Annotated in this window: 51 protein-coding genes and 1 pseudogene (1 of these 52 only partly in view); 38 read left to right on the forward strand and 14 right to left on the reverse strand. The window is 43.0% G+C overall.

What is annotated here, in order from left to right; all coding sequences use genetic code 11:
- Positions 1 to 434 precede the first annotated feature (434 nt).
- The gene (locus V7L01_RS25515; RefSeq protein WP_335039701.1) at positions 435 to 1,490 is read left to right on the forward strand and encodes an NAD(P)-dependent alcohol dehydrogenase; all 1,056 of its coding nucleotides are present in this window, start codon (positions 435 to 437) and stop codon (positions 1,488 to 1,490) included.
- A gap of 375 nt (positions 1,491 to 1,865) precedes the next feature.
- On the opposite strand, the gene V7L01_RS25520 is transcribed toward V7L01_RS25515, so the two are convergent.
- The gene (locus V7L01_RS25520) at positions 1,866 to 3,269 is read right to left on the reverse strand and encodes a serine/threonine protein kinase (RefSeq protein WP_335039703.1); all 1,404 of its coding nucleotides are present in this window, start codon (positions 3,267 to 3,269) and stop codon (positions 1,866 to 1,868) included.
- Positions 3,270 to 3,363: 94 nt separating this feature from the next.
- Here V7L01_RS25520 and cbiT point away from each other — a divergent pair, with 94 nt between their 5' ends.
- Both cbiT and V7L01_RS25530 read left to right on the forward strand, forming a co-directional pair.
- Entirely contained in the window at positions 3,364 to 3,966 is a 603-nt protein-coding gene (gene cbiT, locus V7L01_RS25525; RefSeq protein ID WP_335039705.1) for a precorrin-6Y C5,15-methyltransferase subunit CbiT, read from the forward strand.
- A 142-nt stretch (positions 3,967 to 4,108) separates the two neighbouring features.
- Positions 4,109 to 4,990, forward strand: a complete 882-nt coding sequence (locus V7L01_RS25530) for a phosphatidate cytidylyltransferase (protein WP_335039707.1) — start codon at positions 4,109 to 4,111, stop codon at positions 4,988 to 4,990.
- Positions 4,991 to 5,210: 220 nt separating this feature from the next.
- Here V7L01_RS25530 and V7L01_RS25535 read toward each other — a convergent pair whose 3' ends face one another.
- Positions 5,211 to 5,927, reverse strand: coding sequence for an LmeA family phospholipid-binding protein (locus V7L01_RS25535; protein ID WP_335039709.1), 717 nt, complete (start codon positions 5,925 to 5,927; stop codon positions 5,211 to 5,213).
- A 134-nt stretch (positions 5,928 to 6,061) separates the two neighbouring features.
- Between V7L01_RS25535 and V7L01_RS25540 the strand changes: the two genes are divergently transcribed.
- Together V7L01_RS25540 and V7L01_RS25545 are read left to right on the forward strand one after the other, a co-directional pair.
- Positions 6,062 to 6,820, forward strand: a complete 759-nt coding sequence (locus tag V7L01_RS25540; RefSeq protein WP_335039711.1) for a pseudouridine synthase — start codon at positions 6,062 to 6,064, stop codon at positions 6,818 to 6,820.
- Positions 6,821 to 6,849: 29 nt separating this feature from the next.
- A complete protein-coding gene (locus tag V7L01_RS25545) occupies positions 6,850 to 7,662 on the forward strand; it encodes a helix-turn-helix domain-containing protein (protein ID WP_335039713.1) in 813 nt (270 codons plus the stop codon).
- A gap of 219 nt (positions 7,663 to 7,881) precedes the next feature.
- Here the strand turns inward: V7L01_RS25545 and malQ are convergent, their stop codons facing one another.
- The gene (gene malQ / locus V7L01_RS25550; RefSeq protein ID WP_335039715.1) at positions 7,882 to 9,390 is read right to left on the reverse strand and encodes a 4-alpha-glucanotransferase; all 1,509 of its coding nucleotides are present in this window, start codon (positions 9,388 to 9,390) and stop codon (positions 7,882 to 7,884) included.
- A gap of 186 nt (positions 9,391 to 9,576) precedes the next feature.
- Between malQ and V7L01_RS25555 the strand changes: the two genes are divergently transcribed.
- From V7L01_RS25555 to V7L01_RS25585, 7 genes and pseudogenes are all read left to right on the forward strand, one after another.
- Positions 9,577 to 10,008, forward strand: coding sequence for an NUDIX hydrolase (locus V7L01_RS25555; RefSeq protein ID WP_335039717.1), 432 nt, complete (start codon positions 9,577 to 9,579; stop codon positions 10,006 to 10,008).
- A gap of 63 nt (positions 10,009 to 10,071) precedes the next feature.
- Positions 10,072 to 10,569: pseudogene (locus tag V7L01_RS25560) on the forward strand (RidA family protein); the annotation flags it as partial.
- Between the two features lie 152 nt (positions 10,570 to 10,721).
- Complete coding sequence (locus V7L01_RS25565; protein ID WP_335039720.1) at positions 10,722 to 11,696, forward strand: phosphate/phosphite/phosphonate ABC transporter substrate-binding protein; 975 nt, start codon at positions 10,722 to 10,724, stop codon at positions 11,694 to 11,696.
- 160 nt (positions 11,697 to 11,856) lie between these two features.
- On the forward strand, positions 11,857 to 12,591 hold the full coding sequence (locus V7L01_RS25570; RefSeq protein WP_335039722.1) for a phosphonate ABC transporter ATP-binding protein: 735 nt from the start codon (positions 11,857 to 11,859) through the stop codon (positions 12,589 to 12,591).
- Between the two features lie 22 nt (positions 12,592 to 12,613).
- The gene (gene phnE / locus V7L01_RS25575; RefSeq protein ID WP_335039723.1) at positions 12,614 to 13,408 is read left to right on the forward strand and encodes a phosphonate ABC transporter, permease protein PhnE; all 795 of its coding nucleotides are present in this window, start codon (positions 12,614 to 12,616) and stop codon (positions 13,406 to 13,408) included.
- A gap of 123 nt (positions 13,409 to 13,531) precedes the next feature.
- On the forward strand, positions 13,532 to 14,005 hold the full coding sequence (locus V7L01_RS25580; protein ID WP_335039725.1) for a hypothetical protein: 474 nt from the start codon (positions 13,532 to 13,534) through the stop codon (positions 14,003 to 14,005).
- A gap of 644 nt (positions 14,006 to 14,649) precedes the next feature.
- Positions 14,650 to 18,750: a tetratricopeptide repeat protein gene (locus tag V7L01_RS25585; RefSeq protein WP_335039728.1), complete on the forward strand. Its 4,101-nt coding sequence runs from the start codon at positions 14,650 to 14,652 to the stop codon at positions 18,748 to 18,750.
- Between the two features lie 690 nt (positions 18,751 to 19,440).
- Here the strand turns inward: V7L01_RS25585 and V7L01_RS25590 are convergent.
- Both V7L01_RS25590 and V7L01_RS25595 read right to left on the reverse strand, forming a co-directional pair.
- On the reverse strand, positions 19,441 to 20,103 hold the full coding sequence (locus V7L01_RS25590; protein WP_335039730.1) for a (2Fe-2S) ferredoxin domain-containing protein: 663 nt from the start codon (positions 20,101 to 20,103) through the stop codon (positions 19,441 to 19,443).
- Between the two features lie 73 nt (positions 20,104 to 20,176).
- The gene (locus V7L01_RS25595) at positions 20,177 to 20,425 is read right to left on the reverse strand and encodes an Asr1405/Asl0597 family protein (protein WP_335039732.1); all 249 of its coding nucleotides are present in this window, start codon (positions 20,423 to 20,425) and stop codon (positions 20,177 to 20,179) included.
- Positions 20,426 to 20,866: 441 nt separating this feature from the next.
- On the opposite strand from V7L01_RS25595, the gene V7L01_RS25600 reads away from it, so the two are divergent.
- From V7L01_RS25600 to nblB, 7 genes are all read left to right on the forward strand, one after another.
- Positions 20,867 to 21,421 carry a Dps family protein gene (locus V7L01_RS25600; RefSeq protein WP_335039734.1) on the forward strand — a complete coding sequence of 185 codons (555 nt, stop codon included), beginning with the start codon at positions 20,867 to 20,869 and terminating at the stop codon, positions 21,419 to 21,421.
- A gap of 521 nt (positions 21,422 to 21,942) precedes the next feature.
- Complete coding sequence (gene carB / locus V7L01_RS25605) at positions 21,943 to 25,206, forward strand: carbamoyl-phosphate synthase large subunit (RefSeq protein WP_335039736.1); 3,264 nt, start codon at positions 21,943 to 21,945, stop codon at positions 25,204 to 25,206.
- 584 nt (positions 25,207 to 25,790) lie between these two features.
- Entirely contained in the window at positions 25,791 to 26,747 is a 957-nt protein-coding gene (locus V7L01_RS25610; RefSeq protein WP_335039738.1) for an RNA polymerase sigma factor, RpoD/SigA family, read from the forward strand.
- A 236-nt stretch (positions 26,748 to 26,983) separates the two neighbouring features.
- Positions 26,984 to 27,328, forward strand: coding sequence for a DUF760 domain-containing protein (locus V7L01_RS25615; protein WP_335039740.1), 345 nt, complete (start codon positions 26,984 to 26,986; stop codon positions 27,326 to 27,328).
- 429 nt (positions 27,329 to 27,757) lie between these two features.
- The gene (gene mutT, locus V7L01_RS25620) at positions 27,758 to 28,174 is read left to right on the forward strand and encodes an 8-oxo-dGTP diphosphatase MutT (RefSeq protein ID WP_335039741.1); all 417 of its coding nucleotides are present in this window, start codon (positions 27,758 to 27,760) and stop codon (positions 28,172 to 28,174) included.
- Between the two features lie 279 nt (positions 28,175 to 28,453).
- Positions 28,454 to 28,918, forward strand: a complete 465-nt coding sequence (locus tag V7L01_RS25625) for a CBS domain-containing protein (RefSeq protein ID WP_335039742.1) — start codon at positions 28,454 to 28,456, stop codon at positions 28,916 to 28,918.
- Between the two features lie 106 nt (positions 28,919 to 29,024).
- Complete coding sequence (nblB, locus tag V7L01_RS25630) at positions 29,025 to 29,690, forward strand: phycobilisome degradation protein NblB (RefSeq protein ID WP_335039744.1); 666 nt, start codon at positions 29,025 to 29,027, stop codon at positions 29,688 to 29,690.
- A gap of 161 nt (positions 29,691 to 29,851) precedes the next feature.
- Here nblB and V7L01_RS25635 read toward each other — a convergent pair whose 3' ends face one another.
- Both V7L01_RS25635 and V7L01_RS25640 read right to left on the reverse strand, forming a co-directional pair.
- Entirely contained in the window at positions 29,852 to 30,484 is a 633-nt protein-coding gene (locus V7L01_RS25635; RefSeq protein ID WP_335039747.1) for a PEP-CTERM sorting domain-containing protein, read from the reverse strand.
- 536 nt (positions 30,485 to 31,020) lie between these two features.
- Positions 31,021 to 31,539 carry a DUF456 domain-containing protein gene (locus tag V7L01_RS25640; RefSeq protein ID WP_335039749.1) on the reverse strand — a complete coding sequence of 173 codons (519 nt, stop codon included), beginning with the start codon at positions 31,537 to 31,539 and terminating at the stop codon, positions 31,021 to 31,023.
- A gap of 371 nt (positions 31,540 to 31,910) precedes the next feature.
- On the opposite strand from V7L01_RS25640, the gene V7L01_RS25645 reads away from it, so the two are divergent.
- On the forward strand, positions 31,911 to 32,825 hold the full coding sequence (locus V7L01_RS25645; RefSeq protein ID WP_335039751.1) for a M48 family metallopeptidase: 915 nt from the start codon (positions 31,911 to 31,913) through the stop codon (positions 32,823 to 32,825).
- Between the two features lie 20 nt (positions 32,826 to 32,845).
- Here the strand turns inward: V7L01_RS25645 and V7L01_RS25650 are convergent, their stop codons facing one another.
- Positions 32,846 to 33,484: a cofactor assembly of complex C subunit B gene (locus V7L01_RS25650; protein ID WP_335039752.1), complete on the reverse strand. Its 639-nt coding sequence runs from the start codon at positions 33,482 to 33,484 to the stop codon at positions 32,846 to 32,848.
- Positions 33,485 to 33,632: 148 nt separating this feature from the next.
- Positions 33,633 to 34,361, reverse strand: coding sequence for a response regulator transcription factor RpaB (rpaB, locus tag V7L01_RS25655; RefSeq protein WP_292717362.1), 729 nt, complete (start codon positions 34,359 to 34,361; stop codon positions 33,633 to 33,635).
- Positions 34,362 to 34,531: 170 nt separating this feature from the next.
- Between rpaB and radA the strand changes: the two genes are divergently transcribed.
- The 9 genes from radA (at position 34,532) to V7L01_RS25700 (ending at position 41,773) form a co-directional block, all read left to right on the forward strand.
- The gene (gene radA, locus V7L01_RS25660; protein ID WP_335039755.1) at positions 34,532 to 36,058 is read left to right on the forward strand and encodes a DNA repair protein RadA; all 1,527 of its coding nucleotides are present in this window, start codon (positions 34,532 to 34,534) and stop codon (positions 36,056 to 36,058) included.
- 138 nt (positions 36,059 to 36,196) lie between these two features.
- Positions 36,197 to 36,925, forward strand: a complete 729-nt coding sequence (locus V7L01_RS25665) for a Uma2 family endonuclease (protein WP_335039757.1) — start codon at positions 36,197 to 36,199, stop codon at positions 36,923 to 36,925.
- 325 nt (positions 36,926 to 37,250) lie between these two features.
- A complete protein-coding gene (locus V7L01_RS25670; RefSeq protein ID WP_335039759.1) occupies positions 37,251 to 37,529 on the forward strand; it encodes a hypothetical protein in 279 nt (92 codons plus the stop codon).
- 91 nt (positions 37,530 to 37,620) lie between these two features.
- Complete coding sequence (locus tag V7L01_RS25675; RefSeq protein ID WP_335039761.1) at positions 37,621 to 37,782, forward strand: hypothetical protein; 162 nt, start codon at positions 37,621 to 37,623, stop codon at positions 37,780 to 37,782.
- A 235-nt stretch (positions 37,783 to 38,017) separates the two neighbouring features.
- Entirely contained in the window at positions 38,018 to 38,242 is a 225-nt protein-coding gene (locus tag V7L01_RS25680; RefSeq protein WP_335039763.1) for a type II toxin-antitoxin system HicB family antitoxin, read from the forward strand.
- Positions 38,242 to 38,481 (forward strand): type II toxin-antitoxin system HicA family toxin, encoded by a 240-nt coding sequence (locus V7L01_RS25685; RefSeq protein ID WP_335039765.1) that lies wholly within the window; start codon positions 38,242 to 38,244, stop codon positions 38,479 to 38,481. Before V7L01_RS25680 ends, V7L01_RS25685 begins: the two co-directional genes overlap by 1 nt.
- Positions 38,482 to 38,595: 114 nt before the next feature.
- A complete protein-coding gene (locus V7L01_RS25690) occupies positions 38,596 to 41,235 on the forward strand; it encodes a protein kinase domain-containing protein (protein WP_335039766.1) in 2,640 nt (879 codons plus the stop codon).
- Positions 41,236 to 41,278: 43 nt separating this feature from the next.
- Positions 41,279 to 41,500 carry a hypothetical protein gene (locus tag V7L01_RS25695; protein WP_335039768.1) on the forward strand — a complete coding sequence of 74 codons (222 nt, stop codon included), beginning with the start codon at positions 41,279 to 41,281 and terminating at the stop codon, positions 41,498 to 41,500.
- 3 nt (positions 41,501 to 41,503) lie between these two features.
- Complete coding sequence (locus V7L01_RS25700) at positions 41,504 to 41,773, forward strand: type II toxin-antitoxin system PemK/MazF family toxin (RefSeq protein ID WP_335039769.1); 270 nt, start codon at positions 41,504 to 41,506, stop codon at positions 41,771 to 41,773.
- A gap of 537 nt (positions 41,774 to 42,310) precedes the next feature.
- Here the strand turns inward: V7L01_RS25700 and V7L01_RS25705 are convergent.
- Both V7L01_RS25705 and V7L01_RS25710 read right to left on the reverse strand, forming a co-directional pair.
- Positions 42,311 to 42,778 carry a hypothetical protein gene (locus V7L01_RS25705; RefSeq protein ID WP_099102204.1) on the reverse strand — a complete coding sequence of 156 codons (468 nt, stop codon included), beginning with the start codon at positions 42,776 to 42,778 and terminating at the stop codon, positions 42,311 to 42,313.
- Between the two features lie 378 nt (positions 42,779 to 43,156).
- Positions 43,157 to 44,518: an IS701 family transposase gene (locus V7L01_RS25710; RefSeq protein ID WP_335039774.1), complete on the reverse strand. Its 1,362-nt coding sequence runs from the start codon at positions 44,516 to 44,518 to the stop codon at positions 43,157 to 43,159.
- Between the two features lie 182 nt (positions 44,519 to 44,700).
- Here V7L01_RS25710 and V7L01_RS25715 point away from each other — a divergent pair, with 182 nt between their 5' ends.
- Positions 44,701 to 45,513: a Uma2 family endonuclease gene (locus V7L01_RS25715; protein WP_335039776.1), complete on the forward strand. Its 813-nt coding sequence runs from the start codon at positions 44,701 to 44,703 to the stop codon at positions 45,511 to 45,513.
- A 586-nt stretch (positions 45,514 to 46,099) separates the two neighbouring features.
- Positions 46,100 to 47,350, forward strand: a complete 1,251-nt coding sequence (locus tag V7L01_RS25720; protein ID WP_335039778.1) for a serine/threonine-protein kinase — start codon at positions 46,100 to 46,102, stop codon at positions 47,348 to 47,350.
- 52 nt (positions 47,351 to 47,402) lie between these two features.
- Here the strand turns inward: V7L01_RS25720 and V7L01_RS25725 are convergent, their stop codons facing one another.
- The gene (locus V7L01_RS25725; protein ID WP_335039780.1) at positions 47,403 to 48,311 is read right to left on the reverse strand and encodes a c-type heme family protein; all 909 of its coding nucleotides are present in this window, start codon (positions 48,309 to 48,311) and stop codon (positions 47,403 to 47,405) included.
- Between the two features lie 277 nt (positions 48,312 to 48,588).
- Between V7L01_RS25725 and V7L01_RS25730 the strand changes: the two genes are divergently transcribed.
- On the forward strand, positions 48,589 to 50,475 hold the full coding sequence (locus tag V7L01_RS25730) for a serine/threonine-protein kinase (protein WP_335039782.1): 1,887 nt from the start codon (positions 48,589 to 48,591) through the stop codon (positions 50,473 to 50,475).
- Between the two features lie 130 nt (positions 50,476 to 50,605).
- Complete coding sequence (locus V7L01_RS25735) at positions 50,606 to 51,499, forward strand: SDH family Clp fold serine proteinase (protein ID WP_335039784.1); 894 nt, start codon at positions 50,606 to 50,608, stop codon at positions 51,497 to 51,499.
- Positions 51,500 to 51,530: 31 nt separating this feature from the next.
- Here the strand turns inward: V7L01_RS25735 and V7L01_RS25740 are convergent, their stop codons facing one another.
- The gene (locus tag V7L01_RS25740) at positions 51,531 to 52,232 is read right to left on the reverse strand and encodes a peptidoglycan-binding domain-containing protein (RefSeq protein ID WP_335039786.1); all 702 of its coding nucleotides are present in this window, start codon (positions 52,230 to 52,232) and stop codon (positions 51,531 to 51,533) included.
- Positions 52,233 to 52,391: 159 nt separating this feature from the next.
- Positions 52,392 to 52,712, reverse strand: coding sequence for a hypothetical protein (locus V7L01_RS25745; RefSeq protein WP_335039788.1), 321 nt, complete (start codon positions 52,710 to 52,712; stop codon positions 52,392 to 52,394).
- A gap of 125 nt (positions 52,713 to 52,837) precedes the next feature.
- Between V7L01_RS25745 and V7L01_RS25750 the strand changes: the two genes are divergently transcribed.
- From V7L01_RS25750 to infB, 5 genes are all read left to right on the forward strand, one after another.
- Entirely contained in the window at positions 52,838 to 54,286 is a 1,449-nt protein-coding gene (locus V7L01_RS25750) for a hypothetical protein (RefSeq protein WP_335039790.1), read from the forward strand.
- A gap of 209 nt (positions 54,287 to 54,495) precedes the next feature.
- Positions 54,496 to 54,957 (forward strand): ribosome maturation factor RimP, encoded by a 462-nt coding sequence (rimP, locus tag V7L01_RS25755; protein ID WP_335039793.1) that lies wholly within the window; start codon positions 54,496 to 54,498, stop codon positions 54,955 to 54,957.
- Between the two features lie 216 nt (positions 54,958 to 55,173).
- Entirely contained in the window at positions 55,174 to 56,460 is a 1,287-nt protein-coding gene (gene nusA / locus V7L01_RS25760; protein ID WP_335039795.1) for a transcription termination factor NusA, read from the forward strand.
- A gap of 148 nt (positions 56,461 to 56,608) precedes the next feature.
- On the forward strand, positions 56,609 to 56,872 hold the full coding sequence (locus V7L01_RS25765; protein WP_335039797.1) for a YlxR family protein: 264 nt from the start codon (positions 56,609 to 56,611) through the stop codon (positions 56,870 to 56,872).
- 485 nt (positions 56,873 to 57,357) lie between these two features.
- On the forward strand, positions 57,358 to 57,671 hold the 5' end (the start) of the coding sequence (infB, locus tag V7L01_RS25770) for a translation initiation factor IF-2 (RefSeq protein WP_335039799.1). Its footprint extends 2,842 nt past the window's final position; the window shows 314 of its 3,156 coding nt (coding positions 1-314); the start codon lies at positions 57,358 to 57,360; its stop codon lies off the right edge, out of view.

Below are 57,671 nucleotides of genomic sequence, written 5' to 3' on the forward strand. Positions count from 1 at the left end.
CAAGTAGGATAAGTAGGCTATTTATCTTGAAAAAGTTTTTGCAAAGCAACATAACATAAGCGGTTTAGGGAACTCCAAAAATTAAATTACTCAATTCCTCTATCCAGGAGGACTAATAGATATTTTTTCCCCTGCTTCCCCTGCTCCCCCTCATCCCTCATACTTATGATGGTTGACTCAGAGCAGCCTGACATATCTATACTCATTTTCATGCAGCTATCAAAGGCGGAATCATCGGGGACATTGTTCGGGAAATATTGAGACGAATCTGGGCAGAGGAGGGTCGCTCCCCTTTCTTAGCATTTAATGCTAAGTAGGAACAACCTTGGTCTGTTAATTGCGAAGTATATGAGCAGTTTCGAGGAACTGAGTCAGAAAACTTTGAATAAAGTTCATAAAACCTATGAAAGAACTTAGTAAAAAGGAGATCGTCTGTGATTAAGAGTCTTGGATACGCAGCTCAAAGTGCAACTACACCACTGAGCTTGTTCACTTTCGAGCGGCGAGAGTTAGGCCCGCACGACGTACAGATCGAGATCCTTTACTGTGGCGTGTGTCACTCGGATCTGCATACAGTCGCTAATGAATGGAAAGGCACGGTTTACCCTGTTGTACCTGGACATGAGATAGTTGGTCGTGTAGTGAAGATTGGTAAGCAGGTTTCCAAGTTCAAGGTAGGCGAGGCTGCGGGCGTTGGTTGTATGGTCGATTCTTGTCGCACCTGTCCAAACTGCCGTGAGAGTTTTGAGCAGTACTGTGATAACGAAATTATCTTCACCTACAACAGCCCAGAGAAGCAGACAGGGAAAACGACTTATGGGGGTTATTCAAACCAGATAGTCGTAGATGAAAATTACGTGCTACGCGTTTCGGAAAAGCTGGATCTCGCTGGTGTCGCACCCCTATTGTGCGCGGGGATCACGACTTACTCGCCTTTGCGGTACTGGAAAGTTGGCAAAGGCGATAAGGTGGGTATCGTCGGGCTTGGTGGGTTGGGACACATGGGGCTAAAATTAGCTCACGCTTTTGGTGCTTACACTGTGTTGTTCACAACATCGTCAGGAAAAACCGAAGATGCCAAGCGCCTCGGAGCCGATGAGGTTGTCATTTCAAAAAACAGCGATGAGATGGACAAGCATATCAACAGCTTCGACTTCATTCTCAACACGGTTTCGGTATCGCACAATCTGGACGCGTACACGCAGTTGCTTAAGCGTGGTGGTACGCTGTGCTTGCTTGGTGTACCGGAAAATCCGCACCCATCACCCAACATCAGTAACTTGATTTTTAAGCGCCGAGTAATTGGCGGTTCGATGATCGGCGGGATTCAGGAGACACAAGAAATGCTCGATTTCTGCGCTGAACACAATATCGTCAGTGACATCGAACTGATCCCGATTCAGAAGATCAATCAAGCATACGAGCGGATGCTAAAAAGCGATGTAAAGTACCGCTTTGTGATTGACATGGCATCGTTGAAGGAAGAATGAGAGACTTCCAAATAAAAAAATGTCCTATCGCTTTTAGGGCAGGGGAGCAGGGAGCAGGGAGCAGGGAGCAGGGGGAGGAAAAATCGTTTTGATTCCAAAAATTGGATAATTTATTTTTTGGAATTCCCTGATAGTAAAAAAATGTCATTGTCACTTTTGATGAAAAGTCCTGAATCCTTTGCCTTTGTTTAAGGTGTAAGAAAAACGAATAAAAAAAGTCTGAGTGCCGAAAACCAACGCTCAGACTTTTTAATTAAGAACAGGACTTACGCAAGAACTCTCTGAAACTCTTATTCCTTTGTGTCCTTTGCGTCCTTTGTGGTTCGTTTTATCATGGTTTTGCGTAAGTCCTAAAGAATTAAATGATTAGCTCAACTAACTTCTGATTGGATTGGTAATTGGCAAACCTAACCACTCACTTAATTCATGAGCTAACCATTCAAGTTCTACTTCGGATTTAATACCAACATCATTTCCACTAATCTGATATTTTTGTAATCCTGAGGAAATATATAATTGTGCTGGAACGGCAACTCTAGTGCCTTGAGAGCCTTTAGTAAAGTGTTTTGGAATATAAACTAACTTATTAATACTTTGTCTTGGCGATGGCCGGGGACGCTCAAATTTCCAACTAAACAACTCCCAGCTTAGGGCAATTTGTTCTGCATTCAGACGTAAGCAGATGCGTCCAAACAAACTAAAGATAAATTTATACATCATTAGAAAGCCAGCACTCCAAAAAGGAAGTGAGAACAAAGCAAAGGGGATGTTGGCAGGAAAAGGGGCCGAGAGAGCGCCAAGTGTCCAAACTAGGATAAATGAATTCCAGGCGATCGCAAATAAACCTGTGAATACTATTGATGGATGGAAACCAGATGGCGGAATGATAATTTCTAGAGAATCCCAATTTTTGGTTAGTTGAATCCTACTCCCGTCTGGTTTGCTGCGAACTAAAGCAGGTAAGTTGGTCGCTTGTGGTTTGTCTAAGGCTGCGATCGCTTGTGTCGCAGAACTAAAACGCCCTTCTAAACTGGGTTCAATCATCCACTTCAGCCAATTGCTAAAGCTGCGACTCACATTAGCTACTTGTTCAAACTGAATGCGAAAATCCTTTTGCGGTAAATCGGCTGGGTGATTACCCGTCATTAAATAAATTAAGGTTGCGCCTAAACTATAAAGGTCAGATGCTGCAACAGTCCGTCCGCCAAATTGCTCTGGTGGCATATAGCCATAAGTTCCTACCACAGTTCTTGTCCCGGTTTCTGTGGCGAGGACAGTCTGCACTGAGCCAAAATCTACCAAATAAACTTGACCAACACTATTACCAGAACGCTCCCCTAATAAAATATTGCTAGGCTTAATATCACGGTGAATTACAGGCGGATACAGCCCATGTAGGTAAATAAGAATCTCTAAAAGCGCTTTGGCTATCTGTTTGACTTCAGCTTCTGTAAAAGTTCGCCCACTTTCTAAATATTGCTCTAAAGTTTTTGCTGGGATATAAGTTTGTACTAGGGCAAATCCTTTGATAGTTGGTAAATTTACCTCAAAATAGTTTAAATACTGAGGAATTAAGGGATGTGACAAAGATTTTAAAGTTTCAGCTTCCCGCTCAAACAACTTGAGTGAATCCCATTCAAAATCATCACCGAAAGAGAGTAACTTGATAACAACTAAGTCCTGAGTTTGCAAATCACGAGCTAACAAAGTCCGCCGCCCTGCTTTTTTTCCTAGTAGCTGCTGAACTTCGTAGCGTTCGCCTAATATTTCGCCGATCATTATGGTTTCTTCTAATGCTACGGTTGAAAAGTTTTTAGAGCTTATAGCTTTTCAATTTGGCAAATCTATATCTTTAGTATAATTGCGTAGTTTTATGCCCTCCCAACTTTGGCCTTATATTACCCCTGGTATTCCCGATGAATTATTTGAACATTTGCCAGGAATTCCCCTGAGCCAGCGAGAAGTCCGACTGCTATTGATTGCCCAACTGCGGCTAAAATCAGATTCTGTGTTGTGGGATATTGGCGCAGGGACAGGTACAATTCCGGTAGAAGTGGGCTTATTATGTCCAGACGGACAGATTATCGCTGTAGAACGGGATGAAGAAGTAGCTAATCTAATCAAGCGTAATTGCGATCGCTTTGAAGTGAAGAATGTGGAAGTAATTGAAGGTAGTGCCCCAGAGTGTTTACATGACCTCAAGGTTACCCCTCACCGCGTTTGTATCGAGGGAGGACGCCCCATTCAGGAAATTTTGCAAGCAGCGTGGCATTATTTACCGCCATCCGGTCGGGTTGTAGCCACAGCGGCTAATCTAGAAAGTCTGTATGCTATTTCCCAGAGCTTTTCCCTATTAAGGGCTAGAAATATCGAAGTCGTCCAGTCTGCGGTTAACCGCTTAGAAACACGCGGCTTTTCTCAAACCTTTACCGCCGTCGATCCCATTTTTATCCTCAGTGGTGAGAAACTGGACTAGGGACTGGGTATTTGGGACTAGCGACTAGGGACTGGGAACTGGGGACTAGGGACTGGGAAAAAGTTTTCCTAATACCCAATACCCAGCACCCAATACCCAGCACCCAATACCCAGTACCCAGTACCCAGTACCCAATACTTCTATGCCTTGGTCTCGGATTATTAGTGGAATTGTTGCGATCGCTCTTGCTCTTTCTGCAACCCTTTTGGGGGGTTGGTACTTTACCATCATCTTTGCGGTCATCATCTTTTTGGGTCAACAGGAATATTTTAATTTGGTGCGAGCCAGAGGCATCGCTCCTGCCGCTAAAACCACTATGGCTGTCAGCCAAGTCTTGCTGGTGATTTGTACCCTTGATGGCAGTTTAGCTGACGCTGTGATGCCCTTAGCTGGCACACTTATTTGTTTCTACCTGCTGTTTCAGCCCAAATTTGCCACGATCGCTGATGTTTCCGCTTCAATTATGGGTCTATTTTACGTAGGTTATTTACCGAGTTACTGGGTGCGATTACGAGCGATTGATAGTGCTGCTTTTAGCAATCTCTTTTTCGGAGGTTATTGGCCCACAACTTGGACAGATTTCTGGGAAAAGGCAAATTCCACTTCCTTACCACAAGGTTTTACAGCAACACTGCTGACTTTTTTGTGTATTTGGGCAGCCGATATCGGCGCTTACACCATTGGCAAATTCTTTGGGAAAACCCGTCTGTCTGAGATTAGCCCGAAAAAAACTGTAGAAGGTGCTGTCTTTGGGATTACTTCAAGTGTTGCGGTAGCCATAGCAGGAGCCTATTATCTCCACTTGCCCCGATCCCCTTTCACTGGTTTAGCATTGGGTTTGCTGATTGGCATTGCTAGTCTTTTAGGGGATCTTACCGAGTCTATGCTTAAGCGGGATGCTGGAGTCAAAGATTCTGGACAGTTAATCCCCGGTCATGGTGGCATTTTAGACCGTACCGATAGTTATATTTTCACAGCTCCTTTGGTTTACTATTTTGTGACATTGGTATTACCACTACTATGAGGAGAGCAGGGGGAGCAAAGGGAGACTAGATGCCTCCTTGTTCCCCTTATCCCCTAAGAGGCGCTAAGTAAGTTGGTACAATAAAACCAAACTGTGTCAAAAAAAGTAAACAAGGCTCAAACCCTTTTTACCCCTACCTGTTGCCTTATCCCAACCATAAGCCGACCTACTTATATCATTTTAAATAAATAGGGTATTAATATTTTTTAATCAGCGATCGTCAAGGGTTAACGTTAATCCGCCCACGACACACCAGCTTGTTTGGAATCAGCGTTAATTCTTGGATATCGACATCTGAGCCAAGATCCAGATTGTACTGATGATTTTCCTCTAATACATCTCCTTGGTCAGACTTGATTTGGATATGTGCCAGTTGTAATTCATGGCCACTGAGTAACTGTAATCCTAGACAAATTTGCAAAGGTGTTGGTTCATCACTATTGGTTACTCTCATACCTCGCAGTATAATTTGGTTGTTATCAAGAATAATTTCTTGCCAATTAATTGGTTGTGACTTTGGGCAATGTGTTGGTAAAACCTTAACCAGCAAATCGCTCAAAGCAGTTGATAATAAGTCAGATGAGAGAGAAGCATTAAGATCCTTCTCATCTACGAGCAAATCCCCAACCACTGGTACTGTTTCTAGCAGTTTTAGGGGCTTTCCCTTGAGTACGGAGCCGATATTTAGCCGAATATTTTCGGCAATTAATTGAATTTGTGTAATCAGGAGACCTTGATAAACTGCATGAGTAGCAAAAATAGATATCGACGGGATACGTCCAGAGAGAATTTGGCGATCGCTCGCTTTAATCTCCACTTCTAATTCAGATATTTGGCTCACTTGCGCTCTCAACCAGAGCTTTAGTGCTGTTGTGAGTACCTGCGTAATTATGCGTATTTTATTTGCATTTGTTGTTTGGGAATTTTGCTCTGGCATCTAACCAATCTGTGTTATGAGTATCTGCTCAAGAACCGAACAGAAATTAAACGAGCTTTAAATGTAACATTTATGCCTACTCGCTACAAAATGCAAATATCATTTAATTGTTAACAGTAAATAAGCAATTACACATGGAGGCACGGTTACAAAAAATTCTCGCTCAATGGGGTATCGCATCGCGTCGTGAAGCCGAAGAAATGATTAGGCACTCACGGGTGCGGATCAACGGGGTATTGGCACATTTAGGTCAAAAAGTCGATCCCCAAAAAGATGCGATCGCAGTCGATGGTAAACTCGTATCCGAAAAGCAGCGTCCGGCTTTAATATATCTATTGCTGCACAAACCAGCGGGAGTGGTTTCGACTTGTTACGACCCTCACCGCAGACCAACAGTCCTGGATCTACTACCGAAAGAATTACGAGAGGGTTCAGGTATTCACCCAGTTGGGCGTCTAGATGCAGAGTCTACAGGAGCGTTAATCCTGACAAATGACGGAGAACTGACATTTGGACTAACCCATCCCCGCCACAGTATTTCCAAGACATATCATGTTTTGGTCAAAGGACACCCTCCAGAAGCAGTACTGCAAATGTGGCGTCAGGGTCTGATGTTGGAGGGTAGAAAAACCAGGGCCGCGAAGGTACGTTTACTAGAACGTGGTACCGAGGAAAGCTTGTTAGAAATAGTGTTGCAGGAGGGAAGAAATCGCCAAATCCGCCGTATAGCCCAACAGTTAGGATACCCAGTAATCAAGCTGCATCGGACTGCTATCGGCCCAATTCAATTACAAACTTCAAAAGAACCCTTTTTGTCAGAGGGTAAATATCGTTCCCTCAAAGATTGTGAGATTCACTTTTTGCAAGAGCAGATAACCCAACCTAATTATTGATTTAGCGGAGTTAAGGAGTGTCAGTAGGCATGAAATGGCTAAGAAAGAAGAATAATCACCAGCCATCACTTTCATTAGAGCAAGAACGAGCCGAAAAGTTAGGAGAATTAGGCGCTCAACTTTGGGCATTGCGTCAAGAACAGGGTCTATCTCTAGAGCAAGTGGTTGTATTAACCAGGATTCCCCGACGATTATTGCAGGCGATCGAAGAAGGTAATTTAGACGATCTGCCAGAACCAGTCTATATTCAAGGTTTGATCAGGCAATTTGCCGATGCTCTAGGCTTGAATGGAGTAGAATTTTCTGGCACTTTTCCAATTACTTCTACACGAGTTAACCCCCAAGGTATGGGGAATAGTTCATCGCTTAGTCAACTACGTCCGGTTCATCTTTACTTTCTTTACATATTCCTGATTGTATGCTCTGTGAATGGCTTATCTCAGTTATTAAATAACGCTATATTACAAGCAAGTAATAGCCAAAACCAGCCATATCCAAAACAAAAGTCAGTTCTTAAACCAGAAATAGCTCAACGAAAAGAGTCAGTGAAGGTTAAACCGGTCAGCGATACCGCCACCGGCGTCCAACAGGGACAGATTGTACAGATTGGTGTGACTTTAAAATCATCATCTTGGATTCGCGTCGTAGCCGATGGCAAAACCGAGTTTGAGGGTATTCTCCCAGAGGGAACTCACCGAATTTGGAAAGCCCAAGAGCAACTGACAGTGAAAACTGATAATGCTGGTGGGGTGTTGATGAGTGTTAATCAAGAGAAAGCTAAAGAAATGGGAGAGCCTGGGAAAGAGGAAGAAATTAGGATTGCTGCTAAACCTAAGCTTTGAGATGAGGGAGAAATCAATTCAAAATCCAAAATTCCAAATTGTACCCTTACAGGGAAGCAAGCTACGCCAACGTAGAGAAGAAAAAGACTGGAGAAGATGAGAAGGATGAGGGAGACAAGGAGAGAAGGAGGAAAAGGAGGCATTTACTGCTCCCTCTCCCTTGTCTGCCTTGTCTGCCTTGTTTTTCCCATCTCCCCTGCTCCCTCATCTCCCCAGTTCTCACTGCTCTTGCGGGGCGCGTCCATTAAGTCTGGTAAGAGCTTTCAAGCGATCGCGTAATTCGTCTGTCAAAGCAGCTGCTTGATAGCGCCACGCCCAGTTACCCTCAGCAATACTAGGAAAATTCATCCGCGCTTCATTTCCTAATCCCAAGATATCTTGCAAGGGAATAATCGCTTGGTTGGCTATGGAACTCAAAGCTAGGCGAATTAAATCCCACTGAATGCCTTCAGGACTAATACAACCTAAATAAAGCAACAGGTTTTGCTTTTCGTTATCGTTGGCTGAATTGAACCAGCCTACAGTTGTGTCATTATCGTGAGTGCCAGTATAAACTACAGCATTTCGCGGGTAATTGAATGGTAAGAATGGATTAGCGGGATCGGAACCAAAGGCAAACTGTAAAACCTTCATTCCAGGAAATTCATACTTATCTCGCAGTGCTTCTACCTCTGGTGTAATTACTCCCAAATCTTCCGCCAAGACAGGTAGCTTGCCCAATTTCTGCCTAATCACTTCAAAAAAAGCATCACCAGGCGCTTCCACCCATTTGCCATTCATGGCAGTTTCTTCGCCTTGGGCTACTGACCAATAAGCCTCGAAGCCGCGGAAGTGGTCAATGCGAATTATATCTACATAATCCAGCATTGCCTCAAAGCGCTGTACCCACCATTTAAAGTCTTGTTTTTGCAATTCCTCCCAGTTATAAACCGGGTTGCCCCACAATTGACCTGTGGCACTAAAGTAATCTGGTGGAACACCTGCCATTTGGGCAGCAGCTCCTGTCTCTTTATCTAAGCAAAAGATGTCGGGATGCGCCCATACGTCGGCACTATCGTGAGCTACGTAAATGGGGATATCGCCGATAATATCTATACCGCGCATGTTGGCGTAGCTTTTCAGGTCTGACCACTGCCGGAAAAACTCAAATTGGACGAACTTGTAATAAAAAATCTCTGCATTCAGCCGACGCTCTACCTGAGCTAATGCTTCGGGTTCTCGCTTGACAAATTCTGGCTCCCATGAATGCCAGTTTGCATTTTCGTTAGCATCTTTCAGCGCCATAAATAAGGCGTAATTATCTAGCCAATAGGCTTTGCTGTCGCAAAAACCTGCAAACTCTTTTTGTTGGATCTCCGTAGCATTTGTTCTAAAGTTTTCACAGGCTTTTTTCAGCAGCCCAATCTTAATCGGCACAACCTGGTCGAAATCTACCTTCTCTACCGGAAATCCTGGTAAATTAGCAAAGTCTTCTTCAGCTAGCAAACCCTCATCTCGTAGTTTTTCTGGGCTAATCAGTAGGGGATTTCCCGCCATTGCCGAGTAGCACATATAGGGGGAATTACCGTATCCAGTGGGGCCCAAGGGTAAAACTTGCCAATATTGTTGATGGGTGTCTTTAAGAAAATCGATGAAGCGATAGGCTTCTAAGCCTAAATCGCCAATGCCAAATCGGCTGGGAAAGGAAGTAGGATGCAGCAAAATACCACTGGATCTAGGAAAAGGCATATTTAACCTGAATTATAAGAGGGAGCAATTGTCTGATCGACACGCTACGCGATCGCATCGAATTTATCACGGAACAGTATTTGCAGGGTAAATCTAGTAAACTCATTTTGTTTGTCCTTTGTCATTTGTCCTTGACTAATGACCAATGACCAATGACTAATGACCAATGACCAATGACTAATAACTATGACTTACCGAAATCCTACACCGACAGTTGATATCATCATTGAATTAGTAGATCGACCTCATCGGCCAATAGTGTTAATTGAAAGACATAATCTACCCTTAGGTTGGGCTATTCCTGGTGGTTTTGTAGATTATGGGGAAGCGGTGGAAGTGGCGGCGCGGCGCGAAGCTGAGGAAGAAACGGGTTTGCAGGTGGATTTGGTTGAACAATTACTGGTGTATTCCGATCCCAATCGCGATCCGCGTCAGCATACAATTAGCATTGTGTTTTTGGCAACAGCGACGGGGGAACCAAAGGCTGGGGATGATGCTAAGGGTGTAGGCATTTTTGAGTCTTGGCGAGTGCCTGGTGATTTATGTTTTGACCACGATCGCATTTTGCAGGATTATTGGCGATATCGGCATTATGGGATACGTCCGAGGTTGGGGTAGAGGGACGTAGACGCAAAGCGGCGGTCTGTTGTAACAGTATTGTATGAGTGCGATCGATATCCTGACTTGACTGGTGCGATAATGCCAGATGGAGAAGTCTACAAACCGATCGCCTCTGAAGCAGAAATCGGCAAACAGGAAACATCGTTAAGCAAAGTAATATCTATGACCCGTAAAGTAATTAATACTGATAACGCACCCGCTCCAGTCGGCCCTTATAATCAAGCGATCGCAGCTTCTGGTCAATTTGTATTCATAGCTGGACAAATTGCCATCGATCCCCGCATTGGTAATGTCGTCTACACTGATGATGTCAAAAAGCAAACCGAGCAGGTATTAGCTAATCTTGAAGCCATTCTCACAGCAGCTGGTGCGACTTTTCAAGATGTCGTGAAAACCACTGTATTTTTAGCTGATATGAATGATTTTGCGGCGGTGAATGCCGTTTATGCTAAATATTTCCCGGAAGATACAGCCCCAGCAAGGGCTTGTGTTCAGGTATCGCGCTTACCTAAAGATGTGTTGGTAGAGATTGATGCGATCGCTGTAATTAGCGGTTAGTGCCAATACATTCACAAAATAAGTCTACAACTCTACAAACAAACCAGGCTTTGTTATTGACTTTTGTTCTTAAAAGCTTTAAATATTTTTTAGGAGTTAATTGCAATTAATTAGCAAAAGAACTGAGAAAACTTCCTAATGGAGAGTTGCAAATGAGTGTGAGGAAAAAGAGCTTATTGGGTGCTGGTGCGGCATTTGCAGTGCTTACAGGTCTAGTAGTCAGCACAGTAGGGACTATGCAGACAACGATCGCCAACCCCGCCACTAATCAACAGACACCACGCTTACTTGCCCAAGGGCAGAAGACTTTAATAATAGTTTTTCCCAGTCGTGCTGATTCTACAGACTTGCAAAATAAGGCAAATGCAGTAGTAGCTCTTTTATCGAAAGAGTTAGGTATTCCAGTCGTCGCCCAAGTTGGTGATGATACAGCTGCTGTAGAAGCTTTGAGAGCAAACCGAGCTGATGTCGCTTTTTTAAGTAGCCGTCCGGCTTTGAAAGCAAAACAATTAGCAAACGCCAGCTTGTATCTAGCCGAAGTTCGCTCCACTTATTCTGGAAGATACACCTATAGCTCAACATTTGTTGTCCCTAAGAATAGTCCCCTAAAAACTCAAAATTCAGCTAAAGCAACTTTAGAACAACTGCGGGGCAAGAAAATTGCTTTTACTTCCCCTACTTCTGGCTCTGGGTTTATTATCCCTGTCGCTGAGTTGGTCAAACAAAAATTTGTACCCAACCGCGATCGCTTAGATGGTTTCTTTGGTCAAGTTTCTTACGGGGGTAATTACAGCAAAGCCTTGCAAGCAGTTGTGCGCGGTCAAGCTGATGTGGCTGTTGTGTCAGAATATGCTCTAAATCCACCTTATATCACCGCCGAAGAGAAAAGTAAGTTACGGGTTCTGCACAAAATAACTGGTGTCCCTGCCCACGGTATTGCTATTGATGATGATGTTCCAGTCCCAACACGGGAAAAAATCATCAACGCCTTACTGAAATTAAATAAGTCGGAAAATAATAAGTTGTTAAGCGACTTGTATAATTCCACAGAATTAGTGCGAATTAACCACGATCGTCACCTAGCAACTATCCGCGACGCTCTGCAAATTGCTGGCATTGAACCATAATTCAGTTAACAGTTATTTAGTAAACATCTTGAATAACTGTTAGCGAATATAGCGCTAATCATACAAGGTAAATCATAGCCCCCTCTCGAAGAGCGGGGAGGGGGTTGGGGGTGGGGTTCTTGTACTTCACTCAACCGAGAACCGCTATAAATAAATTTCTATGAATGATTATGTTATTGAATGCCATAACCTAGAGACAGCTTATGCTTCCTCTCTAAATCGTCCTATTCTCAACGGGATTAATTGCCAGATTAAACGGGGTGAATTTGTCGTTTTGCTGGGGCTAAATGGTGCTGGTAAGTCTACATTACTACGATCGCTAGTTGGACTAGTGCCATCAGCCAGAGGAGAAATCATCGTCAATAATGTTGAGATGAATCCCCGAACACTGCCAAAGATTCGGCGTGATGTTGGGATGTTATTTCAAGGTGGCGGATTAATTCGGCAGTTATCAGCACTGGAAAATGTCTTGTGCGGATGCCTTGGTAAAAGAACAACTTGGCAAACACTGTTGGGATTTTCCAAACGCGATCGCATGTTGGCACTAAATTTATTAGAACAGTTAGGACTGGGAGAGTTAGCTTTTCAAAAAACCAGTCAGTTAAGTGGTGGACAGCAACAACGAGTAGCGATCGCTCGGACTTTAATTCAATCACCGCAAATTCTCTTAGTCGATGAACCCATCACAGGCTTAGATGTTGTGGCATCCCAACAAGTCATGGAAACTCTATCCCAATTGCACACTCAGCAAGGCATGACTATTGTCGCAGTTTTGCACGATTTGGGAATCGCAGAAAAATATGCAGGGCAAGCGATCGTCTTAGATGCTGGACGCGTCGTTTACCAAGGACTTTGTGACAACTTACAAGCTAAATTTGCGAAAGTTTCCGGTTGAGTGGGATTTGATTTAATACAATATGACTTCCTTTTTTAAATTAAAACGTTTACGCTTCTATCCTTGGCTGAGTTCTCTACTCATCTTATTAATTGTCGTAGTAGTTTATGGGTGGGCTTTGCGAGGACTCAAACTCGATTTTGAACTGCTGCGTTCTAGCTGGCCCTACATCACCGATTTTATTACCCGATTATTTCCTCCCGATTGGAAAGTTTTAGATATTGCAGTTAAGGCACTAATTGAAACTGTACAGATGTCTTTATGGGGAACTACCATTGGAGCCATTCTTTCTGTACCGATCGCTATAGCTAGCGCCAGCAATATTGCACCTGGGTGGTTGCGATCGCTAGCTAATTTGCTGCAAAATACTGTGCGTTCTGTCCCCTCAATTATTCTGGGGCTAATTTTTGTTGCCGCCACTGGCTTAGGCGCACCAGCAGGAACTTTAGCTTTGGGAATCTACACTATCGGCTACCTTGCTAAATTTTATCAACAGGCAATTGAAGCCGTTGATCCGCGTTCTCTTGAATCGTTGCAAGTTATCGGAGCCTCCAAGCTACAGATTGCTCAATACGGCATTCTCCCGCAAGTGCTACCTCTGGGATTAGGTTACACCTTTTGGATGTTTGAGTACAACATCCGTGCTGCTTCTGTCTTGGGTGTAGTTGGTGCAGGTGGTATTGGCTTTCAGCTAAAAAGTTACATCGACGGGTTCGAGTACACCAAAGCAACAACCATGATGTTAGTGCTTTTAGTAGTCGTCACAGTAATTGATGCTTTTAGTAGCCAATTACGTCATCGGCTCGATTCTATGTAACAAATTTTTGGTGTCTTAGTGGTAGCCTATCTTGAAAACTAATGCGTAGGCGTAGCCCGTCGTAGACATCGCCTTTATGACTTTGGAAATACTGAAACTAAGTATCCTAAATGAGTATTAAAAATGGCAGAAAATCGTATCAGTGCCAGCCTATCCCCAGCAGACAAAGAAGCAGTCATGCAGGCGATCGCTACAATTAGAGAAAAGTTACCGTTTTTAGTTGATTTGACGACCGAAGAACGGCGAACAATGTTGAAGATGGGAGATAAAAGTCGGGCTTTTGTAAGCAAAGCCTTAGAAGTGGCGACACAGAACCCTAACTTTTTGCCCCGTTCCTTTGATTTAGAAGAGATGCGCCGAGATTTGACGTTGTTTGAGACATTGTATCCAGTCCTTTTGTCTCTAACGCAACTGCAAGAATTGGTGGACGATACCTGTATAGCCTCTGCTAGCGAAGCTTATGCAGCAGCCTTAGCAGTTTATAGCTATGCCAAAGCTAGCGGTGATGTCACAGGTTTAGATGCAGTAATTGATGAGATGGGACGCAGGTTTAACCGCCGTTCTAAGAAAAAACAACCTGAAACCGCAGCTAGCTAAAGCTTGCAATAGGCAAGTATAGCAGTTGTCAACTTAGTAAAATACACATCATTTTTAGGGGCATAACAATGTTGTGCCCTTTTTGCGTCTTGAATCCAAAGATTTTTGAAACTTGCGGAGGGAGATTTTATTTGTATAGCTGCGATTTCTATAGCGCATTTCGTTTATCTAAAATACACTTTGACCTCTCTCCAAACCTCTCCCCTACAAGGGGAGAGGCTTTGAATCTTACTCCCCTTCCCTTGTAGGGAAGGGGCTGGGGGTTAGGTCTGTATTAGACTTCATGGACAAGCGCTAAGTCGCCAAGGCATTTTTGAGCCTCAGAAGGTCAACGTCGAGCCTCAGAAGGTCAACGTCGAGCCTCAGAAGGTCAACGTCGAGCCTCAGAAGGTCAAAGTTGAGCCTCAGAAGGTCAACGTCGAGCCTCAGAAGGTCAACGTCGAGCCTCAGAAGGTCAAAGTTGAGCCTCAGAAGGTCAAAGTTGAGCCTCAGAAGGTCAAAGTTGAGCCTCAGAAGGTCAAAGTTGAGCCTCAGAAGGTCAATGCATAAAAATTACCTAAAAAAAGTTTAATAAATTCCGAAATACACCTTGTATATTTAGTAGTTATTGTGTAAGCATTCGCATCTCTAAATTGAATATTGTAATGAACCCGCAAAACAAGCCCAAGAGTCTACAAGATATTCTTAAGCAGCGCCAACAATCAGGTTTTGTGGGTCGTGAAGACCAAGTAAACCAATTTCGCCAAAATTTAGCATTTCCCCCAGAAGACGATCGCCGTCGTTTTTTGTATAACGTTTGGGGTCAAGGCGGAGTTGGTAAAAGTACTCTGTTACGGCAGTTTCGTAAAATTGCTGACGAAGCAAAAATTATCTCGGCTTATATTGATGAAGCTGAAAAAACTATACCAGAAGTCATGGGTCGTCTAGCTGAGGAGCTAGAACGGCAAGGTCATAAACTAACGCAGTTTACAGAACGCTACAAAGTTTACCGTCAAAAGCGCCAAGAATTAGAAACCGATCCAGAAGCTCCTCAAGGCTTTTCGGCTTTTGTGGGGAAAACTATGGTGAAAACTGGTGTGCGTCTGGCGCGTCGAGTTCCCGTTGGCGGTGCTGTATTTGACTTTGTAGATGAGGATGCTTTCGCTACCCAAGCTGGAGAATGGGCTTCTTATGTTGCAAAGAAAATAACAAATAAAGATGAGGTGCGTTTAGTTCAAGAACCTGAAGAAGTTCTGACCCCGTTATTTTTCCAAGATATTTTTAAAATTGCTGAGAAAACTGGTATTGTTTTGTTTTTTGATACTTATGAACGCACCGGAGAATTTCTAGATAACTGGCTGCGAGAAATTCTGGAGGGTCGCCACGGTGAAGTATCTCTCAATATATTGATAACTATTGCCGGTCGGCAGGAATTAGATAAAAATCATTGGGCATCTTATGAGGGGTTAATAGTTCGTTTTCCTCTGGAACCCTTTACAGAAGAAGAAGCCCAACAATATCTAACTCGCAAAGGCATTACGGACAATCGCATTATTGAAGTGATTTTGCGCCTTTCTGGAAACTTACCCCTACTAGTGGGAATGCTAGCAGATACTCATCCCAATGACCCAAACCAGGTAATTGAGCCTAGCAGCAGTGCTGTAGAACGCTTTTTAAAATGGGTTGATGACCCCAAACGGCAACAAGTGGCGCTTGATGCTGCCATTCCTCGGTGCTTGAATCGGGATGTTATAGCTAAGTTGAGAGCAGAAGAAGAAGCTGACGAGTTATTTACTTGGCTAAAAGAAACATCCTTTGTCAACGAACGTACCGACGGCTGGGCTTATCATGATGTTGTTAAAACGCAAATGTTACGCCACAAGCGCCTTTCATCGCCGCAAGGTTGGGCTGACATACATGGTAAGTTGGCAGAATATTATGACAGCCTGCGGAATGATCTGCAATTAGAGGAAGAAGAAAAACAGCGCGATCCTAGCTGGCAAAGTCACACATTAAACGTGTTGTATCACAACTTATGTCAGTCACCGCAAAGAAATTTATCTGTAGCTCTCAATGAATTTCTCGTTGCACTCAAAAATCAACGCAAATTTGCCCAACAATATGCAGAAACCATGCTCCAGGCTGGTAAAGATGTCGATTCCTCTGAAGTTCAGCGTTGGGGTGAGCAACTAGTAAATGGGTTAAAAGCTTATGAGGAGGACGTTTATCAAGTTACGTTGGAAATGTTTACCGCAGTCGTACAAAATTCTAGGATTGAAGTTAAATGGCAACCAATTGCTTTAGGTTGGCGCGGTTTTACTTATCACTCAATGGAGCGTTACCCAGAAGCCCTAGAAGATTTTGACCGCGCTATTGAACTTGACCCCAAATATGACTGGGCGATCGCAAGTCGCGGTGAAACTTATTACTCAATGGAGCGTTACCCAGAGGCCCTAGAAAATTTTGACCGCGCCATTGAACTTAACCCCAAATATGACTGGGCGATCGCACAGCGCGGTTTTATTTACCGCTTAATGGAGCGTTACCCAGAAGCGCTAGAAGATTTTGACCGCGCTATTGAACTTAACCCCAAATATGACTGGGCGATCGCAAGTCGCGGTGAAACTTATCGCTTAATGGAGCGTTACCCAGAAGCACTAGAAGATTTTGACCGCGCCATTGAACTTAACCCCAAATCTGACTGGGTGATCACACATCGCGGTTTTATCTACCAATCAATGAAGCGTTACCCAGAAGCCCTACAAAACTTTGACCGCGCCATTGAACTTAACCCCAAATCTGACTTGGCGATCGCACTTCGCGGTTTTACTTACCGCTTAATGGAGCGTTACCCAGAAGCTTTACAAGACTTTGACCGCGCCATTGAACTTAACCCCAAATATGACTGGGCGATCGCACTTCGCGGTGAAACTTATCGCTTAATGGAGCTTTACCCAAAAGCCCTAGAAGATTTTGACCGCGCCATTGAACTTAACCCCAAATCTGACTTGGCGATCACACATCGCGGTGAAACTTACCGCTTAATGAAGCGTTACCCAGAAGCACTGGAAGATTTTGACCGTGCCATTGAACTTAACCCCAAATCTGACTGGGCGATTGCAAATCGCGGTTTTACTTACCGCTTAATGGAGCGTTACCCAGAAGCTTTACAAGACTTTGACCGCGCCATTGAACTTAACCCCAAATATGACTGGGCGATCGCAAATCGCGGTGAAACTTACCGCTTAATGGAGCGTTACTCAGAAGCTCTAGAAGATTTTGACTGCGCCATTGAACTTAACCCCAAATCTGACTGGGCGATCGCAAGTCGCGGTGAAACTTACCGCTCAATGGAGCGTTACCCAGAAGCCCTAGAAGACTTTGACCGCGCCATTGAACTTAACCCCAAATCTGACTGGGCGATCGCACATCGCGGTTTTAATTACCACTTAATGAAGCGTTACCCAGAAGCCCTAGAAGATTTTGACCGCGCCATTGAACTTAACCCCAAATATGACTTGGCGATCGCAAATCGCGGTGCAACTTACCGCTTAATGGAGCTTTACCCAGAAGCCCTAGAAGATTTTAACCGCGCCATTGAACTTAATCCCAAATATGACTTTGCGATCATATCTCGCGGTGAAACTTACCGCTTAATGAAGCGTTACCCAGAAGCCCTAGAAGATTTTGACCGCGCCATTGAACTTAACCCCAAATATGACTGGGTGATCGCACGTCGCGGTTTTACCTATAGTTTAATGAAGCGTTACCCAGAAGCTTTACAAGACTTTGACCGCGCCATTGGACTTGACCCCAAATATGACTGGGCGATCGCAAATCACGGTGTAACTTACTACTCAATGAAGCTTTACCCAGAAGCCTTACAAGATTTTGACCGCGCCATTGAACTTAACCCCAAATATGACTGGGCGATCGCAAATCGTGGTGTAACTTACTACTCAATGAAGCGCTACCCAGAAGCCTTACAAGATTTTGACCGCGCCATTGAACTCAATTCCAAATATGACTGGGCGATCGCAAATCGCGGTTTTACCTATAGTTTAATGGAGCGTTACCCAGAAGCCCTAGAAGATTTTGACCGCGCCATTGAACTTAACCCCAAATCTGACTTGGCAATCGCACTTCGCGGTTATACTTACCGCTTAATGAAGCGTTACCCAGAAGCCCTAGAAGATTTTGATCGTGCGATTGAACTTAACGCCAAATATGACTTGGCGATCGCATCTCGCGGTTATACTTACCGCTTAATGAAGCGTTACCCAGAAGCCTTACAAGATTTTGATCGTGCGATTGAACTTAACGCCAAATATGACTTGGCGATCGTATTTCGCGGTCAAACTTACCTGATGCTTAAGCTATATAATGAGGCTCTCGCAGATTTCACCCGCGCTATTGACTTAGATTCTGACAATAATCAGTATTTATATAATCGCGCTTTAGCTTACCAAGCCTTTAACTTAGCAGATAAAGCACGGGCTGACTTAGCACTTGCCATAAAGCTTGCTAAACAGGATTATGAAAAAGATCCTAAAGACTGGAATAATGCCTTTAATTTAGCCCTTTACTATTTAGCTGCTCAATATACTCAACCAGCAGAGCAGTTATACCGCTATGTTTTATCTCAAGGTGCTTGTTTAGAGCGTGTTCATGCAGCTATCCAAGACCTAAATGATTTTTTAACCGTGTTCCCTGACCATGTGCAGGCTACATCCATGCGACAGTTGTTGCAGTCTTCTCTAACTTAGGTCATGTAATTTCCAACCTACCCGCCAGAAAACACACAAGTCCCAACAACCGCCTGAGAATCAATTCCCTCTCTTACACCTAAAATCTTCTAAACAAAACTAGAAAAAGGTTTCAGTCCACTTAAGTGGACTTACGCTATGAGCCTGAGATTTCAATCTCTGGCGGACAAACGGGTAAGCGCAAAATCCCAGCTTACTTGCCTTCGGGAGACTGGCGGCTAAACCCAATTGCATACAAATATTAAGCGATCGCAACTACTTTGCCTTGCTCATGACAAATCGTAAGCGATCGCTCAATTCAATTGCACAGAGATGTTAGATACAGTGCGTCTACGTACTCACCAATAGACTTCTTGCATAAGTCGGGAAAAGGGTAAGGGGGAAGGGGGAAAAGTTCTGTATTGTCCCCTTCCCCTTTAACCTTTACCCTTTACCCTTTTTCCCCCTCTTGCAAAAAGCACTTTTGCAAGAGGTCTAATCAACCACATTCCCTGGAATCTTTAAAAATTATGGAAGCATCTCGGTTAAAAATTGCTCAATACAGACCCTATTCACTCAAAAAACTGGCCTTAATTAAAGCCAGTTTTTTGGTTCTATTGCAAACTTACTAAAGCTTACGACCGATCATTAATGGAACACACTTGATGAAGATATTATTAAGCTTTCTCAGTGAAATGTCAAGATTTAACTTTAATTCCCGTAAAACTTGCCATTATATATTGCCGCTTCCCTTAATTTCTCAGACTCTGCCGACAAACTCTTGTCACCAAAATGCTTATCCATCAAGGCGGGAACTTGTTCAGCTTGAATTCGGCTATGGCGTGTTTTGTCGGGCATAACTAAGTTCGGCCCAGCTTTACAGTTCTTCATACAACCAGTGCCCTTGATTGTAACTTGGTCTTCTAAACCGCGATCGCTTAAAGCCGCCTCCAACGCCTGACAAACCCCTTTACCACCGCGTTTCATGCAATCAGACTTTTGACACACCAAAATCGTGGCTTTAGCCTTAGCTGGTTTTACCTTGACATTATCAATAGATGGGGGTTCTTGTGGTGCTGCGATCGTTTGAACTATCGCCATTTCAGAACGCGCCGCCATCACACGTTCGGCTTTCAGTGTAACTTTGTCTTTTTTTATATCGTATTCTTTATAACCAACAACTTGTAGCCAAGTACCTGCTGGTAGCCGCAAGTCAAAACTAGCCCGTAAATGTTTGGCGAGTTTAATGTAGCATTCACCCTCGTGAGTACCCAGCAGCAAACCTTTGAGCTTATAGCCATCTTTAATAACAAAATTTATAAATCTGCCCTCAAGGCAAAATTCTGATACTTCCATATTGCGAGATGCACCCATTTTTTTGACCTCCTTTTAACTAATACAAGCTATTTAGCGAGATATTCTCAGCAACAGTTAAAAATTAGAACTGTTAATAGCGATTTTTCCAGCAGCATTCAAGAGTACTAATCTGGTCTTGACGAGAGGCTGTTAATCGCCGTATCACACTCCAAAGTTGAACAGCTGTCAGAGGAGAGCCAATTTCAACTTGCAATGGCTGGTTAGCCGTACAACTACACGGAATGTCTAACTCCTTTAGGCGTTGATAGACTTGCCAGCGATCTGCCCAATTCACCTCTACAAGGTGGTTGCTTTCTATTTCTGAACTAAACGATTTCAAGAGAATTGCCCTCAAAGTGCAACAAACTTGCAGTAAGTACCGCGATTTAACTCTCTGTTTTTGAAAGTCTAAGGAGTGTAACCTCTTAAAACCAGCATACCTTAAGTGCAAACAATTCTCAGTAATTTTGGAAAAAAAAATCAAATTTTTATAGCTATCCTATATTCAAAGCGGGATGAGGGAGACAAAAAGGACAAGATAAAATTTCCTCTCCCCGATCCTGTTGGGAAATATGCACATTTAAGATGGTATGTCAATCTTAATGAGATATTTATGCAACTTGATGAGCGTGCCATCATCTAGAAAACAACAAACTTGAAACTTTTAGTAAGCAAAAATACAAAATCCGATCGTGGCGAATTGGCTTACTATTATTATTAAAATGTTAATATGTTTAGAATAAGCAGTTAAAATCTATAACTGTTAAAAAGAGAGGAACACATGTCTGAAACGCAAACTTTGTTACGGAATTTTGGTAATGTATATGACAATCCTGTCTTGCTGGATCACAGCGTAACTGCTCCAGTTACAGAAGGGTTTAACGTTGTATTAGCTAGTTTCCAGGCGCTATACTTGCAGTACCAAAAGCATCATTTTGTAGTTGAAGGCTCAGAATTTTACTCTCTGCATGAGTTTTTTAACGAAAGCTATAACCAAGTACAAGACCACGTTCATGAAATTGGAGAACGTTTGGATGGACTAGGTGGTGTGCCAGTAGCTACCTTCAGCAAATTAGCAGAATTAACCTGTTTTGAACAAGAATCTGAAGGCGTATATTCCTCTCGCCAAATGGTGGAAAATGACCTAGCTGCCGAACAAGCAATCATTGGCGTAATTCGTCGTCAAGCTGCTCAGGCAGAGAGTTTAGGCGATCGGGGCACACGCTATCTGTACGAAAAGATTTTGTTGAAAACTGAGGAACGTGCATATCATTTGTCTCACTTCCTCGCTAAAGACAGCTTAACCTTGGGGTTTGTCCAAGCTGCTCAAGGCTAAAACTCTCATAATCTAGATTTCTCTACCTAGACTGAAGAAAAAGTTAGTAGCACTAACTCTTAAAATATTATAAAAAATGGCAGAGTAATGGTATCCTTACCTCTCTGCCATTTTTAATTTAAGTAAACATAATTTCATAATATTTAACGTTGCAAATATTTAGCAATTAGATAGCTGGTAAATATTTTTAGCTAAGAAATTTATTTATATTAAATAATCAGATAGCTAGATGCCAGAATAAATAACCATCTGTTACGAAATCTTACTAAATTAAATAATAAAGATTCGCAAAAAGTTTAAAAATTTTTGCATCGTAATTAAATAAAATTAGAAATACAAAATAATCACTGGGGGGCACGATCAATAGTTCTTCCTCTACCTCCCCTGCCTCCCCTGCCTCCCCTGCTTCCCCCGCTCTCTTTGTCATCAAACTTAGAAAACTTAATAATAAAAAGCACGACAGGGGGTAAAGACCCTTAAAATAATCAGGATTTGTATTCTCGTATTCCAAGGCAACGACTATGCCCCGCCGTGATGACCTCCGGAAGATTCTACTGTTAGGCTCTGGCCCAATTGTGATCGGACAAGCCTGTGAGTTTGACTACTCTGGCACTCAAGCCTGCAAAGCGCTGCGAGAAGAAGGCTATGAAGTGGTTTTGGTCAACTCCAACCCTGCAACGATTATGACCGACCCGGAAACGGCCGATCGCACTTACATTGAGCCGCTGACTCCGGAATTGGTCGAAAAAGTTATCGAAAAAGAACGCCCTGATGCTCTTTTACCAACGATGGGAGGACAAACTGCCCTCAACCTCGCCGTTGCTTTAGCAAAAAATGGGGTGTTGGAAAAGTACGGCGTTGAGTTAATCGGCGCTAAACTACCAGCGATCGAAAAAGCCGAAGATAGAAAACTTTTTGGTGAAGCAATGGCAAGGATTGGGATCGCCGTATGTCCCAGTGGCACAGCCGAATCTTTAGAAGAAGCCAAAGCTGTTGCCCGCCAAATTGGTAGTTATCCCCTAATTATTCGTCCAGCTTTCACAATGGGTGGAAGTGGCGGCGGTATTGCTTACAACCAAGAAGAATTTGAAGAAATGGCACAGGTAGGTATAGATGCCAGCCCCGTTTCGCAAATTCTCATTGACCAGTCTTTACTCGGCTGGAAAGAATATGAACTAGAAGTGATGCGCGATTTGGCAGATAACGTGGTGATTATCTGCTCCATCGAAAACCTTGACCCTATGGGCATTCACACCGGGGACTCGATTACCGTCGCTCCCGCGCAAACCCTCACTGATAAAGAATATCAAAGGCTGCGGGATATGGCAATTAAAATCATCCGCGAGATCGGTGTGGAAACTGGCGGTTCTAATATCCAGTTTGCTGTCAATCCGGTTAATGGGGATGTAGTTGTAATTGAGATGAACCCCCGCGTTTCCCGCAGTTCGGCTTTATCTTCCAAAGCCACGGGTTTCCCCATCGCCAAAATGGCAGCAAAGCTTGCTGTGGGCTACACCTTGGATGAAATTAAAAATGACATCACCAAGAAAACTCCGGCATCCTTTGAGCCGACAATTGACTATGTGGTGACAAAAATCCCTCGCTTCGCCTTTGAAAAGTTCCCAGGTTCCGAGGCAGTGCTGACAACCCAGATGAAATCAGTCGGGGAAGCAATGGCAATTGGGCGGACATTCAACGAATCTTTCCAAAAGGCGCTGCGATCGCTCGAAACCGGACGCGCTGGTTGGGGTTGCGACAAAGCCGAAAAATTACCCAGTGGCGAACAAATTCGGGCCCAACTGCGAACACCTAACCCCGATCGCATTTTCTCCGTGCGCCATGCCTTGCAACTAGGAATTAGTGCTGAGGAAATCTACGAACTGACTGGTATTGACCCGTGGTTCCTAGATAAATTTCAGCAACTGCTAGATGTCGAGAAATTCCTGAAGCGGACACCCTTGCAGCAATTGACAAAAGAGCAACTTTATGAAGTGAAGCGGGACGGATATAGCGATCGCCAGATTGCTTATGCCACCAAAACCACCGAAGATGAAGTTCGCGCCTACCGCAAGTCACTAGGGATTATCCCAGTTTATAAAACCGTAGATACCTGCGCCGCTGAGTTTGAAGCGTTTACTCCCTACTACTATTCTACCTACGAAGAAGAAACAGAGGTAATGCCCGCAACCAAGCCAAAAGTATTAATTTTGGGTGGTGGCCCCAACCGCATTGGACAGGGAATTGAGTTTGATTATTGTTGTTGTCACGCCGCTTATGCTTTGAAGAAAGCGGGTTATGAGACGATTATGGTCAACTCTAACCCAGAGACAGTTTCGACAGACTACGATACCAGCGATCGCCTTTACTTTGAGCCGTTAACAAAAGAAGATGTTATTAACATCATTGAAACTGAAAATCCAGTGGGTGTAATAATTCAGTTTGGCGGGCAAACACCGCTAAAGTTGGCTCTCCCATTACAAGAATTTCTTAGAAATGACACTTCTGGACTGCTCACCAAAATTTGGGGTACATCGCCAGATTCCATCGACATGGCAGAAAACCGGGAGCGGTTTGAAAAGATTCTCCAACAGTTGAATATTGCCCAGCCGCCTAATGGTATCGCTCGGAGTTACGAAGATGCGCTGATTGTCGCCAAACGCATTGGCTACCCGGTGGTGGTGCGTCCCAGCTATGTGTTGGGGGGACGGGCGATGGAAATCGTTTATTCTGATGCTGAGTTGGAACGCTACATGACCTTTGCGGTACTAGTGGAACCAGAACATCCGATTTTGATTGATAAGTTTTTGGAAAATGCGATCGAAGTCGATGTCGATGCGATCGCCGACCATACAGGAAGAGTGGTGATTGGTGGTATTATGGAACACATCGAACAAGCAGGAATTCACTCAGGAGATTCTGCTTGTTCCTTACCTTCCATTTCCCTATCACCAGCAGTTCTCAATCAAATTCGCACTTGGACAGTGCAGTTAGCACAAGCGCTGTCAGTCGTGGGATTGATGAATATCCAATTTGCCGTTGTCGGTGCAAGCAGTTATTCTCCCCAAGTCTACATTTTGGAAGCCAACCCCCGCGCCTCTCGCACAGTACCCTTTGTATCTAAAGCAACGGGCATACAGTTAGCGAAACTAGCGTCCTTAATTATGTCGGGGAAAACCTTAGAGGAGCTACATTTCACTGAGGAAGTCATTCCCACACATATTGCTGTAAAAGAAGCAGTATTACCCTTTAATAAATTCCCAGGAACTGATACAATATTGGGCCCAGAAATGCGATCCACTGGTGAGGTGATGGGGATTGACAGCGACTTTGGCCGGGCTTTTGCCAAAGCAGAATTAGGTGCTGGGGAGCGTTTACCGCTAAGTGGAACTGTATTTGTATCAATGAGCGATCGCGATAAAGCTGCCGCCGGTGCTGTGGTGAAGGAATTTATCGATTTAGGCTTTAGAGTGATGGCTACACTTGGTACACGTAGAGTTCTTCTCGAACACGGGTTAGAGATTGAGTTGGTGCTGAAACTCCATGAAGGTCGTCCCCATGTCCTAGATGCAATCAAAAACCAGAAAATCCAACTTATTATCAACACACCTTCAGGGGAAGAAGCCCATACCGATGCTAGGTTAATCCGCCGCACAGCTTTAGCTTACAAAATTCCCATCATTACTACCATCGCCGGCGCAAAAGCTACCGTCGCCGCCATCCGTTCTTTACAAAATACGACTTTGGATGTAAAAACCATTCAAGATTACTGCCCGATTGCGAGGTAGTAAAAAGTGGGGAGTAGGGGGGGAGAATAAAAAATTAGCTCTTTCTCCTCTGCTCCCTGCCCCCTGCCCCCTGCCCCTCTGCCCCTCTGCCCCTCTGCCCCTCTGCCCCTTCCCCTTCCCCAGAAAATTAAGTAATTGTTATAAGAGAATGACTATAGTTCTCATTAGAGATACTTTAACAAATATGAGGAAGCTTATGTTAGCCAGATAATTTCTTAAATTGACCTCTAGTCAACCTTCAGAGCAAGGGCTATATTGCCTGAACTGGAACAACCAGAAAATTTAATGTAACCATATAGCCAAAACATTCTCATAAATGTTACAATTGTTAATAATGTTCCAATAAAAAAATGTTTAAAAAGCGATCTTTTATCTAACTCTAGATACTTGTGAGAAGTAGGAAATAGCTGTAACTTTTAGCAGTTAAGAAGCCTAAATTTGATTATTATAAGCAGCCGAGTTTATCGGGCGCGTAAGTTGTAAACCATAGCATGGGTTCCCAGTCTGACTGGGTAGCACCCTAACAAAGCATCTATCCCTGAATGACCCTACCGCCAAACCCATCATTACCAAAGAGTAGCGCCATGAAGACCGCTCAGACAGCCACAGACCTCGTGCGGACTTACCTGCGTGAGATTGGCCGTGTGCCACTCTTAACCCACGAGGAAGAGATTTTCTATGGTAAACAGGTGCAACGTTCCTGCGCTTTGCACGAATCAAGGGAATCTCTTGCCACCCAGTTAGGTCGTCAACCGACTTTAGAAGAGTGGGCCAAAACGACCAAGCTAGAACCAGCAGAGTTGAACGAAGCGATCGCTGATGCTGAAATTGCCAAGCGCAAGATGGTAGAAGCGAATTTGCGGCTGGTAGTGTCCGTTGCCAAAAAGTATATAAAGCGCAACGTCGATTTACTGGACTTGATCCAAGAAGGTAGTATTGGTATGCAACGGGGCGTGGAAAAGTTTGACCCTACCAAAGGGTATAGGTTTTCTACCTATGCCTATTGGTGGATTCGGCAAGCGATAACTCGTGCTATAGCCGAAAAAGCCCGCACAATTCGGTTGCCTATTCATATAACCGAAAAACTAAATAAGATTAAAAAAGCACAGCGGCAATTGTCTCAAAAATTGGGACGCGCTCCTACAGCCGGTGAGCTAGCTCAAGAATTAGAATTGACTCCCAAACAAGTACGAGAGTACCTAGAAAAGGCACGTTTGCCCCTTTCCTTGGATTTGCGGCTGGGTGATAATTACGACACTGAACTCGGAGAAATGCTGGAAGATCCAGGAGCTTCTCCGGAAGAGTTTGTCATGCAATCTTCCCTATCTTATGACTTAGATCGCCTGATGGGTGACCTCACGCCACAACAGAGGGAAGTGATTACCCTGCGCTTTGGCTTAACTGATGGGCAAGCCCTGACGCTGGCTAGAATCGGTGAAATACTGAACATCAGCCGGGAACGAGTTCGGCAAATTGAGCGGGAAGCCTTAACTAAACTTCGCAAGTCTAAAGCCAACATGGGTGAATATTTGGCAAGTTAGTCATTGGTCATTAGTCATTAGTCCTTTGTTATTCGTTATTAGTTATTTACAAAGGACAAATGACCGATGGGTGAGAAAATACGCTGACTTTGGTACGGTTACACCTACTTCCACTCTTAAGTTAGGCTGTTACATTAGTTGACAGGAAGACAAAAGAACTAAGTCAATCCAAAACAGGCATTTAATATTTAAATCACAAGCACCGCAGCCAACAGTGGTAGTTAAGGAGCTAAAAAATGAGTAACCCATCCAATCGTGTATCAGAATTTTTTAATAGCGAATCAGAAACTAACGATTTACTATGGCAGTACGTTAAATCCTTGAGTCCAGAGACAGTTACCCAGCTATCCAAACCGACGTCTGCCGAAGTGTTTCAAGTCATGGAACGGAATATTACAGGGCTGTTGGGTAATCTACCTTCAGAACATTTTGGTGTCACTCTAACCACCAGTCGAGAAAGTCTGGGTCGGCTTCTCGCTTCTGCTATGATTAGTGGTTATTTCTTGCGTAACGCTGAACAGAGAATGAATTTTGAAATCGCCTTACAAGGGAGTGAAACCAACAACAGCCAAATTGACTAAAAATATAAAATTTGGGAAATTCAATCAATATTGTTGTTGGGCTGATAGGAATTGAAAATAAGCCTCTGCGATATCTTTGGTATTAATTCCCGATCGCGATCGGCTAAATTTTTTGAAAATATCCAAAATAGTGACGAATTAAGGTTTAAATTTAACCGCATAGGCGCTTCGACTTGCCGCAGGGTAGGAGTGCAGAGATTAGGACAGAGTAGCGGGGAATTTTTGAATGCTGTTCTCTATAAACTGATGCAATTTAGAAATTAGTTCAACTAGAGGTGTATTTCTAAATGATTAATATACATTTGTGGATAAACTAACAGAGGCGGACGACCTTTGCAATAAATCTAAACTCGGCAGAGTTATAACTAGTCTGCCGAGTTTTGTTATTAGTCATTAGTCTCCCTCATCTCCCCCTCTTATCAATCAATTATGAATGAAACCAGTTCTTTCCCACCCCATAAAATCATTGGTGTTGCAGTAATTTGGAATGACCAAGAGCAAATTTTAATCGATCGCCGTCGTCCAGAAGGAGCGATGGGTGGTTTGTGGGAATTTCCTGGTGGTAAAATTGAGCCTGGTGAAACGATCCAAGAGTGTATTCAACGGGAAATTTCCGAAGAACTGGGAATAGTAATTGAAGTCGGAGAGCATCTGATTACTATTGACCATAGCTATACAGACTTGCGCGTTACCCTCACAGTACATCACTGCCGCCATCTTACAGGTGTTCCCCAACCTTTGGAATCGGATGAAATTCGCTGGGTAACCTTGGAAGAACTGGAGCAATTTACTTTTCCTAAAGCAAATAGTCTAATTATTGCTGCCTTAAAAGGAACTGGGGGCTAAGAAAGAAGCAGAGGGAACAGGAAAGCAGGGGAGCAGAGGAGCAGGGGAGCAGAGGAGCAGAGGACGAATAATTAATAACCAATGCCCAATGACAAATGACAAATACTTCTGACAAATACTTCGGCTTCTCTACGAGACGCTGCGCGAACGCTCAGTACAAGTGACAAATGACAAATAACAAATGACTAATCCCGTAACAATCTATTAATTGCATCAGGTTGAGTCCCGCAATTTTCTACAATAAGCGCAGGGACTTTGATTAAAGGTGTCAGTAAATAAATGCCTAAAACCGTTGCCGATGTGATGAGCCGCGATCCAATTGTTGTTCGGACAGAAACTCCATTGAAGGAAGCTATCCAAATTCTCGCAGAACGCCACATCAGCGGATTACCTGTTGTGGATGATGTCGGTAAATTGGTCGGTATTATCTCAGAAACCGATTTGATGTGGCAAGAAACTGGTGTTACTCCACCTGCGTATATTATGTTTCTTGATAGCGTTATCTATTTAAAAAATCCTGCTACGTATGACCGTGACTTGCACAAAGCACTAGGGCAAACCGTTGGGGAGGTGATGAGTAAAAACCCGATCGCTATTTCCCCTGATAAAACTTTAAGGGAAGCCGCTACAATCATGCACGATCGCAGCGTTCACCGCTTGCCGGTAGTTGAGGACGCGGATCGAGTAATTGGTATCCTCACTCGTGGTGATATTATTCGGGCAATGGCAGCAAGTCAAGATTAGTCATTAGTCATTGGTCATTAGTCATTGGTCATTAGTCAAAAGTTTTTAATACTTAACTGTTGACTTTTGACTGTTTTTTACAGCTTTGAAAATCAAGGATAACAAAATGAGTATTACTCCGGAGTCTGTTAAGCAATTACTCAGTTCTGAGGATTTAGGCGATCGCTTACGTGCAGTAAATCAAATCCGCCAATTGGAACCTGCAATCGGCTTTGAATTAATTCAAAGTGCGATTGGCGATCGCAATTCCCGTGTCCGTTACTCAGCGGTGAGTCAAATGGATACACTTGGAACGCAAGATTTACAAATATCCTTGGATATCTTGCGCGATCGCTTGCTTCATGACTCCGAAGTAGATGTACAAGCAGCAGCAGCAGACTGTTTGGGTGCTCTGAAGTTACGCGAAGCTTTTGAAGATTTGCAGCAACTTTATCACACAACCGGTGAATGGCTAATACAATTCAGTATTATTGCTACATTAGGAGAGTTGGGCGATCCACGAGCCTTTGAGCTACTCAAAGAGGCACTCTCATCAGAAAACGAATTAGTTCAAACTGCTGCGATTAGTTCTTTGGGTGACTTGGGAGATGTACAAGCTGTTCCCCTATTGGCTCCCTATGCTACCAATCCAGATTGGCAAATTCGTTACAGACTTGTACAAGCCTTGGCTCGTTTGGGTAATGCAGAAGCCAAATCTATATTAGAAACTTTGGCTGATGATGAAGTAGAAGCGATCGCAAATGAAGCGAAAGAATCTTTGCAATCAGCTTAAGTCTATCTCAGGTTAAGAAAATTTATCCTTTAATAGATTTGTCTGACAATAGAAAAAAATTCGATCTGGTTGGTAAAATTTTGCATTCCAGCCAGATCGAATAGATAAATTAGAGTTACTTTTAGTTGCTAAAAGTAACTTTTTTATTAGGATAGGTTGCTCTATTGAGCGAAACTTTTGCGGCGGCGAGACATAACCATTACTGCACCGACTGCACCCAAGCCTAGTAATGCAGCTGGTTCGGGAACTGAAGTTACCGCAAGACCTGTGAAACTTGCACTAATTGTTCCACCCTTATCAAAAGTTGTTTTTGCAGCAGTATCTTGAGTAGCAAAAGTGATATATCCTTCTCCTTGACTTCCATCGTCAAAGATTCCCTTGAACTTTAAGTTGATATCTGTTCCTCCATTTTGTGGAGTAAAAACTGCTGGATCGAGACTAGTCAAACTAAACAGTTTTTTACCGTCCAAAGTACCAACATCAATAAACGCGGAAGGTGAAAGAAATGGATTTATTTGGAAGCCTTTGATAAAACCTCTAGAATCAGATAAAAAATCTCCTGTCTGATGTGAAAGTAAAATTGCTCCTGGATCGGGAAGAAAGTTTACAAAGGTGTTGCTAATAGTGGCTGTAGTTGGCAGATCGGAAGGGTTTCTATCAGAAGTGCTGTAGTTAAATGAACCAATGTATGCTTGAGCAGAACCAGCAGAAGTAAACAAGCCAGCGGTAGCTAAAGGAATCGCAACAGTCAAAGCTAAAGTTGCATTTAGTAATTTAGATTTAAAATCAATCATTGTCCTTTGAGGCTCCTAGTAATAACCTTAAATCAGAGCAATTGCTTTACTTTTAATCTCAGTAATTTATTTATGGAAAATACTGTCAGTGAAAGCGAAACTTGCGTGATGTATTTCTTATCTCCATAAAATCACATAGATTTAGAGCCTGCCATATTTACTGAGTGGTCTTCATCACATCTTTAATGCATTCCTATCCTTTATGAAATTTTAATTCGTTATATATTTGCGCTTCGTATATCTTTCATTCCATAGGGTTTAAATTGTTGGCAATAGCTCTGACTTTAAGAAAAATAATTTACGTATCCTTAACAAGTTAGTACTTATTAATACTTAAATTTACTCAACCATATTTTAGATAAATGGAGTATGCAGTGTATCTATAATCTCTCTAGTTACTAATACTTAGCGAAACGGTTCCTCCCGTAGAACAAATGGGAGGAACCGCTGTATTTGTTTACTATTGAATGTTTTTAATAGCTAGCCTAGCTGCTAGCTATTATTGATGTTCTCTAATCTGTCAAACCTTTCAAATATTAAGTACCAAATACTTGTGGCCATGTTGTCACAACAAAAACTACAACCGCTGCGATCGCCAACAACCCTTGAATCAAATTTCCAATCAAAGATCCAACTACAATTCCTATACCCGCCTTAACCGCCAACCCGAATTCACGTCGGTAAAGGTACTCACCAATAATTGCTCCCAAAAGCGGGCCTAGTAAAATCCCTAACAGTGGCCCTCCAAAAGGCAATGCTGGTAATAACCCCAAAAATCCCACCACCAAACCGACAATTGCGCCGATTTGCCCCCACTTGCTAGCTCCGGCTTGTCTTGCTCCCACATAGCTAGCTAAAAAATCCACTCCGACACTGAGCAGTAAAACTATAACTGTCACAATTAGGGGAATCTTGATAGCTGCAAAGGAACTACTAACGATTCCCCAGACGATAATTGCAATTAAAATTAAGCTGCTACCAGGAATGGCTGGAACTACAGCACCAATGATACCCACAAGCATTACAGCAAGTAATAGCCAATAAATAATTTGCATAGATAGAATTGTAAATTTCTAAATTTCTGAGTCAGTTAGTCATTACTAGGGGCGTCCCCATTGCATATTGTATCTGGGCGAGATGTTGAAAAATGCTTAGACTTTCAATCTGAACTAAATATGATTTTCTGGTTCAATCTGGTAAAATCTCTCTCTATCGCTCTTGCCTCGTCTTGGTAATTGTCGGTAGTGGCAATTAATTCAGTTGTTGGGCAGATACAATTTATACTATTCAAAAAAACTTAATAGCAAGCGCCTTAGTTGCGGTTTATTTACTACCCAAACCCCTAGCCACAGGCGTAGCGGAAGCATAAGCCGTTCGTAATAAGTAACTGAACTTCCCAAACCCTCCAAGATAAAGCTCAAAACCCATGACGAGAAAAATTTTAACTGGACTGAGTTCAGCAGCCTACGAGCATCCTTTTGATCGCAAAGCTCTAGCTTCTTTGCAAAATATGCCTGGTGTCTCCTTGCTACTCAAAAAAATTAACGAATACGGCATCGATCGCCTACTCAGACTGCAAAGCCTTGGTAGTGAAATCAGAATTTCATCCCGAAATTTTCCCGAATTGCATCAGAAATTTGTAGAAACCTGCCAAATTCTTGATGTTGCTCCACTTCCTGAACTGTATCTGTTTCAAGGTACAGGTCACATTGAAAGCTACATTGTTGGCGTGGAAAAACCCCTTGTCGGTATAAATTTGGATGCAATGGAGTGGCTTGACGCAGATGAGTTGCTTTACATTTTCGGGCACGAAATCGCTCGCATCAAGAGTCAGCATATGGTTTATCACCAAATGGCAATTGTTATGCCAACTTTGAAAAATTTGTTGAGCAGTACCACATTGGGTGTCGGTGGCTTGGTAGCTAGTGGAATGGAACTGGGTTTGTATAATTGGCGGATGATGGCTAGATTCACTGCCGATCGGGCTGCAATGCTTGCTTGCCAGGATATTGAGGTAGCGATCGTTACACTGATGAAACTCGCGGGTTTGCCAGATGAGTACTTGACTACTGCTGTAATCGAAGATTTCCTTGTACAAGCTCGTGAGTTTGCATCCAATAACCTTGATACTGTAGATCGGGTCACCAAAATATTAAGCTATACAGAACCTGGGCTTAACTGGGTAGTTATGCGGGCTGGCGAATTATTAAAATGGGTTGATTCAGGAGAATATGAGAATGTAATTCAACTGAAAAATTTAAAGACACCGGAAGAAGCAGAAGAAAAAGAAGCAAAGACACCGGAAGAAAAAGAAGGGTGGAATTTTTTGACTTCTTGGTGACTTCTAAACAAGCGAATAACCTAAGTATTAAGAGTAACAGCAAGTTTATCAGCAATTCCCGCAATCCAGTTTTCATCTTGTTTGGTGTAACTGCGAGGAGCATTCGCACCCAAAATTAGCGCACCTTGGTTACCAATAGGTTGACAAATTACACCTTGAGTGTTCTCTGGTAAATAATCAAATTCAAGCCTACCTGGATATACTTTTAGTGCAACTAGATAAATCGGCTTTTGTTTTTCGAGTACCTGTTTTAAGATTACTCCTGGTACAACCTCAGATTTAGTACCCAGAATCCCGCGACGCAACAGAACTTTACCTTGATAAAAAACCACAAGCGATCGCGTTACTGTATTAGTCAACAATAAATGAGATGCCCAAGCTAGCTCTGTTTTGACGGCTTCAGGTAAATCTGCTGCTAGTACAAAACCAACTTCACCAATTAGTTCTACAGTATCAGGCGATCGCGGCTGAACTTGCTGCCAAATTAAACCCGTCAAAATTAATACCGCACTCAAAATCACGCCCACCACATCACCACGCGATTGAGACTGGGTTAATTCCGGTGTCAATAAACGATTAATCAGCAAAAGCACAGCGCCTAGCCCACCCACAACAATGGGTAGACGCCGCAAAAATCGATTGGGATCGGGTTTAGTCATTAGAAATTGGGAATTGGGAATTGAGCATTGAGTATGCAGAAGAGACAAGGTAGACAAGGGAGAGACTTATTCAATATATTCCCCTTATCCCCTTGCCTCCTCTGCCCCTCTGCCCCTCTGCTCCCCTGCTCCCCTGCTCCCTCATGTCTCACTCCTCCCCTGGTTCAATAATCCGCTGGAAAAGATAACCAGTACCCCGCGCGGTGAGAATCAATTCTGGGTTGCTAGGATCGTCTTCTAACTTTGCCCGCAAACGGGATATATGCACATCCACTACGCGGGTATCAACATGGCGTTCTGGTGTGTAACCCCAAACTTCCTGCAAAATTTCCGAACGAGAAAAAGCTTCTCCAGAGCGACTGACTAACAACTCTAATAAGCTGAACTCCATACCCGTCAACCGAATTCGCTCATCACCTTTGTAAACTTGTCGCTTATTCGTATCGATTTTAATATTAGCGACATGGATCACCCCAGAACTAGGAATGCCAGAAGCACTGGTTTTGTCTACCCGCCGCAACACCGAGCGAATTCGAGCTTCTAGCTCCTTAGGGGAAAATGGTTTAACTACATAGTCATCAGCACCCAATTCTAGCCCAGTGATGCGATCGGCTACATCACCCAAGGCTGTTAGCATAATAATGGGGACATCTGATTCTTTTCGTAATTCTTGACATACACCGTAGCCGTCTAGCTTTGGCATCATTACATCCAAAACTACCAGGTCTGGCTCGGTTTTGCGAAAAGTTTCTAAAGCTTCTTCTCCGTCGCCAGCCGTCACTACATCGTAGCCAATCATGGAAAGGCGCGTTTCCAAAATCCGGCGAATGCTGGCTTCGTCGTCTACCACCAAGATTTTTTCTTTATGGCTTTCCAAGTTTCTCAAGGCTCCTTAACTAAAAATTTACATGATTAATTTTTAATACCATAATATTAAGATATCATTCCATCAATTGATTTGGAAAAAGCCCTGAATACTACTATTATTGGTTTTTAGTTTTTTTCAAGAATTAAGTAAATATTAAGATTATTTAATAAGATTTAAGAATGGCAAAGCCAAAAACCTTTTACGTTTGTAACGAATGTGGAGCAGAATCACCCCAGTGGTTTGGTAAGTGTCCAGCTTGCGGCACTTATAATTCTCTAGAAGAACAAATTTCTATCCAGTCTTCAGTAGATGTACCCAGCCGAGGGGGAGTGAGTAGTTGGCAATCAACTCAAACAAATGGCAAATCTCACTCTAAACCAGCGAAAGCGCGAGCCTCTTTAACATTTGACCAAATTACCGATCGCCAAATTGCCCGCTGGGAGTCTGGTTATGAAGAATTAGATCGGGTGCTTGGGGGTGGGGTTGTTCCTGGCTCTATGGTGCTGATTGGTGGCGATCCAGGGATTGGGAAATCGACTTTATTGCTGCAAGTATCAAATCAACTAGCGCAGAAATATCGCATCCTTTATGTAACTGGTGAAGAATCGGGACAGCAAGTAAAATTACGAGCTTCTCGGTTGGGAGTATCAAAAACCCTAAGCGTGGTGAATGAGGAGAAGGTTGCTGTAGTAGTAGATACTACACTTCCTATAGACCCTGACAGTATAGGTGCAGATTTATATGTATTGCCAGAAACAGATTTAGAAGAAATTTTACGGGAAATAGACTCTCTAAAGCCAAACGTGGCGGTGATTGATAGTATCCAAACGGTGTTCTTTCCAGCGCTGACTTCCGCACCAGGTTCAGTGGCTCAGGTACGGGAATGTACGGCCGCACTGATGAAAGTGGCGAAGCACGAAGATGTCACTATGCTGATTGTGGGACATGTTACCAAAGAAGGAGCGATCGCTGGGCCAAAAGTCTTAGAACATTTAGTAGATACAGTGTTGTACTTTGAAGGCGATCGCTTTGCTTCCCATCGGTTATTACGCACAGTAAAAAATCGCTTCGGCGCAACTCACGAAATCGGCATCTTTGAAATGGTAGCCGAGGGACTGCGGGAAGTCTCCAACCCCTCAGAGCTATTTTTAGGCAACCGTGACGATCCTGCACCTGGTACTGCTATTGTCGTTGCTTGTGAAGGTACTCGCCCCATCGTTGTAGAATTGCAAGCTTTGGTGAGTCCCACCAGCTATCCCTCACCCCGTCGTGCTGGTACTGGCGTAGATTACAACCGCTTGGTGCAAATTCTCGCCGTCTTAGAAAAACGGGTGGGAATTCCCATGTCGAAATTGGATTCCTACGTTGCTTCTGCGGGTGGATTGAATGTGGAAGAACCGGCGGTAGATTTAGGAATTGCGATCGCGATCGTTGCAAGTTTCCGCGATCGCATAGTCGATCCCGGTACAGTATTAATCGGTGAAGTTGGGCTAGGCGGACAAGTGCGATCGGTTTCCCAAATGGAACTGCGGTTGAAAGAAGCTGCTAAGTTGGGATTTAAACGAGCGATCGTGCCAAAAGGGACAAAATTTCCCGACTTAAATATTGAGATATTACCAGTATCTAAAGTAATAGATGCGATTATCGCCGCCATCCCGCATCAAGAATTGACAGCCGACGATTTAGAACCTGATGAAGAAGAGTAACTATATAGCCCCCTTTTTAAACGGGCTTGAGGGGAGCTAAAATAATCACTCTCCATTTCTCCTCTCTCTGTGTTCTCTGCGTCTCTGTGGTTCGTAATTTATTTCTTGTAAATTTACCATCCCAAAGGACAACCCACGATGACAGCCCTCACCCAAGACTACCAAATCACTTGGGAAAAACTACCCGATGATTACAAACTCCCAGACGATCCAGTGGACAACATCAACCAACCAGCCTTAGCTGCTGCACTTACAGAAAGCTTACAATTAGCCGAAAAAATTTCTGCTAACGCCCTAACAACAACTAATTACGGCATTTGTGCCACTCTCAACAACAAAATGGTGATTAAAGCCCCTGATTGGGCTTTCATTGCCAAAATTAACGTTAATAGAGAAGAAGTAATACGCAGTTACACACCTCAATTACAGGGTGACATTCCCGTAATTGTGATGGAATTTGTTTCCGATATACAGGAGACAGAATATTCTATCAAAGCGACATATCCCCCAGGAAAATGGTTTTTCTACGAGCGCATTTTAAAAGTACCAAACTATATTATCTTTGAGCCAGACAGCGGTAGTTTCGAGATGTATCGCTTAGGAAACACAGAACAGTACATTTTGCAAGAGTCTGATGAAAATCAACGCTACTGGATAACAGAAATGAATCTTTACCTTGGGGTGTGGCAAGGTACTCGTGAAAATCGTGTAGGAAAGTGGTTACGGTGGTGGGATGAACAAGGAAACCTTTTACCTTGGGGTTCTGAGTTAGCCCAACAGGAACGCGATCGCGCCGAACAAGAACGGCAACGTGCTGAACGACTAGCAGCACAATTGCGGGCGGCGGGAATTGAGCCGGAAAATTAGACTTCCTCTAAATAATTTAGGTTTGCTAGATTAGCGAAAAATTTGCTAAATCTAGCATTTTTTTTAGAAATATGAAATTTTAAATAATACCAATTACAGCCAAGAATTGAGAGTATTTTTGTTAATTGTTATTGTTAATATTACCAAAGCTAAAGCTAATTTATTCCCGTTAAAACTTGAAAATTATTATTAATAATTTTCAAGTTTGCAGTTGATAAGTATAATTTTATACCCTAATATAAAGACATGATAAAGGCGATCGCCTAATCCCGGAAAGAAGAATGCGATCGCCTTTATGTCACCCCTTTATCAGGAGATAAATACAATGATGGCACAATTACAAAAGTCTGCCCAATCACAGTTAAAGCAATACCTGGGTGAAAATTTAGATACACCCACCCGCAAGGAATCAACTGCACAGCCACTTCCCAACAGAGAACCGATTAAGCATCTACTGATTGGTTCTCCCAAAGCTGTTAGCAGTACAATTCACTACTTGCAGGTAATTGGCTATGCCAGTGTAGGAGATTGGAGTCCACTGCTACCAACCGCCAACCCAGGTGAAGTAATGAGTATTTTAAGCCGTCAAATTTTAACGCAATAACCCCTATCTAACTTAGATCCCCGACTTTTCAAAAAAGTCGGGGATCTGAACATTGCTTAAAGTCCAGCTAACCGTAACGAACGCAAAGCTTATGAGTCAGACCTTTGAAATGGATGATGACTTATGTCCTGAATACGACTTTACTCAACTCCCAGTTATAGCACAGGGTCAAGGGCGCAAACGATCTACCCTAACTGTCCAGTTAGATCCCGATCGATGTAGCAGCAATTTTTCCAGATTCTGGGGCAGTTAATGAAGGGCTACGCCTATTGATAAGATTGATTCAACAAACATCATCCCAAACAGCTGTAGAGTCTGTAACTGCATCAAAAGAGGTATAGTTAAACAAAAGCGATGTCTGTGATGGGTTAAGCCTACGTCCCATTTAATCTAAAAATGCGATCGCTATAAATTTATTACAATTGAATACACTGCTTATTGTCGGCTGCATCAGAATTGCCTAAAGTTTACCTTGCTAAATACCCGTAATGAAACAAATCAAAATTATTGTAGAAAAACATTCTGACGGTTATGTTGCCTATCCTCTTAGTATAAAAGGGGCTGTAGTTGGTCAAGGTGATACTTATGAAGAAGCTTTAGCCGATGTCAAGTCAGCTATTCGTTGCTATATCGAAATATTTGGCAAAGAAATGCTCGAAGATGACTCACCAGTAATCGAAGCTTTTGTGATAGATGCAGAGGTGGCTATTTAATGCCCAAGTTTCCTGTAGACGCTCCAAAGAAAAGAGTTATTAAAGCATTTGAGTTACTGGGGTTTCACATCATTCGGGAACGCGAACATATTGTTATGGTGCGAGAAAATGAAGATGGCTCGCAAACACCATTAGTCATGCCTAATCAATCTCAAATTAAATCAGGGACATTAAGATCGATTTGCACTCAAGTAGCTATCTCGCGGGACGAATTCTTAACAGCCTATGAGCAAAGTTGAGTAAAGAACTTAATGTAGAGACACTATAGATATACAGCTTAGACATCAACTTTGCCAAAAACTGAGATTTATGGTGTGCCAAAATAAATATCAGTAAAACTACGGTTTTGACCAATGGCGTGGAATCCAGGGCAGGAGTTATTTGGTAGTCGCTACATCATTGAGAGAAAATTAGGCGAAGGTGGAGTTGGGATTACCTATCTTGCGAAAAATCGACGCGGTGAATTGCGAGTCATCAAAACCCTCAGAGAACAAATCCTCAATCATCCTGACTGGATACCACATCAAGATAAATTACGGCATGACTTCCGGGATGAAGCTTTGCGACTGACTTTGTGTCGCCATCCTCATGTTGTGCAGGTAGAAAACGTCTTTGATGAAGGTAATTTGCCATGTATGGCGATGGAGTACATCGAAGGCGAAGATTTGGGGAAGCTGATAACCGAAAAAGGGGCGTTACCAGAAGCAGAAGCACTACTATATATTAGGCAAATTGGCGAAGCTTTGATATTGGTTCATGAGAAAGGCTTGCTGCATCGGGATTTGAAGCCGAGTAATATTATGATGCGGGCGGGTAAACCAGAAGCGGTGCTAATTGACTTTGGTCTTGCTAGACAATTTATTTCTGGTGCAGCTTTACAGCATACAGAGAGTGTTACTCATGGTTACGCGCCACCAGAACAATATGTACCCATCGAACAACGGGGAGAATATATAGATGTTTACGCCTTCGCAGCTACGTTATATTCTTTAGTGACTGGACAATTGCCTATGCCAGCACCAGCTAGACTGCAAAATTTTACGCTACAAGCACCCAAGGAGTTGAATGGCAGGGTTAGCGACAGGGTGAATGAGGCAATTATGAAGGGGATGGCGTTAAATTACAAGTTTCGTCCCCAGTCTGTGCAGGAGTGGTTGGATTTGTTGGGTGCAAGTCCCATACCGCCAACACAACCAGTAATATCTCGATCTCGTCCCAATACACCCCCATCTTGGGAATGCGCCCACATCATCCCTGGTATTAATGGAAGAGTCGCCCTTAGCCCCAAGGAAGATATTTTAGCAAGTGTGGCACATTCAGTTATTCACTTGTTTTCATCAACTACAGGTCAACTTCTTTGCACCCTCACTGGTCATTCCAAAAGGGTTAATTCCGTCGCCATCAGTAGTGATGGGCAAATTCTTGCTAGTGGTAGTAACGACAACACTATCAAACTGTGGTCGGTGACAACAGGAAAGGAAATTCGCACCCTCACTGGTCATTCTGACTGGGTTAGTTCCGTAGCCATCAGTAGTGATGGGCAAATTCTTGCTAGTGGTAGTCAGGACAACACGATCAAACTGTGGTCGGTGACAACCGGAAAGGAAATTCGCACCCTCACTGGTCATTCTGAGTTGGTGAGATCCGTAGCCATCAGTAGTGATGGGCAAATTCTCGCTAGTGGTAGTTGGGACAACACGATCAAACTGTGGTCGGTGACAACAGGAAAGGAAATTCGCACCCTCACTGGTCATTCTGAGTCGGTTAATTCCGTAGCCATCAGTAGTGATGGGCAAATTCTTGCTAGTGGTAGTTGGGACAACACGATCAAACTGTGGTCGGTGACAACCGGAAAGGAAATTCGCACCCTCACTGGTCATTCTGAGTTGGTTAATTCCGTAGCCATCAGTAGTGATGGGCAAATTCTCGCTAGTGGTAGTTGGGACAACACGATCAAACTGTGGTCGGTGACAACCGGAAAGGAAATTCGCACCCTCACTGGTCATTCCGAGTCGGTTAATTCCGTAGCCATCAGTAGTGATGGGCAAATTCTCGCTAGTGGTAGTAACGACAACACTATCAAACTGTGGTCGGTGACAACAGGAAAGGAAATTCGCACCCTCACTGGTTATTCTGACTGGGTTAGTTCCGTAGCCATCAGTAGTGATGGGCAAATTCTTGCTAGTGGTAGTAAGCACAACACGATCAAACTGTGGTCGGTGACAACCGGAAATGAAATTCGCACCCTCACTGGTCATTCTGAGTTGGTGAGATCCGTAGCCATCAGTAGTGATGGGCAAATTCTTGCTAGTGGTAGTCAGGACAACACGATCAAACTGTGGTCGGTGACAACCGGAAAGGAAATTCGCACCCTCACTGGTCATTCCTCCTGGGTTTTTTCCGTAGCCATCAGTAGTGATGGGCAAATTCTCGCTAGTGGTAGTGACGACAACACGATCAAACTGTGGTCGGTGACAACCGGAAAGGAAATTCGCACCCTCACTGGTCATTCTGAGTTGGTGAGATCCGTAGCCATCAGTAGTGATGGGCAAATTCTTGCTAGTGGTAGTAAGGACAACACTATCAAACTGTGGTCGGTGACAATCGGAAAGGAAATTCGCACCCTCACTGGTCATTCCGAGTCGGTTAATTCCGTAGCCATCAGTAGTGATGGGCAAATTCTCGCTAGTGGTAGTGACGACAACACTATCAAACTGTGGTCGGTGACAACTGGAAGGGAAATTCGCACCCTCACTGGTCATTCCGAGTTGGTTTTTTCCGTAGCCATCAGTAGTGATAAGCAAATTCTCGCTAGTGGTAGTGACGACAACACTATCAAACTGTGGGAAATATCAACAGGTAAAGAAATTCACAGCCTGGCTCATTTTGACGGAGTTTTATCTGTCGCCTTTAGCCCCGATGGAAATTGGCTTGCTGCTGGAGATGCTAGCGGGAATATCAAAATATGGCGATCGCAGCTAGTTGTGCAATAACAGCGTCAAAATAATATTAGAACTAGCGAACAATAAACATAATATGAAAGCATACGAATTTCCTGCCAATGTCACCGATGAAGGCAAAATAGAATTACCAAATGTGATTTGGCAACAGTTAGCAAATAACCAGCAGGTAAAAGTAATTATTCTCGTCAATGAACCCACAGAAGAAGAACAAGAAGAAACAGCTTGGCATCGTCTTGCAGCCGAACAATTACTAAAAGGCTACAGCGAAGATGATGCTATCTACGACACGATTTAATCAATGCAAAATTATCAATCTGGTTCTGTTATATTGCTCAAGTTGCCATTTTCTGATGCAGTAACATTCAAACTTCGCCCAGTATTAGTACTTTTAGATACCGGAGATGACGATGTTATTGTGGCGCGTATTACCAGTCAAATCACTCAAACTGCTTTTGATGTTGAAATTATCGAATGGCAGAAAGCAGGTTTAATGCGTCCTTCGGTAGTGAGATTGCATAAGATAAATAAAAGGAAAGAGCCTTTGAATCTTACTCCCCTTCCCTTGTAGGGAAGGGGCTGGGGTTAGGTCTTTATTCCACTCAACCGAGAAGCCCTACAAACCCTATTGCTCTTTAACCTACAACTGTTTAGCTCTAAACACAAACTTTTTAACTTCAAACGAAAACATTCTCACTTCAAACCAGAAACTTCTCGTTTTCAACCAGAACATTCTCACTTCAAACCAAAAACTTCTCGTTTTCAACCAGAACATTTTCACTTCAAACCAGAAAGTTCTCGTTTAAAACCAAAACATTCTCACTTGAAACGAAAACGTTCTTATTTGAAACAAGAACGTTCTTGCTGACAACAGCAAAATTTGAGCTTCTGACTGGAAGTTTTTCACTTGAAACAGAAACACCCAAACTCAGAAGCTCAAAGTTTTAGGTTTTTAGGTAGAAGCATTGAGTTAATTTCTCGACTTAGGGAACTCCAAATAAAAAATACTCAACTACTTCTTGTGGGGTGGACGACACGATAGCCCATAGCCAAGGGCGGACAAGATGTCCACCCCACAAGATTGGATAATTTATTTGTTGGAAGTCCCTTATGAACTTTGTGGTTGCACTTTTTTAGCTTTCCGGGCAAATCTGCGTCCTAAATCATCAATCATTGACTCTAAACCCGCGCCTTTACCACTGACTTTCGCATAGTTATATACCATCAACCCCGCCGCATAAGCTTCGCTACCAACAGCCACAGAAGTATCATCCACCAGTTCTTGCAGTTGCGTCAACGACAGCAAAATGGGATACAGTGCTTCAAATAATTCGATATCTTGGCGCATTTCATTCAAGTCAAAAGAACGAGGTAAGAAGTCAGGGTTTTGTGTGCCGATTTCCAACGCCTTACTCACAAACGCCCGACTCTTATCCCCCAGCTTAGGTAAAGCTTTACGCTCCTCGGTTGTCAAATCAATCAAAAACGGTAACTTTTCGCGGATAGTAGTAATAGCTTGCATCACGGCTTCCCTGTCTGCCGAGGAAAGTTTTGCACTGACTTTATTATCTGCCATTATTCATACACCTTTAATGGTACTAAATTTCAGTATTCCCCAAGTAATTTAGAAAGTAATAGTTATTTATAAGCAATTAAGAAAATTTTTTATACCTTTAAATAAGTGATATCTCGCTAATTACCAACCTTGAGCAAGTTTCACAATTAGAGTCCAGTGGCATTTGACCCAAGGAAGCCGAACATTTAGAGATAATAGTAGCAGAGGTAATCTCAAAATTTGGCATTAGCAAAGCGGTGCGCTAGCACTTCGCAGCTAATTGTAAAATAACATTATTACTTCTATAGGAATCTTATTTGATTGCGTGAAAAAACTCAGTACACATCTATTCGCTTCTGTTCCCTATTCCCTATTCCCTCTTAGCTCGACTTTATCCAATTACGCGGCATAAACGGCAATGTCCCGCAAACGTTCAAACAAAGGGCGAGGTACTTTTACCATCTCAAAGGATTCATGGGACATTGAAAAAGTGCTAGCCCACAAAAATCGCCGCACTAAAGCCAGTGCATCTGAGAAGGAAGGCAAATGTTTGGAGTACCAACTTGTTTGCCGGACTTGCCACTGAAAATCATTTTGTAAATGGTGTGCCAAGACAGTAACTAAGGAAAAAAGCCCAAATAATAATGGTGTTGTACGAGCGATCGCTTTGTCAGACCAAAGACAAAGTTGAGTTTCAACTCCCAAGTGTGCCCTGACTTCCTCAAAAGTAACTTCCACTTGCCATCGACGTACAAACCACTCCAAAATCTGTATAGGAGAATAAGCCAGACCAGTGCTGAGTATTGCCTGTGTTTCAAACTTACCTTTTGGGTCACGAATCAATACCCAACGAATTGGGACTACAGGCTTTGCGGTGTGATACCAAACAGCAGTGTCACTACAAATTTCTACCTCGCGTTTGCCTTGGCCATACCAGTTGTTAACTATCACAGTTTGCCAATGAGCGTTGGGGTCAACTGATATGTGTTCTAGATTTGGTAATCTTTTGCCTTTGAGTGCTGGTCGCCCCATAGTACCTGCTTTCCTGTTGAGTGCTGGCTCATATAATGCGGCATCCAAACGTAACCGAGTAATCATGTGTATGGGCAACTTGTGCTGACTCACACGAAATAGAAGTTCTAATGCTGCAAAACTGCTATCTGCAACCATTACCAACTCTCGGTTCGGCAACCATCGTCGAATTTGTAACATCATTTGCCTTCCCCAATCGGTCAGGGTTTTATGGCGACGTTTAAGTTGCTGGTTGTAACGTTCAGATGGTGCTAAAGCGGTGAGAAAAGGCAAAGCCCAAACTCTTTGTGCCCAAGGTATTTCTACAAGTAACATGACTCCTAACCATCGTAGACCACTAACTTTGACAAACTGGCTGTGGCTTGAACGTACTGGGTCACGATAGATACCTTTTGCTTTGATTTTCTTCCCTTTCCTCCTTTCAATGGTGTCGTCAATTCCCATAATAATTGGCCCTGATGGGACAAAAATACTGATCAGAATCATTAACAAAATGCGACTAGCTTCTAAGTTTGACCACACCGCACGACTTAAAACACGATGATAATTTTGAAAATTTTTCTCATGCGCTATTCCCATGACTTCCAGTATTGAGGATACTGTACGCTTTCGCGTCGTTAGAATTGCCCCAATCATCAGTACTTCGGCCTGCTTCCAGACTCTGGTTGAGAAAAGCCTTGAGAACACTTGTATGATACTGGCTATTCCTGCGGGTAAATTCAGGCTCATGGGTATAGATGCATATTGTCATTGACGCTACTTCCTATTTTCCCATGTTCATGTTTCTTCCTTTTGCCCCCTCATATTCTCAAAAATGGATAAAGTCGAGCTTAGAAGCTGTGAATTTAGCATAATAAGTACGCTAGAGCCATAAAAGTAATAGCCGAAAAATATCAAACCCAATTTTTATTATGACTTCTTCTCCCCATTACATCCCTCAATCTGACCCGCCGCTTCCTCCTTGGGAAACTCTACCAACGATGTATGATTTACCAAGTGACAACCCAGAGGAACCAGGTTTGCCAGACGATTTTCACTTTTTACAGCCTCTACTTTTATACTTAACTTTTCAGCCCATTAACTGGAATCCCGAATTAGTTTACAGTGCTGCTGACCTTAATCTTTACTATGATTTACAACATCCTTTGTGGTATAAGCGCCCAGATTGGTTTGGTGTAGTAGGCGTAGGAAAATTATACAAAGGGCAAGACTTGCGGTTAAGTTATGTAACTTGGCAAGAACCAGCAAATCCCTTCGTAGTTGTTGAGTTATTATCTCCAGGTACGGAAGACGAAGATTTAGGCACAAGAAGAGAAAATGCAGCAGATAAACCTCCTAGCAAATGGGAAGTTTATGAGCGAATTCTGCGGATTCCCTACTATGTTGTTTTTAGTCGCTACACTAATGAACTTCGGGCTTTTCAGTTAGTCGGCGGTCACTATGAACCAATGAACTTGACTAATGGATACCTACTAATGCCAGAGATAGATTTAAGTTTAGGCTTATGGCAAGGTTCATTTCGAGATATTGAAAGGTTGTGGTTAAGGTGGTTCACTTTAACGGGAGAATTAATTCCCGCACCCACAGAGGAAGCGGCGGCTGCTACTGAACGAGCTATCATTGCCGAACAAGAAGCTGCTCAAGCCAAACGAAAAGTAGAACAATTAACAGAACGTTTGCGTCAGTTAGGCGTGAATCCTGATGAACTAGATGAATTGTTGTAGCTTCACAAGTCTTTTCTGATACGCAGTATCATTTTCTGCTTTTGAGGAATCATGTATACTGAAAACCTTGATAGCCGATGCTGAAACAGTTATTTGATAACGATATTGGCTCCCAGAAAGATTAATTTTTGAGAGCGATCGCATATTCAGCACTTGAAATACATATAATAATTTCTTCAGCAAGTCTATAGCAAACCCAGTTTTTCTGAGGAACTACTATATCACGCTATATCCTTACCTAGCGTTCCAAAGCTCAGTGCCAATTGAGTTACTAGGGGTAAAATGTGGTTCATCTGCGAATCCAAAAGGCGATGCCCAGAGCATTCGCAGAGATTACCGCAGACACTCGTTATGTTCCGGCTGCTAAAATACGTAAGTATGAGTAGTACCATCGAACTGCTCAGGTAAAAATTGTCTATTTAGTCACACAAGACCGTCAAAAGATTGTAGAAAAGTGTATTTCCTTGTCTTGACAGTGATGCTAATCTCAATTTTAAGGATGTTATAAGCCTTTATCTGCTAGAGTTTCTGACTTTCAGCAAACTGAATAATCTATCAATAATAAAATCGCTAGGAGTGCGATGAGATGTCACAGTCCCCTATGACAAGACCAGAAATAGCTGCTGGAACTCTAATCGATAACCGCTATGTTATCCAAAAACTTCTGGGACAGGGAGGATTGGGGCGAACTTACTTGGCCTTTGACACTCGTCGGTTTAATGAAGCTTGTGTTCTCAAGGAGTTTGCGCCCATTGGCACAGGCGAGAGTGGGCTGGAACAATATCGCAACTTATTTAAAAGAGAGGCAAAAATTCTTCATCAATTGCAACATCCTCAAATTCCCAAATTTTTGGCTTGCTTTGAAGGAGATGGTCGATTATTCCTAGTACAAGAGTATGTTGACGGTAAAACATATTCTAGGCTGCTGGGAGAACTTCAACGTCAAGGAAGAAATTTTTCTGAAGAGGAAGTTATAGAGTGGCTAAAAAATCTGCTGCCTGTTTTGGAATATGTCCATCAACACAACATCATCCATCGAGATATTTCTCCTGACAACATCATGTTACCCGATGGCAAGGATTTGCCAGTGCTGATTGATTTTGGTGTAGGCAAGCAAATTGCTGACATGAATGAGGGCAGAAGTTCCAACAACCAGGTGACCTTTGTTGGCAAAATGTCTCTTGTAGGCAAAGTCGGATATGCTCCCCGCGAACAGATTAGCTTGGGTTTATGTTCCGCCTCTAGTGACCTTTATGCTTTGGGAGTAACAGCTATTGTACTACTCACAGGTAGAGATCCATCCTTACTCATGGATCAGTACTCATTAGAATGGAACTGGCGTTATTATACCTTTGTTACTGATAGTTTCGCCCAAGTACTCGATCGGATGTTGGCAGATAGGCCTAACAAGCGATATCAAACAGCTAGGGAAGTTCTTATAGATTTAGAGCATATTGGAGAACCAGAAGTGGTAATGTCTCCTGCGATCGTGGTTGATGATTTGCCTGCCACGGTATTTAACCCTGAATTTCAGGCTATGTCGGCCATATCGGAGTCATACAAGCAACCTGGAGAAGCAATTTTTAGTTCACCTAGTTTACCAGTTACTCCGCAAATTGGGCGAATTGAACAACAACAACCTTCTCTCCAACCAGCATTTATCAAACGTTGTCAGCAGCAGTTAGCCTACCACATCGGGCCAATGGCAAATCTGGTTATGGAAGAAATATTAGCTCAAAATCCTTACATTTCAGCTGACCAATTTATTGAACTCATCGCTAGGGAAATTCCTAACTTTCAAGCAGCTTTTGAATTCAAAAAAAGCTTATTTTCCTAGATATTGATATTTAGACATCACGGATTTAGTGATGTTTTTAATTTTTAATTTTTTAGTCCCCTGTACTTCCTTGAGTGCGTTTGATTCTTTTCATTGCCATTTCTAAACTTAACTGCATCCGTTTAAAGGCTTTAGCTAAATTACCGATTTCATCATTAGACATCTGCTCAAATTCAACTTCCATATGTCCGGTACTAACTTCCTCGGCTATGCGAGTCATCCGTTTGAGAGGCATAACAACTTGTCGATTTAAGAAAAAGTTGACTAACAAGATAGTTGCTATAAATATAGTTGATACAATTAGGATAATTAGTAAGGAAGACTGATTAGCTTTATTAATGACGTTATTCGCAGGTACTGTTATGATTTGAGCGCCGACAATTTCATTAAGCTTCCACCCAAATCCATTAGCTGTACCATAAAGAGTAATCATACTTTGGGGTGCAACTTCAGGTACGCTATGACACTTCAGACAGCTTCCTTCAGAAATTGGTAGCGGACGAGCAATATAAAAGATATCTCCACCAGGAATTGAGCGAAATCCACTCACCTCTTTAAGGTCTGATTTATTTCTGAACCTTTCTACAATTTCCGTCTCAAAACCGTCAGCCTTATCCCGAAGATTTGTGGGATTGAGAGTTGCTTCTTTATAAAAAAAATCACGGTAGTCTGTTGTTTTCCGTAAAATCTCAAATACCTCTCGTGCTGAGTATGCAGGCACACTTTGCGGCAAAAACTCAGTTGCCAATTTATCAGCTAGCTCTGGATTTACTTGAGTACTGGTGTATTTACGAACAGAACTCATTGTTTGCATGAGCATGAGAGCAGTTGAACTAATATCTTGTTTAGCATTTTCTCTGAGCAGAGAAGAAAGAGCAAATCCACTCAAGCTCAAACCGAATGTCAGAATTACCAGTAGGAGAATTGTAAATTTTTGTTTCAGATTGAGATTCTTTAGCATAATTTAAGATTACCTACAAGTCAAATTATTATGACCAAATATGGCTAAAGTCATCGTTTACTCTAGCATGAGCAATCAAATAAAGATTTTGGTTAAAGGTTATAGTTTCGCTAAAACTATTAGGGTATACCCAATTTTATATTAGTAAGGAAAATGTTTTTTAACTAACTAAGTTCCAAAAAGCTATAACAGCAAAACAAAATTGAATTTCCAAAATTCGTGTTGGCTGTTCTGATACCGTGCCAAAATAAATACCAGCAATTGTCAAATATTACTAATGGTGTGGAATGCAGGAAAGTCTTTATTCGGTGGACGCTACATTATCGAAAGGCAATTAGGTGAAGGTGGAATTGGCATTACTTATCTTGCCAGTAATCAACGGAATCAACTGCGAGTAATTAAAACTCTCAAAGAAGAAATCCTGAATCACCCCGCCTGGATACTCCATCGAAACAAGTTACGGCAAGACTTCCGTGATGAAGCAGTTCGGCTGGCTGTGTGTAACCATCCTCATATAGTACAAATAGAAACCATCTTTGATGAGGGAAATTTGCCCTGCATGGTGATGGAGTATATCGAAGGCGAAGACTTAGGACAGCGCGTGAGACGCATAGGGGTGCTATCAGAAGCAGAAGCACTGCTGTACATCCGGCAAATTGGCGATGCTTTGACGCTAATTCATTCTAAAGGATTGCTGCATCGGGATCTCAAACCACGTAATATTATGATCCGCATTGAGAAATCAGAAGCAGTGCTGATAGATTTTGGCATCGCTAGAGAATTTATTCCCAATACAATCCAAAGACATACAGTGTATCGCACTCCTGGTTTTGCCCCACCTGAGCAGTATGAATCAGAAGCGCCACGAGGAGAATACATTGATATCTACGCCCTAGCTGCTACCTTGTATAATTTGCTTACCGCCGTTATCCCGACGAGTGCAGATGATAGGCGTCACAATATTAATTTAGAACCACCAAAATATTTTAATCCTAACATCAGCAATAGGGTAAATCAGGCTATTATGTGCGGCATGGATTTGGATTCAACCTATCGTCCCCAGTCTGTGCAAGAGTGGTTAGATTTATTGGTTCCTGATACTGAAAATACTGGAACAAAAACATTATCTACTTTACTGATAACGCCTAGACTTAAACCACCTCCATCTGTTGTATTAGATCGACAGAGCTGGCAATGCGTACAGACCCTTAAAGGTCATTCTAGTATGGTTCATGCGATCGCCATTAGCTCAGACGGGCAATTTATTGCTAGTGGCAGTAATGACATGACTATTAAACTTTGGCAACTGGGTAGTGGCAAGCTAGTGCGTCAACTCGGTCGTTGGTCTTCTGGTCATTCTAATATGGTTCATTCCGTCGCCTTTAGCCCAATCTCCTCAAAGCTTTCTTATCAAGGCGAATCAGGCAAATCTGCGGGAATCGCAGACCGGAATTGGAAGATTTTGGCTAGCGGTAGTTGGGATAACACGATTAAATTGTGGGATGTAAACACAGGCAAAGAAATTCGTACTCTCGTTGGTCATGCGAATTGGGTGAATTCCGTTGCCTTTAGTCCAGATGGCCAGTTTCTGGCTAGCGGCAGTGCTGACTGCACAATTAAATTGTGGGATGTAAACACAGGCATAGAAATCCAAACTCTCATAGGTCATTCTGACTCAGTTTCGTCAGTTGCCTGCTCTCCGAGAACGCCGACAGCGAATAGCAAAGATAAAGAGTTTGTGGCTAGTGGTAGTAATGACTACACTATCAAACTATGGCAACTATACACAGGCAGAAATATCTGCACACTTGCAGGTCATTCTTTCTTCGTCAACTGTATCGCCTTCAGCCCGGATGGGGAAATTATCGCTAGTGGTAGTGCTGACAACACCATTAAATTGTGGCATGTAAATACAGGCAGAGAAATTCGTACTCTGATTGGTCATTTTGATTCAGTTTGGTCAGTCGCCTTTAGCCAGGATGGGCAACTTCTCGCTAGTGGCAGTTGGGACAACACTATCAAACTGTGGCACGTAAGTGGCAGAGAAATCAGCACACTTACAGGGCATTCCAACTATGTTAGATGCGTTACCTTCAGTCCCAATGGCCAAACCCTAGTCAGCGGTAGTGATGACGATACTATAAAGATTTGGCGACGGGGATAATAAATAATTCAGAATTCATAATATTTTTGCTTAGTGTGGTTCGCATACTTTTAAATCTACAGATAGAACTGCGATCGCGCCAAATTTGTGACAATAATGGCGCAACCGTGATTTTTGAACAATAAATTTTATGGGCTTTGGTATTGGTGATTTATTCTGGATTTTTCTCCTTTTGACTTCTTTGCAACCCCTTTGGCAAAAACGTCAAATAGAATATCGGCGCTTGCGTGCTTTACAAGAATTCCAGCAGGAACGCAAAAGTCGGGTGATTTTGCTGATTCACCGCCAAGAGTCCATTAGCTTACTGGGAATTCCCTTATCTCGCTACATTACTATCGAAGACTCAGAACAAATATTGCGAGCAATTCGCCTCACACCCCCAGATGTGCCGATTGACTTAATTTTGCACACTCCTGGTGGTTTGGTTTTGGCTACAGAACAAATCGCTAGAGCATTAATTCGCCACCAAGCAAAAGTTACAGTTTTTGTACCCCACTACGCCATGAGTGGCGGTACGATGCTTGCCCTCGCCTCTGATGAAATTATTATGGATGCTAACGCTGTCTTAGGGCCAGTCGATCCCCAATTGGGGAATTACCCCGCAGCGAGTATTTTGAAAGTAGTTGAAGATAAACCCATCGCTGAGATTGATGACCAAACCTTAATTATGGCCGACCTCTCACGCAAAGCAATACAGCAAGTCCAGCGGTTTGTGCGAACTTTGCTTAAAGACAGTATACCCAAACAAAAAGTTCTGCCAGAAAATATCGAATCGATTATCGAAGCCCTAACAACTGGACGCGTCACCCACGACTATCCCATCACTATTGAAGAAGCAACAGAAATGGGGCTGCCCGTAACCGTCGGACTGCCCCATTCTATTTATGCTCTCATGGATCTGTACCCACAACCACAAGGAGGGCGACCCAGCGTGCAATACATTCCCATGCCTTACAATGACCGCCGTCCAGTTCTACCTACACCCAAAGGCAGACCCTTGGAAGAACCAAATCAGATAACTTGAGGCACTTTGGGGTAGGAATTTTTTGTGGCGACTAGGGTGTAGCTGTTGGTGTCGGTGTAGCTGTTGGTGTCGGTGTAGCTGTCGGTGTAGCCGTTGGTGTAGCTGTTGGCGTAGCTGTCGGTGTAGCCGTTGGTGTAGCTGTTGGCGTAGCTGTTGGTGTAGCCATTGGCGTAGCTGTTGGTGTAGCTGTCGGTTTAGCTGTCGGTTTAGCTGTCGGTTTAGCCGTTGGTTTAGGCGTTGGTGTAGCTGTGGGCTGAGTGAAGACTGTCTTTGCTTCTTCATTCAGCTTTTGGCGAAGTGCTAAATTAGCAATTCCACTTTCTTGCAGTTGATATTTCTTCTGGTACTCCTTTACCACTGCTTCCGTGCGGGAACCATAAAAATGATCGCGCGGGAGGGGAGGATTTGGCTTTACAACTGCATTCAAATTTGTGTGCAAAATTTGAACGATGTTAGCAGCAAAATCTTGGGTTTTTGGCCCTGCTATCCCATCAACTGGTTTTAGCCTATAACCTGTTTGAAATTCACGAATTGCCTTTTTAGTTTCCTCATCCGTCAAAGGAGTATTTGTTACCTTGACGTTATAGCCTAACCCGTGCAGTACAGCACGGAATTGCTCTGGCGTATAGCTACGTTGACGGGCTGCGAAACCAGTGTCTGCAATTACAATGCTAGCAGTTACCAGGCAAGTAACAGCAAAGGTCGCGCTTGATTTTCCAAACCCACACCACATACTTAAAAACTCCTTTGGGTTAAATCAGCAGGATTATAAATCTTAACAGCTGCATTTTAAGTTTGTTTAATAACTTTTTTTGCTATTTTTTAATGTTTTTTGAATAATTTTTGATTTAATTTTGTCAAATTTAACTAAATTTACAAAACCTAATTTGTGTCATCCATCAAAAGGAGTATCTTGTATTAGCAGAGATACAGCAGTTATCATTTGAATCGAATCCACCCCTTCCTTAAACGCTAAATAACCGTAACCCTGGCGAATGGAATTTGCGGAGTTTCTGGGCACCACAGATAAGTCTGAATGGCGGCTGACAGCGATCGCTTCTCTACGAGAGGCTTCTCTTTCAGAGACGCTAACGCCAACGCCAAGGGCAAACAGAACTGATTCTCTGGTCTTTACTACGCTAACAGAGCGGGTTTCAACTGCGTAGATGCGGTTTCTAATGGCCGATTTGAGGTTAAGTTGATACCAATGCATCTGTGCGCCACTATTGGGGTCTACTCAACTGCAAATTCCTGTAATTGCTTGGAAAAAGCCGAAAATTAATAAATGAAAGAGTTTATATTCCAAATCTTCAAACAATGTATAATACATGACAAAAAATGAAAAATATAAATTATTCTAAGCAGCGGAATCTTTGGTTTGAAAGATTTATGGCAATTACTGCCACTGTAAATTTAGGTTTAGTTTTGTTTGATTTAAGTTACGTACCTGGTCGAGATTTCTACTTGCGAAAACTTCCTCAAATTATTCAGATTTATGACCCAATAAAAGGTATTGAACCCTATCGAGACACGAAAAATTATCTAGAAGTAGTAAAGGCATTAGAAGAACAAGTCAGCCAAACAGGGTTACAGTCGCCTCAGGTAAATAGCAGGCTAGAGGAAATAAGGCTTCTGAGCAACGAGATGATTGACACTAACCCGTTTGCGGGAGTGAATAAGAGTGGTACTCTGGAAAAAATCAAAAATCGGATGCGCGATCGCATCGGTAATAAATCTGCAAAACAGTCCTTTGCCACTTTTTGGAGTCAGCCGTATTTATCACAAAATGGTTGGTTTCAAGAAATTAGTTTTTTCAACCAGAGAATCCGCCCTTTGATTGCCTCTAACTACTACCGCCAAATTGGGGAAAATGGGGAATTTGTTGATAATTTTTGGATTATTGACTTACCCTTTGTGATTTTATTTGGCGTAGAATTGCTGGGGCGTATCTTCTTAATCAGACGCCAACATCCTGGTTTAAGCTGGTTTGAAGCACTATTGTGGCGTTGGTACGATTTATTTTTACTACTGCCATTTTGGCGGTGGTTGCGAATCATCCCTATATTAATTCGCCTCGACCAAGCGCGGTTATTGAATCTGCATCCAGTGCGAAAGCAAATTAATCAAGGGATAGTCGCCAATTTTGCCGAAGAACTGACAGAAATTGTAGTGGTGAGGGTAATTAACCAGCTTCAGGGTTCAATTAAGCGGGGTGAGTTAACGCGTTGGATCTCACAACAGGAAAATTTACGTCCCTACATAGATATTAATAATGTGAATGAAGTGGAAGCGATCGCAGGTCTTTTGGTAAAAACAATTGTTTACCAAGTGCTACCCGAAATTCAACCTGCGATCGTTGCCATTTTGCGCCACAATATCGAAACCGTTTTCCATCAAATCCCTGTCTACCGCAACCTCCAGAACCTCCCTGGTGTGGGAGAGGCCCAAACCCAGTTAAGCGAACAACTGGCAACCCAAATCACAACTAATCTTTACAAAACTTTAGTTAGCGCTGTTGAAGATCCTGTTGGCGCAAAACTCACCAGTCAACTAGTAGAAAGCTTCAGCAAAGTCTTGGGATCTCAAATCAAGGAAAAACACGTACTCTCAGAAATTCAGAGTTTACTTTTTGACTTCTTAGAAGAAATTAAACTCAACTACGTCCAGCGCTTGTCCCAAGAAGATATAGACCAAATTATCGAGCAAACTAGGCAGCTACGAACACAAGTATCAGTTCCAGCAGTAGTTGATAAAAGCACCACTCTCCCAGAAATCCGGCAAGGGTAGAGAGAGCAGAGAGCAAAAGACAAAGGAGAGAATACAAAATTACCTCTTTCCCCTCTGCCTCTTCCCAATACCTAATGACTATTGACTATCCAATAAATGCGCTAAACTCGAATTAGGGCGAATCATCATTGGTTCGTCACAAGACTTCTTGGAAGATATCCATATCGCAGGAAGTGGGTCAGTGCCCACTTTTTTTATTGAATTCTCTCATGGCTCATCCTTTAGTTCCACAAATTATTGATTTGGCGACACCAGTAGCAGAAGAACTGGGATTGGAAGTGGTTGGTGTGGTTTTTCACACTAACCAAAGTCCACCAGTGTTGCGGGTAGACATTCGTAATCCTCAGCAAGACACTGGGTTAAATGATTGTGAGAGGATGAGTCGTGCTTTAGAAGCCTCCTTAGATGCTGCGGAAATCGTTCCAGATGCCTATGTCTTGGAAGTGTCTAGTCCTGGTATTTCGCGGCAACTGGTCACCGACAGGGAGTTTATTTCTTTTAAAGGATTTCCTGTCATCATCTCCACAACGCCCCCCTACGACGGACAACAAGAGTGGACTGGTCAGTTGATTCGTCGGGATGAGACAGCACTTTACTTAAACCAAAAAGGCCGTGTAGTCGAAATTCCCCGCTCCCTAATTACCAAGGTGCAGCTAGACGAGCGCCGATAAACAAAGGGCTATGGCTCAGGAGTTAGAGACTAGAGTGCGAGTCGCTCAAAGCTAGAGGTTAGGGACTAAAGGTTAAGCACTAGGGGCTAGAGGTTAGGGACTAGTGTAAAGCTATTCTCTAATCCCTGGCTCTAATGCGTAGTTTTCAGTCCCCAGTCCCTAGTCTCCAGTCTCCAGCCCCAGTCCCCAGCCCCTGATTTTTAAAGGAGATTGCTTATGTCAATGGTTACTTTACCTGGATTAAAAGAATTAATTGAAAGTATAAGTCGCGAGCGGAATTTACCCCGGCTTGCAGTTCAATCAGCTATTAGAGAAGCACTACTCAAAGGCTACGAACGCTATCGTCGGGCCCAAAATTTAGAACGCAAACAGTTTGACGAAGATTATTTTGAGAATTTTGAAGTAGAACTTGATATTGAAGGAGAAGGATTTCGCGTTCTTTCTACCAAAACCATTGTCGAAGAAGTCAATAACACAGACCATCAGATTTCCCTAGACGAAGTTCAGCAAGTCGCTCCCGAAGCGCAATTAGGGGACTCTGTGGTGCTAGATGTTACCCCCGACCAAGGAGAATTTGGTCGGATGGCGGCGATGCAAACCAAGCAGGTACTTGCACAAAAATTACGGGATCAACAGCGCCAGATGGTGCAAGAAGAGTTCCAAGATTTAGAAGGAACTGTCCTGCAAGCAAGAGTCCTGCGGTTTGAGCGGCAATCAGTGGTTCTGGCAGTTAGCAGTGGCTTTGGTCAGCCAGAAGTAGAAGCTGAATTACCGAAGCGGGAACAACTACCCAACGATAATTATCGGGCAAATGCCACCTTCAAGGTATATCTGAAAAAAGTCTCCCAAGGTCAACAACGAGGGCCACAGTTGCTTGTGTCTCGTGCTGATGCTGGCTTGGTAGTTTATCTCTTCGCCAACGAAGTCCCAGAAATCGAAGATGAAGTGGTACGGATTGTCGCCGTAGCTAGGGAGGCAAACCCCCCTTCCCGTTATGTAGGGCCGCGGACTAAAATAGCAGTAGATACTCTCGATCGCGATGTAGACCCAGTAGGCGCTTGTATCGGAGCCAGGGGATCGCGAATTCAAGTAGTAGTCAACGAATTACGCGGTGAAAAAATAGATGTAATTCGTTGGTCGCCAGATCCAGCAACATATATTGCTAATGCCTTAAGTCCAGCACGGGTGGATGAAGTACGCCTGATGGACCCAGAAAGTCGGCAAACTCACGTACTCGTGGCTGAAGATCAATTGAGTTTGGCTATTGGGAAAGAAGGACAAAACGTCCGTTTGGCAGCCCGCCTAACTGGTTGGAAAATAGACATCAAAGACAAAGCTAAGTATGACTATGCAGGAGAAGATGCCAAATTTACAGCGGTAAGAACAAAATATCAATCACAGGAATCAGAGGAAGACGATCTTGACTTTGAAGAAGAATTAGACGATGAAAATCAGGATGAATTAGAAGAGGAGGATAGTTTTGACAATCTAGATGATGAATAATTGATTAAATTTGTAAAGTTTTGATACTGTAGATTGTACTCTCAGTCTCAAGGATTATTTTCTCAAAAGCTACTTGGTATAAGTAAAAAATAGTAATAATAAACTTCTTTTTACATCCCAAATCCTGGACTGAGATCGCAGAGAACCGATGAAACCAAATTATCGGCGCTGTATTAGTTGCCGCAAAGTAGGTTCAAAAGATGAGTTTTGGCGGATTGTCCGCGTCTTTCCATCGGGAAAGGTACAATTAGATCGGGGCATGGGGCGTTCTGCCTATATTTGTCCCCAAACGAGTTGCCTACAAGCGGCTCAAAAAAAAAATCGACTAGGGCGATCGCTACATGCATCAGTGCCAGAAACACTGTACCAAAGCTTGTCACAGCGTCTAGCCCGCAGTAATACCCAAAACTAAATCTAGTTGGAACAACTTTGTGACGTCATCTCCAGAGCAATTGTGTCGAAAGCCGAAGTCGCGCTTTCATCACACCCTCTGTCGATCGTTAAGGTTAGTGGCAAAATAGTAAATGGGTGTAAAACGCATTCGGCTCTCCCATAACGAGAGGCGAGGCAACATTCCCAGAACAAGATGTAATCGATTGTGTTGTGGAAGACTCAGAATCAACAAAACAAGAAACTACAAAATGGCAACCTGGTAGCGCTCAGGCGCAGTTCGGCGTCAAGGGTTCCTATAAAAATCCTTTATTTAAGAAATTTTTATGGGTCCCCTTCAACCATCACAACTGGTGGGGATGCCATTATTAAACCGAAACATCTCTCTTTCCTGATTGGAGGCACCGGCAAAAACTGAACGGCAACCTAAAAACAGTAATCCAAGGATGGAGATGTCGCAAACCAGGCAGCCATCCGCTAAAACTGTAAATTAAAGGGGAAGAGTGGATGAACAACGGCAAAGTTAGAATCTATGAATTATCAAAGGAATTGAATTTGGATAACAAAGAGCTATTAGCAATTTGCGAGCAGCTCAACATCTCGGTGAAAAGCCATAGCAGCACGATTTCAGAATCCGAGGCAGAAAACATCCGGGCGGCAGCAGAAAAGCTGGCAGCTACGAATGTATCTGCTAGAAAGGAACTAGGTACAACCAGCCATAAGCCAAATTCACCACCGAATGGCGGACCTGCGCGACCTGCTGCACCCCACAAACAGCAAATTCTGGAAATACGCAAACCCAAAATATTGAGAAATACTAC

This window comes from Nostoc sp. (assembly GCF_036917095.1).
Taxonomy (GTDB): Bacteria; Cyanobacteriota; Cyanobacteriia; order Cyanobacteriales; family Nostocaceae; genus Nostoc.

Excerpts from the sequence above, each read along its gene's own strand:
- V7L01_RS25600 (WP_335039734.1), top strand. The coding sequence starts at position 20,867 with ATGTCTGAAACGCAAACTTTGTTACGGAATTTTGGTAATGTATATGAC.
- V7L01_RS25580 (WP_335039725.1), top strand. The coding sequence starts at position 13,532 with ATGGCAGAAAATCGTATCAGTGCCAGCCTATCCCCAGCAGACAAAGAA.
- V7L01_RS25625 (WP_335039742.1), top strand. The coding sequence starts at position 28,454 with ATGCCTAAAACCGTTGCCGATGTGATGAGCCGCGATCCAATTGTTGTT.
- V7L01_RS25585 (WP_335039728.1), top strand. The coding sequence starts at position 14,650 with ATGAACCCGCAAAACAAGCCCAAGAGTCTACAAGATATTCTTAAGCAG.
- V7L01_RS25565 (WP_335039720.1), top strand. The coding sequence starts at position 10,722 with ATGAGTGTGAGGAAAAAGAGCTTATTGGGTGCTGGTGCGGCATTTGCA.
- V7L01_RS25650 (WP_335039752.1), bottom strand. The coding sequence starts at position 33,484 with ATGACTAAACCCGATCCCAATCGATTTTTGCGGCGTCTACCCATTGTT.
- phnE (WP_335039723.1), top strand. The coding sequence starts at position 12,614 with ATGACTTCCTTTTTTAAATTAAAACGTTTACGCTTCTATCCTTGGCTG.
- V7L01_RS25545 (WP_335039713.1), top strand. The coding sequence starts at position 6,850 with ATGAAATGGCTAAGAAAGAAGAATAATCACCAGCCATCACTTTCATTA.
- carB (WP_335039736.1), top strand. The coding sequence starts at position 21,943 with ATGCCCCGCCGTGATGACCTCCGGAAGATTCTACTGTTAGGCTCTGGC.
- V7L01_RS25735 (WP_335039784.1), top strand. The coding sequence starts at position 50,606 with ATGGGCTTTGGTATTGGTGATTTATTCTGGATTTTTCTCCTTTTGACT.
- V7L01_RS25670 (WP_335039759.1), top strand. The coding sequence starts at position 37,251 with ATGATGGCACAATTACAAAAGTCTGCCCAATCACAGTTAAAGCAATAC.
- cbiT (WP_335039705.1), top strand. The coding sequence starts at position 3,364 with ATGCCCTCCCAACTTTGGCCTTATATTACCCCTGGTATTCCCGATGAA.
- V7L01_RS25685 (WP_335039765.1), top strand. The coding sequence starts at position 38,242 with ATGCCCAAGTTTCCTGTAGACGCTCCAAAGAAAAGAGTTATTAAAGCA.
- V7L01_RS25765 (WP_335039797.1), top strand. The coding sequence starts at position 56,609 with ATGAAACCAAATTATCGGCGCTGTATTAGTTGCCGCAAAGTAGGTTCA.
- V7L01_RS25540 (WP_335039711.1), top strand. The coding sequence starts at position 6,062 with ATGGAGGCACGGTTACAAAAAATTCTCGCTCAATGGGGTATCGCATCG.
- V7L01_RS25750 (WP_335039790.1), top strand. The coding sequence starts at position 52,838 with ATGAAAAATATAAATTATTCTAAGCAGCGGAATCTTTGGTTTGAAAGA.
- V7L01_RS25615 (WP_335039740.1), top strand. The coding sequence starts at position 26,984 with ATGAGTAACCCATCCAATCGTGTATCAGAATTTTTTAATAGCGAATCA.
- V7L01_RS25555 (WP_335039717.1), top strand. The coding sequence starts at position 9,577 with ATGACTTACCGAAATCCTACACCGACAGTTGATATCATCATTGAATTA.
- V7L01_RS25710 (WP_335039774.1), bottom strand. The coding sequence starts at position 44,518 with ATGAGCCTGAATTTACCCGCAGGAATAGCCAGTATCATACAAGTGTTC.
- V7L01_RS25610 (WP_335039738.1), top strand. The coding sequence starts at position 25,791 with ATGAAGACCGCTCAGACAGCCACAGACCTCGTGCGGACTTACCTGCGT.
- V7L01_RS25695 (WP_335039768.1), top strand. The coding sequence starts at position 41,279 with ATGAAAGCATACGAATTTCCTGCCAATGTCACCGATGAAGGCAAAATA.
- V7L01_RS25570 (WP_335039722.1), top strand. The coding sequence starts at position 11,857 with ATGAATGATTATGTTATTGAATGCCATAACCTAGAGACAGCTTATGCT.
- V7L01_RS25590 (WP_335039730.1), bottom strand. The coding sequence starts at position 20,103 with ATGGGTGCATCTCGCAATATGGAAGTATCAGAATTTTGCCTTGAGGGC.
- V7L01_RS25680 (WP_335039763.1), top strand. The coding sequence starts at position 38,018 with ATGAAACAAATCAAAATTATTGTAGAAAAACATTCTGACGGTTATGTT.
- mutT (WP_335039741.1), top strand. The coding sequence starts at position 27,758 with ATGAATGAAACCAGTTCTTTCCCACCCCATAAAATCATTGGTGTTGCA.
- V7L01_RS25530 (WP_335039707.1), top strand. The coding sequence starts at position 4,109 with ATGCCTTGGTCTCGGATTATTAGTGGAATTGTTGCGATCGCTCTTGCT.
- V7L01_RS25705 (WP_099102204.1), bottom strand. The coding sequence starts at position 42,778 with ATGGCAGATAATAAAGTCAGTGCAAAACTTTCCTCGGCAGACAGGGAA.
- malQ (WP_335039715.1), bottom strand. The coding sequence starts at position 9,390 with ATGCCTTTTCCTAGATCCAGTGGTATTTTGCTGCATCCTACTTCCTTT.
- V7L01_RS25535 (WP_335039709.1), bottom strand. The coding sequence starts at position 5,927 with ATGCCAGAGCAAAATTCCCAAACAACAAATGCAAATAAAATACGCATA.
- V7L01_RS25720 (WP_335039778.1), top strand. The coding sequence starts at position 46,100 with ATGTCACAGTCCCCTATGACAAGACCAGAAATAGCTGCTGGAACTCTA.
- V7L01_RS25665 (WP_335039757.1), top strand. The coding sequence starts at position 36,197 with ATGACAGCCCTCACCCAAGACTACCAAATCACTTGGGAAAAACTACCC.
- V7L01_RS25640 (WP_335039749.1), bottom strand. The coding sequence starts at position 31,539 with ATGCAAATTATTTATTGGCTATTACTTGCTGTAATGCTTGTGGGTATC.
- V7L01_RS25715 (WP_335039776.1), top strand. The coding sequence starts at position 44,701 with ATGACTTCTTCTCCCCATTACATCCCTCAATCTGACCCGCCGCTTCCT.
- V7L01_RS25745 (WP_335039788.1), bottom strand. The coding sequence starts at position 52,712 with ATGCATTGGTATCAACTTAACCTCAAATCGGCCATTAGAAACCGCATC.
- rimP (WP_335039793.1), top strand. The coding sequence starts at position 54,496 with ATGGCTCATCCTTTAGTTCCACAAATTATTGATTTGGCGACACCAGTA.
- V7L01_RS25700 (WP_335039769.1), top strand. The coding sequence starts at position 41,504 with ATGCAAAATTATCAATCTGGTTCTGTTATATTGCTCAAGTTGCCATTT.
- V7L01_RS25675 (WP_335039761.1), top strand. The coding sequence starts at position 37,621 with ATGAGTCAGACCTTTGAAATGGATGATGACTTATGTCCTGAATACGAC.
- V7L01_RS25690 (WP_335039766.1), top strand. The coding sequence starts at position 38,596 with ATGGCGTGGAATCCAGGGCAGGAGTTATTTGGTAGTCGCTACATCATT.
- V7L01_RS25645 (WP_335039751.1), top strand. The coding sequence starts at position 31,911 with ATGACGAGAAAAATTTTAACTGGACTGAGTTCAGCAGCCTACGAGCAT.
- V7L01_RS25730 (WP_335039782.1), top strand. The coding sequence starts at position 48,589 with ATGGTGTGGAATGCAGGAAAGTCTTTATTCGGTGGACGCTACATTATC.
- V7L01_RS25520 (WP_335039703.1), bottom strand. The coding sequence starts at position 3,269 with ATGATCGGCGAAATATTAGGCGAACGCTACGAAGTTCAGCAGCTACTA.
- V7L01_RS25740 (WP_335039786.1), bottom strand. The coding sequence starts at position 52,232 with ATGTGGTGTGGGTTTGGAAAATCAAGCGCGACCTTTGCTGTTACTTGC.
- nusA (WP_335039795.1), top strand. The coding sequence starts at position 55,174 with ATGTCAATGGTTACTTTACCTGGATTAAAAGAATTAATTGAAAGTATA.
- V7L01_RS25725 (WP_335039780.1), bottom strand. The coding sequence starts at position 48,311 with ATGCTAAAGAATCTCAATCTGAAACAAAAATTTACAATTCTCCTACTG.
- radA (WP_335039755.1), top strand. The coding sequence starts at position 34,532 with ATGGCAAAGCCAAAAACCTTTTACGTTTGTAACGAATGTGGAGCAGAA.
- nblB (WP_335039744.1), top strand. The coding sequence starts at position 29,025 with ATGAGTATTACTCCGGAGTCTGTTAAGCAATTACTCAGTTCTGAGGAT.
- V7L01_RS25635 (WP_335039747.1), bottom strand. The coding sequence starts at position 30,484 with ATGATTGATTTTAAATCTAAATTACTAAATGCAACTTTAGCTTTGACT.